This window comes from Cellulomonas olei (genome assembly GCF_039548315.1).
GTDB lineage: Bacteria > Actinomycetota > Actinomycetes > Actinomycetales > Cellulomonadaceae > Cellulomonas.
In genome coordinates, this window is record NZ_JBCLVN010000009.1 from 52630 (window position 1) to 108385 (window position 55756).

Sequence of the window (55756 nt, forward strand, 5' to 3'; positions counted from 1 at the left end):
GCCCCAGCCGCTCGACCGCTCGCACGACGTGTGCACGCCGTTGCGGCAGTGCACGCAGGTGTTGTCCGAGACCATGAACGGCGCGACCACGAACTGCCCGGGCCGCAGGGTCCGGACGTCCGCGCCGACCTCCTCGACCACGCCGACGAACTCGTGCCCGATGCGGCGCGGCTCGCGCGTCGGGCGGACACCCCGGTAGGGCCACAGGTCGGAGCCGCACACGCAGGCCGCGACGACGCGCACGAGGGCGTCGGTGGGGCGCTGCAGCGTCGGGTCGGGGACCTGCTCGAGGCGGACGTCGTGGGGGCCGTGGATGAGGGTCGCGCGCACGACCGCAGCCTACGACCGGTGCGGTGGCCGCGTGTCGGTGGCGGGCCGCACACTGGCCCCATGTGTGGCCGCTACGCGCAGACCCGCGCCGCCGACCAGCTCGAGCGCGACCTCGCCGTCGACAGGATCCTCGGCGAGCACCGCGGCCCGTCCTGGAACGTCGCGCCGACGCAGGACGTCCCCGTGGTGCTCGAGCGCGTCGAGGACGACCGGCCGCAGCGCCAGCTGCGCACCGCCCGCTGGGGCCTGGTGCCGTCGTGGGCGAAGGACGTGTCGATCGGCTCCCGCATGATCAACGCGCGCTCCGAGACGGTCCTGGAGAAGCCGGCGTTCCGGAAGGCCGCCGCGCGCCGGCGGGCGCTCGTGCCGATGGACGGGTACTACGAGTGGCAGGCGCACGAGCGCGGCCCGAAGACGCCGTACTTCCTGCACGGGGCCGAGCCCCTCGCGGCCGCCGGGCTGTACGAGCTGTGGCGGGACCACACCAAGGCGGACGACGACCCCGACCGCTGGCTGTGGTCCGTCACCATCATCACGCGGCCCGCGGCCGACACCCTCGGGCACATCCACGACCGCTGCCCCGTGCTGCTCCCCCGCCCGCTGTGGGACGACTGGCTGGACCCGTCGACCACCGCGGCGGACGAGGTCGGCGCGATGCTCGTCCACGTCCCCGAGCCGCACCTGACGCCGCGCGAGGTCGGGCGCGCGGTGGGGAACGTCGCGAACGACGGCCCGGAGCTGGTGGAGCCCGTGCACCCCGGGGAGTGAGCGCGCCGGGCCGCCGGCGGCGCCTGGCCGCCCGGCGCACCCGTGCCGCCGCCGGCGCCCTGGGCCCTGGGTCCGTGGCGCGCGCCGGGCGGCGTGTGGCGGGATGGAGGGGTGGACGACCCCGCCATCGAGCTCGCGTGGATCCCGCTCGGCGCGGGTGGCTCCCCCGTCGTCCGCGTGAGCGGTCGCGCGTACGAGGCGCTGCTCGCGCGCCGGGACCACCGGGCGCCGTGCGCGCTGGTGCACGCGGCGCTGCTGCTGACGCACGACCGCGGCACCACCGTCGTGGAGGTGACCCCCGTCTGGGGCCAGCCGCCCGGCGACCGCGGCGTCGTGGCGCAGGGGCCGGTCGGCGCGCGGGTCCTGGGGCGCAGCAGGTGGTTCCGCTACGAGGTCCGGTGCTGGCGCGGCGGCACGGTGCCCGACCTCGCGTGGGCCGTCGAGCGCCGCACCGTCGCGTCCGGGGAGGCGCCCGTCCGCGCCCTGCTCGCCGCCGCCCCGGCGGTGCCGCGGCACGTGTGGGGTCGCGACGCCCTGCGCTGCGGCGACATGTGGAACTCGAACTCCGTCGTCGCGTGGCTGCTCGCGGCCGCCGGCGTGGACCCCGCCCCGCTCGCCCCGCCGCCCGGACGGCGCGCTCCGGGCTGGGCCGCCGGGATCGCCGCCTCGGTCCCGGCCCGCGCGGCCGGGTGACGGGTCCTTGACCGGCGCCGACACGAGGCGGGACGCTGGCCGGACCACGACGACGTGAAGGGGGCAGCCATGCGATCTCTGAGGTGCCGGTTCGGACGGCATGCGTGGCTCGTCGAGCGCAACCCCGACCAGGGCGGGCCGGAGGCGGTCACCGAGGTGTGCGCGCGCTGCGGCGCGGACCGCCGGGTGTACGAGCCGACGTCCGGCACGTGGATGGCCACGGGGATGATGCGCGGGCCGAGCTGAGCCCGGCGCACCGCCCGGCGGGCGCCCGGCCGTGGCGCCGCCGGGATCGTGGTCGGCCACGCCGCCGGGCACGTGTCGGACCGCCCGGTGCCCCCGCGGCGCGCGTCAGGCGTACGGCTGGCCCGGCCGGTCCGAGGGCGGCACCCCCGGGGTGCCGTACGGCGGCTGCGTCGCGGCGTCGAACGGCTGCTGCGCGAGCGGCTTGCCGTGCTTGAGGGTCGCGCCGCCGAAGATCGTGACCGCGTGCACCTCCAGCACCGGCGCGTCGGGCGCGAGCGGCGCCACGGTCTTGTCGTCCGTGCCGCCGAAGACGGGCAGCGTCACCATCTGCACCCGCCAGGTCGGCGGCACCTTGATCTCGACGCCGCCGAACATGGTGAAGATGTCGACGCGCGCCCGGCCCTGGACGGCCGCGGCCCGCAGGTCGAGGTCGATGCCGCCGAACACCGCCGTGAGCGACGCCGACCGGAACTGCTGGGACAGCGACCGACGGTCCCCGCCCCAGAAGAACACGAACAGCCGCACCCGGTCCGCGTCGTCGCCCCCGGCGGTCGACGCCAGCAGGATCGACAGCCCCAGGACGGCGACCGCCACCGGGAGCGCGAAGGTCCACGGGCTCTCCTGCACGACGTCCAGGGCGTCGAGCAGCCAGAGCCCACCGGCGGCGATGACGATCACCGGCCCGAACCACGCCCGCGTCACGAGCGCCAGGGCGGCGGCGCCGACCGCGACCACGGCCGTCGGCACGAGCACCGACCACACGTTCGACGCCCGCAGGACGTCGAGCCGGTCGAGCAGCAGCACCGCGCCGGCGAGCACGAGCAGGGCACCGACGAGGACCTGACCACCGGAACGTCGCGACATGGCCCCACCGTAGCGACGCAGGGGGTGGCGGGTCCGGCGGTTCCGGGGCCTGTGTCGTCGCGTTCCCGCGTCGCCCCGGGCGTGCGCTCACGGTCCTCGCGGTGTCGGACCCCGCGCCTACGGTGCTGCGCATGACGATCACGTCCGCGCAGGCGCTGGCGTGGCGCCTGCACCGGCAGCACCTGGTGTCCGGTGCGGCGTCCGCCGTGGACGTCGTGCGCCGGCTGGGCGCCGTCCCTGGGTGGTCCGGCGACGCCGAGCTCGCCGTCCGTCGGCGGCTCGCCGACCCGGTGCCCGGCGCCGTCGCGGACGCGGTGCGCGACGGCGACCTCCTGCGCACGTTCGCCTTCCGGGGCTCGTCGCACCTGCTCGCGGCCGCCGACGCCGGCGTGTACCTGCGCGTGCGCACCGCGAGCCGGCAGTGGGCGCTGCGGTCCTGGCAGGAGCACTACGACCTGGCACCGGAGGACTGGCCGGCGCTGCTCGACGCCGTGCACGCGGCGCTCGTCGACGGCCCCCTCACCCGGGAGGCGTTCGCGGACGCCGTCGCCGCCGCCCCGCGGTTCGCACACCTGCGGGGGCCGCTGCTGCACCCGAGCATGACCCTGCTCAAGCCGATCGCGTGGCACGGCGAGCTGTGCTTCGGGCCGGTCGTGGACGGGACACCGACGATCGCGTCCCCGTCGGCGAGCCCGGCGTGGGGCGGGCTGCCCGAGCTGGACGACGCCGGCCGCCGCGCGGTGGTCGCGTACCTCGGGGCGTACGGCCCGGCCACGCGGGCGAACCTGCGCTACTGGCTCGCGGACGGTCTCAGCGCGGGACGCGCTCGGGTGGAGCGCTGGACGGACGACGTGCTGCGCGACGCCGCCACGGAGGTCGACCTGGACGGCGGGCCCGCGCTGCTGCTGCGCGAGCACGTCGCCGAGGTCGAGGCGGCCGAGCCGTCGGACACCGTGACGCTGCTGGCGGGGCACGACCAGTGGGTGCTGGGCCCCGGGACCTCGGACACCCGTGTCGTCCCGCCGGAGCGCCGGGCGGGCGTGACCCGCGGGGCGGCGCTGGTGCTGCGCGGCGGCGTCGTCACCGGCACCTGGACCGCCCGGCCGGACGTGCTCGACGTGACGTGGTTCGCGGAGGCGGGGTCGCCGCCGCACGACGCGCTGACCGCCGAGGCCGGGAGTCTCGCGCGGCTGCTCGGGCGGACGTGGGCGGAGGTGCGTGTCACGACGTCATGACACGCACCCGGCCCGGTGGGGATCGGCCGTGGCGAACGCGTCAGGACCGGGCGCGCCACGCCCGCCGCGCGAGCAGCAGCACGCCCCCCACGGGACCGCGACAGGCGTGGACGCCCGCGCCCGCCGCGAGCACCCGGGGCGACGGGGTGCCCAGCCGGTGACGGTGGCCCGGAGCGTCTCGCACCGGCTCCCGCCGGTCGGGCGCCGGACGTCCGTGCGGCGGGCCCCGGCCATGCACCGGGACCCGCCGCACGCGCGCTCGGGCGCCCTACACCAGGTCGGCCTCGCTGAACTGCTCCGCCGCGGGGCCCACCAGCACCGGCGGCCCCGCGTGCTGCTCTCCCGTGCCGGGCTGCCCCGCAGTGTCGCCGCGCGGACCACCGACGAGCACCGGCAGCTCCGCCGCCGGTGCGGCGGCCGCGCGTGCGGCGGCCTTCTCCGCACGCCGTGCGACCCGCACGTCGATCCACGCACCGACGCGCTGCCGGAAGACCACGAGCGCCACCACGACCACGAGCCCCAGCACCAGCAGCACGCCGACCAGGATCAGCACCGCGAGCGTCGGACCGGAGACGGCGATCGAGGAGACCGGGTCCGAGGCGCCCAGCCCGACGGCGGTCGCGACCCGGCCGTCGACGGTGCCCGCGTCCCCGACCGCGGAGTCCCGCTCGGAGATCGTGTAGCCGAACGGCACCCGGGTCTCGTAGCTGATCGGGCTCGCGACCCCTCCGGAGGCCACCGACCCCGCGAGATCCAGGTCGAGGTGCACCCGGTACCGCGACCACCAGAACCCGTCGCCCTCGGCCGGGGACAGGTCGAGAGTGGCCCCTGGCGAGAGCGACGAGATCTGGGTGTTGTAGTCGTCCACGTCCTGCGCGCTGAACACCAGCACGTAGCTCGTCGTGCCGTCCGCGCTGCTGGTCGTGAGCTCGCCGGCGCCGTCCGCGGGGGTGAGCAGACGCTCGAACCCGTCGCCCGCCGCCGCGACGTCCTCGTCGGAGACGTCGAACGTGAGCGTCTGCTCGACGGACCGGTCGAACCCGATCGTGGTCGAGACGTGGATCGACTCGAACGGGATCGCGTGGTCGAACGCCACCGGCGTCGACGTCGGCCGGTGCGTGACCGCCACGCCCTCGTCGGTCACCTCGACCGTCGCGTCGGCGGAGGTGCTGCCGACCTCCCACCCGGACGGGGCGACGAGGGTGCTCACCACCGGGGCCGCCTCGGGCGAGCAGATCGCGTCGCAGCTGACGACGTCGACGACCTCGGTGTGCCGCCGGGTGGGGTTCTGGGCGTCCTGCTCCTCGGTGACCGAGAACTCGGTCCCGTCCGACCCGAGCACCTGGTCGGTCATGGTCGCGAGCGTGGCGGCGTCGTCCGCGGCGAACGTCACGACCCAGCCGTACGACGAGCCGTCGGAGTCGGCGACAGTCAGCTCCCCGCCGTCCGGGACGACCCCGGCGACGTACGCGTCGAACGCCTCGGGGTCCGACGCGTACGCGGCTTCCGGCATCCGGATGTCCACCGCCCGCCGGTACCCGCCGTCACCGCCGAGCCACGTGGTGAGCTGCACCTGCGTCACGCCGTTGTCGGTGATGTCCGCGAACGAGATCGGCTGGTAGGCGGACGTGGTCTCGCCGCGGTACACGACCTGGGTGTCGCCGGACTCCAGGATGTTGCCCTCGTTGTCCGCGGACACGGTCCCGTCCGCGACCAACCCGTCGGCCAGCCACTGCAGCAGCTCGAGCGACGTGAAGTCCTCCTCGATCGCCGCACCCCGCAGGAACAGCGAGTCCTCGGTGGTCAGGCCGATGGTCGGCGGCTCGGTCCGCCCGCCGGCCGCGAGCACCGCGGCGACCTTCTCACGGTAGGCGTCCGCCGAGTCGAAGGTCAGGGTGAACGTCGCGGTCGCGGCCTCCTCGGTCACGGTGGTGCCCGCGTAGTCGAGCTCCGCCGGCTTGTGGTTCTGGATGCTGGCCTCGAGCGCCGCCACCCCGCCGCTGACGTACTGGTCCAGGTCGGACCGCGACAGCGTCAGGGTCATCACGCGCGACCCCGACGGGCCGTCGTCGAGCGTGAACACGGTGTCGACCCGTGCGCCGCACGCGGACAGGACCGCGACCAGCGCGACGACCAGCACCGCCAGCACAGGCGTCCTGCGGCGCGAACGGGCGCGCGCCGTCGCCGGGAGGGCGCTCATCCGAGCAGCGACGCGAGCGCGACGACGTTGGCGATCCCGAACAGCGTCATGCACAGCGCCACGTGGGCGACGGTCAGCGACGCGTGCGGGACGAGCGGGCTCTTCGTGAACCGCACCGTGCGGTTCAGCCCGATGTACACGAGGGCCTCGGAGACCACGGCCAGCCCCAGTCCGCCGACCGCGAGCACGGCCAGCGCGAGCAGGGCGCCACCGGCCCCGGGGATCAGCGAGAGCACCCAGGCGGCGGCCAGGAGCACGGGCGTGGCCGACGCGGAGGTCGCGACCACGGCCGCCGCGTCCCGGAAGCGGCCCCGGGCACCGCGCACCCCGAACGTCCAGAACACCGTCACCGTCCGCAGCACGAGGACCGCGACGACCAGGAGTGCGACCGTCACGATCACGCCGAGCAGCGTGGAGACCGGGACGGAGAACGCGTCGTCGACGTACGACGAGGTGTACCCGCCGGTGAAGGGGTCGAGCAGGCTGTTCGTCACCGACGCGGCGCCCTGGGCGGACTTCGCGACGAACGACGCGACGAGCATCCCCGCGAGGACCCCGTTGGTGAGCAGGACCAGCCACCACAGCAGGAGGCTGCGGGCGCTGTGGTGCGCGGCGATCCGCAGCGAGGTGACCGGGTCGCCCTGCCAGATGCCGGCGAGGACGGCGCGCAGCGCGCGGAGGGCGGTGGGCAGGGGTCCCGGGGCGGTGGGGCCGGGAACGGGTTGCGCCGCCGGCGCCGCAGGTGCGGCCGGGTCGGGGGCGGGCTCGACGACGGGGTACTGGGGTCCGGAGGAGGACATGGAGAGGCTCCTGAGGAAGCGCGGAGGGACGCCCGCGCAGGTCACGGCGCTGCGGGCGGCTCAGACGCTAGCGTCGTACAGGGTTGCCACAGGCATACTTCAGGGACAAACCAGGCAGCGTCCTGCGACATCACCCGATTGCCACGCGACCCGCCCGGGCAATTCGGGGCAAGACGGGACGATCCCGAACCGGGACGTGCGTCCCTTGCCCTGACCTGGGGGATCGACGTACACGAGTGAGCCGACGCCGGGTCGTGACGAGCGAGCCGTCCGGGATTGGGTGGGAGGGGGCGGGCGGTAGGTCGGTCGGTCGGTGGGCCCGGCCGGTCTCGAACCGGCGACCTCCGCGGTGTAAGCGCGGCGCTCTGACCAACTGAGCTACAGGCCCCTCGTGTGCGGTGCGTCAGCCTACCGGTGCCGTCCTCGACGACCCTCCCCGGCGGCCGCCCCAACGGCCGACGGCGCCGAGAGGCCAGCAGCCGGGCGTCGCGCGCGACCGGGCACGCGGGGAGGTGGCCTCTCGCCGCGCCCCTCCGGCGCGCCGCCCGCCGCACGCCCCCGGCGCGGGTCAGAGCCCCGCGAGCGCCTCGCGGTACGCCGCGAACGGCCGCGCCCGCCCGCCGGGGTGCACGAGCGTCCACCGCACCACCCCGTCGGCGTCGAGCAGGAACGACCCGCGCCGCGCCAAGCCCTGCGCGTCGTCGAACACCCCGTACGCGCGGGCGGCGGCGCCGTGCGGCCAGAAGTCCGACAGCAGGTCGAACCGGTACCCGTCCTGCTCGGCCCAGGCGCGCAGCGCGAACACCGGGTCGCAGGACGCCGCGAGCACGCGCACGCCCGCGCCGCGCAGCTCCTCGAGCCCGTCCTGCAGCTCCGTCAGCTCCGCCGTGCAGGTGCGCGAGAACGCGAACGGCACGAAGACCAGCAGGGTCGCCGACGCAGCCGGCCCGCCCACGGTCACGGACGCGCCGTGGGTGTCGGGCAGCGTGACGACCGGCGCGACCGCGCCCTCGGGGAGCGGACCGCCGGTCACGACGTCAGCGACCGCGGCCGCGGCTGCCCAGCCGGGTGGCGGACCAGTCCCCCGCGATGGAGAACGTGCTGGTCGCGTGCAGGCCGGCCGTGGTGGCGGCCTCCTCGATGTCGTCGTGGCCGACGTGGCCGCCGCGCCCGGGCTTCGGCGTGAGCACCCACATGACGCCGCCGTCGTCCAGGACGGTCATGGCGTCCATGAGGGTGTCGGCGAGGTCGCCGTCCTCGTCGCGGAACCAGATGACCACGCCGTCGACCACGTCGTCGTAGTCCTCGTCGACCAGCTCGGCGCCGGTGATGTCCTCCAGTCCGGAGCGCAGGTCCTCGTCGACGTCGTCGTCGTACCCGAACTCCTGGACCACCTGCCCCGAGGTGAACCCGAGACGACCCGCCCCCTGGGAGGCGTCGTCCGTGCTGGATGCCACGTCCCGACCCGTTCCTTCCGTCCGGGCCGCCGTCCCGTGGGAGCGGCGGCCTGCCGTTCGATCACCGAACGGTAGCCCACCGCACCGCCGCCGCGCCTGGCAACCCCGGCGCGCCGCCCTGGGGACGACGTGAGGTGACCGGCGCCACGTCGGCGGGCCTGGTCAGGCACGATTGTCACGGACGTCACGCAACCCGGGGTGTGGACGGGGAGACTTTCACCTCCCGGGGGGCGGACAATGGTCCTACTACCCGCCCGGTGGCGAGGCGCACCGAACGTCGCGCGCACACCGGCGGGCCGAGATGCGCACCGGGGCCGACCGGCCCCCGCGTGGAGAGGCGAGGAGCACTGGTGGCTTCGAAGGACGAGCGCGGGCCGCTCATCAACGGCCTGCTGAGCCAGGTACCGGACGTGGACCCCGAGGAGACCTCCGAGTGGGTCGAGTCCATCGACGGGCTCATCGACGACAAGGGCGGTCCCCGGGCGCGGTACGTCCTGCTCAGCATGCTGAAGCGGGCGCGCGAGCGGAACGTGGCCATCCCGGCCGACCTCAACACCCCGTACGTCAACACCATCGGCGTGCACGAGGAGCCGTACTTCCCCGGTGACGAGGTGCTGGAGCGCAAGTTCCGGTCCTGGAACCGCTGGAACGCCGCCGTCATGGTGACGCGCGCGCAGCGGCCGGGCGTGGCGGTCGGCGGGCACATCTCCTCCTACGCGTCGGTGGCGACGCTGTACGAGGTGGGCCTCAACCACTTCTTCCGCGGCAAGGACCACCCGGGTGGCGGCGACCAGGTCTACTTCCAGGGTCACGCCTCCCCCGGCGTCTACTCCCGCGCGTTCCTCGAGGGCCGGCTGACCGAGCACCAGCTCGACGGCTTCCGCCAGGAGGTGTCGCACCCGGGCGGCGGCCTGCCGTCGTACCCGCACCCGCGGCTGATGCCGGACTTCTGGGAGTTCCCGACCGTGTCGATGGGCCTCGGCCCGTCCTCCGCGATCTACCAGGCGTGGACCAACAAGTACCTGCACCTGCGGGGCATCAAGGACACCAGCCAGCAGGACGTCTGGGCGTTCCTCGGCGACGGCGAGATGGACGAGCCGGAGTCCCGCGGCATGCTGCAGCACGCGGCGCAGCAGGGCCTCGACAACCTGACGTTCGTCGTCAACTGCAACCTGCAGCGGCTCGACGGCCCGGTGCGCGGCAACGGCAAGATCATCCAGGAGCTCGAGGCGCAGTTCCGCGGCGCCGGCTGGAACGTCATCAAGGTCATCTGGGGCCGCGAGTGGGACGCCCTGCTCAACGCGGACAAGGACCGCGCCCTGGTGCACCTGATGAACACGACGCCGGACGGCGACTTCCAGACGTACCGGGCCGAGAACGGCGCGTTCATCCGGGAGAACTTCTTCGGGCGCGACCCGCGCACCAAGGCCCTCGTCGAGCGCATGACGGACGACGAGATCTGGGCGCTCAAGCGCGGCGGCCACGACTACCGCAAGATCTTCGCGGCCTACAAGGCGGCGCGGGAGCACACCGGCCAGCCGACCGTCATCCTCGCGCACACCATCAAGGGCTACGGCCTGGGCTCGGGCTTCGCCGGGCGCAACGCCACGCACCAGATGAAGAAGCTCAAGGCCGACGAGCTCAAGACGCTGCGCGACTCGCTGCACATCCCGATCACGGACGAGCAGATCGACGCGAACCCGTACCTGCCGCCGTACTACCACCCCGGCCAGGACGACCCGGCGATCCAGTACCTGCAGGAGCGCCGCCGCGCGCTCGGCGGGTACGTGCCGGAGCGCCGCACCACGCACAAGCCGCTGACCCTCCCCGGTGAGAAGTCCTACGAGCTGCTGAAGAAGGGCTCGGGGCACCAGGAGGTCGCCACGACGATGGCCCTCGTGCGGCTGTTCAAGGACCTCATCAAGGACAAGGAGATCGGGCCGCGCCTGGTCCCGATCATCCCCGACGAGGCCCGCACGTTCGGCCTGGACTCGATCTTCCCGAGCGCGAAGATCTTCAACACCAACGGCCAGAACTACCTCGCCGTCGACCGCGACCTCATGCTCTCCTACAAGGAGTCCGAGGCCGGCCAGATCATGCACACCGGCATCAACGAGGCCGGGTCGGCGTCCGCGTTCCAGGCGGTCGGCACGTCCTACGCCACGCACGGCGAGCCGCTGATCCCGTTCTACTTCTACTACTCGATGTTCGGGTTCCAGCGGACGGGCGACCAGTTCTGGGCGGCCGGCGACCAGATGACCCGCGGGTTCCTGGTCGGCGCCACCGCCGGTCGCACGACGCTGACCGGTGAGGGCCTGCAGCACGCCGACGGCCACTCCCCGCTGCTCGCGGGGACCATGCCGCACGTCGTGCACTACGACCCGGCGTACGGGTACGAGATCCGGCACATCGTCAAGGACGGCATCCAGCGGATGTACGGCGAGGACGGCCGCGACCCCGACGTCATCTACTACCTGACGGTCTACAACGAGCCGATCGTCCAGCCGGCCGAGCCGGAGGACGTCGACGTCGAGGGCATCCTCAAGGGCATCTACCTGCTGTCCCCGGCGGAGGGCGACGGGCCGCGCGCCCAGATCCTCGCGTCCGGCGTGGCGGTGCCGTGGGCGCTCGAGGCGAAGAAGCTGCTCGCGGAGGACTGGGGCGTCCAGGCCGCGGTGTGGTCCGTGACCTCCTGGAACGAGCTGCGTCGCGACGCGCTCGCCGCCGAGGAGCACGCGTTCCTGCACCCGGGCGAGGAGGAGCCGGTGCCGTACCTCACGGCGAAGCTCCAGGGCGCCGAGGGCCCGTTCGTCGCGACCACGGACTACGACCACCTCGTCGCCGACCAGGTGCGGCAGTGGGTCCCGGGCCGGTACGCCACGCTCGGCGCCGACGGGTTCGGGTTCTCCGACACCCGCGCCGCCGCCCGCCGGCACTTCAAGATCGACGGGCCGTCGACCGTGGTCCGCGTCCTGCAGCAGCTCGCCCGCGAGGGGAAGGTCGCGCCGGAGGCCCCGGCGCAGGCCATCGAGCGGTACCGGCTGTACGACGTCACCGCCGGCACGTCCGGCAACGCGGGCGGCGAGTCCTGACCGAGCCGCCCGGCACACGCACGAGGGGCCCCGCACCGGATCCGGTGCGGGGCCCCTCGTGCGTGCGGGACCGGTGAGGTGCGGTGCCCCGGCAGGTCCGGGGTCGACGCCGCCGCGCGGTTCGGGCGCCGGCACTCCGGCCGGGCCGACGCCGCCGCGCGGGTCGGGCGCCGGCGCTGCGGTCGGGCGGACGCCGCCGCGCGGGTCAGGCGCCGGCGCTGCGCTCCGCCTGCTCCACCAGCCGCGTCAGCTCGCGCCGCAGGTGCGCGATCTCGTCCTGCTTCGGGTAGAGGTCCAGCGAGGCCAGGTGCTGCTTGGCGTCCATCGGGCGACCGGCCTCGACGGCGGCGAGCACCAGCTCGCGACCCACCTCGGGGTCGTGCTCGCGCGGGTGCCAGTGGCCCGTCCCGAGCGAGAGGGCGTCGACCGGCAGCCCCGCCTCGCGCAGGAGCCGCAGGCCGGCCACGAGCGCCTGACCGGAGGGGTCGCGCTCCGCGGCGGTCGTGAGCCGGCGGATCGTGCCCTCCAGGTCGTCGCGCACGGACAGCCGGGCGACCTCGACCAGCGGGTACCAGGCGCGCGGGTTGCCGGCGAGCTCCTCGCCGAGGGACCAGACGGCCAGGTCGGCCGCACGCTGCTTCTCGGCGTCGTCGGCCTCGGCGGTCAGCGGGTCGTCGTCGGAGCCCGTCACCGCGTGGCGGCGGACGATCTCGGCCAGCGCGGCGAACGCGCGCTCGTCGTTGGGGTCGTCCCCCAGGCGCGAGCGCAGGGCGTCCTCCTGGGGCACGTCGCCGTGCCGCTGGGTGGTGGACGGACGACGGGCGCCGACACGGGACGCGGGCGCGGGCCGGCCCAGCAGGCGGCGCAGTCGGGACAGCAGAGCCATGACGCGACACTATCCGCTAGGCCCGCGACGCACTGGTCGAACGGTCGGCCGGCGGCGGCGACGCGTGCGCACGCTTTGTCGGGTCCCCACAAGCCGTCCCCGTATGCTCGGGGGATGGCCGAGCCCCGCCGGACGTCCGCGGCACCCGCGACGACCTCCTCGACGACGACCGCGACACGACCGCAGGACGCACCAGCCGGCGAGGACGCCCCCGCCGACGCCGCACCCGCGCCCGCACCCGCGCCGGCACCCGCGCCCGAGGGGCTCTCCCCCGCCCGCACCCGCACGCGCGCCGGCCGCATCGCCACGGCGCCCGACGCCACCAACGGCGAGACGCTGCGTCGCGTGCGCGAGGGCGGCGGCGTGCTGGCGGCGGCGGCGATGCGGCGGCTCGACGAGGACCTGGACTGGTACCGGGCGCTGCCGGCCGACGACCGGTCGTGGGTCGGGCTCGTCGCGCAGGCCGGCATCACGGCGTTCGTGACGTGGTTCGCCGATCCCTCCAAGCCGCCGCACGGCGTCGGCGAGATCTTCGCGACCGCCCCGCCGGAGCTGACCCGCTCCATCTCCCTGCAGCACACCCTCCAGCTCGTGCGCGTCGTGGTCGATGTCGTCGAGGAGCACGCGGACCGGCTGGCGGCACCCGGCGGCGAGCGCGACCTGCTGGAGGCGGTGCTGCGGTACTCCCGCGAGGTCGCGTTCTCCGCGGCGGAGGTCTACGCCCGGGCCGCCGAGATGCGCGGGGCGTGGGACGCCCGGCTCGAGGCGCTGGTCGTGGACGCGCTGCTGCGCGGGGACGTGGACGACTCGCTGCGCTCCCGCGTCGCGGCGCTCGGCTGGAGCGGCCGCGGCCGCACGCTGGTCGTCGTCGGGACCACGGCGTCCCCGCTCGACGACGTCCGGACCTCGGACCTGCGGCGCGCCACCCGGCGGGCCGCCGACGACGCGCTGGTCGGCATCCAGGGCGACCGGCTCGTGGTGTTCCTCGGCGGCACGGGCGACCTGCGGGAGGCCGCGACGTCGCTCATCCCGCGATTCGGCCCCGGTCCCGTGGTGCTCGGGCCCACGGGCGACGACCTGGCCGACGCCGCGCGCTCCGCCCGGGCCGCGCTCGCCGGCCTCGCCGCGGTCGCCGCCTGGCCGCAGGCGCCGCGCCCGGTGCTCGCCGACGACCTGCTGCCGGAGCGGGTGCTCGTCGGGGACGCGTCCGCGCGGGAGGTGCTGGTGCGGCAGGCGTACGTCCCGCTGCTCGCCAGCACCGGGTCGCTGCTGGAGACGCTGACGGCGTACCTGGCGGCCGGCCGGTCGCTGGAGGCCGCCGCGCGCACCCTCTACGTGCACCCCAACACGGTCCGGTACCGCCTGCGCCGCGTCGCGGAGGTCACCGGCTGGGACCCGCTCGACCCCCGCGAGGCCTACGTCCTGCAGCAGGCCCTGGCGGTCGGCCGCCTCGACCACCCCTGACCCACCCCCACCCCACCCCACCCCGGCGCCCGCCGAGTTCGGCAGTCCCAGGCGAGCTCGGCAGTCCCAGCTGCCGAACTCGCACAGGAAGTGCCGAACTCGGCGCCGGGGGTCGGCGCCGCGGAGTTGTGGGAGGGGTACAAGCCCGGGTCGGCATCGTGGTGCGGGTCGTGGGCGGGCAGGTCCCGCCGCACCCGGCAGAGTGGTCGGGTGCTCGCGATCGTCTGCCCCGGACAGGGCGCCCAGACCCCCGGCATGCTCGCCCCCTGGCTCGAGCTGCCCGGCACCGCCGACCGCCTCGCGGTCCTGTCGGAGGCCGCCGGCGTCGACCTGGCGTCCCACGGCACGACGTCGGACGCCGACACCATCCGGGACACGGCGGTCGCCCAGCCGCTGATCGTCTCCGCCTCGCTGCTCGCGCTGCGGGCGCTGGAGGACGAGGCCGGCGCCCCGGTGCTGCCGGACGCGACCGCCGGCCACTCCGTCGGCGAGTTCGCCGCCGCGGCCGTCGCGGGCGTGTTCGACGACGCCGGCGCCGTGGGCCTGGTGTCGCACCGCGCGCGGTTCATGGCGGAGGCCGCGGCCGCCGAGCGGACGGGCATGACCGCGGTGCTGGGCGGCGACCCCCAGGAGGTCGCCGCGGCGATCGAGGCCGCGGGCCTGTGGCCGGCGAACGTCAACGGCGGCGGCCAGACGGTCGCCGCGGGGTCGCTCGAGGCCATCGCCCGGTTCCAGGAGAACCCGCCGGCCCGCGCGCGCGTCGTGCCGCTGCAGGTCGCCGGTGCGTTCCACACCCCCTACATGCAGAGCGCGCTCGACGCGTTCGGCGCGGTCGCCACCGGCTGGACGAGCGCGGCGCCGCGCACCGCCCTGCTGAGCAACGCCGACGGCACCGCCTACGGCCCGGACGCCACGGGCGCCGACGTCGTCGCGCGCCTGGTGTCGCAGATCGCCTCGCCGGTCCGCTGGGACCTGTGCCAGGCGACGCTCCCGGAGCTCGGGGTCACCGGCCTGCTGGAGCTCGCCCCGGGAGGTGTGCTCAAGGGCCTGGCCCGGCGTAGCCTGCCCGGGGTGGAGACGGTCGCGATCACGTCGCCGGCCGACCTGCCCGCCGCCCGCGACCTCGTGGCCCGCCACCTGACGGCCGCCGGTGGCCCGGTGCCCGACCAGCCCGCACCGTCCGACGACTCCCGGGAGAACGCCCAGTGACCCGCCCCACCCTGACCCAGGCCACCGGCCCCGCCCACACGCGGATCCTCGGCCTGGGCGCCGCGCGCGGCGAGAACGTCGTGCCGAACGACGACCTCGTCGGCCCGATCGACTCCTCCGACGAGTGGATCCGGCAGCGCACCGGCATCGTCACGCGGACCCGCGCGGGCGCCGACACCGACGTGCTGGACCTCGCGGAGCGCGCCGGCCGGCAGGCCATCGAGAACGCGGGCCTGCAGGGCGCCGACATCGACGCCGTCATCCTGGCGACAGTCACGTACTTCCACCAGACCCCGTCGGGCGCCGCGATCCTCGCGGACCGGCTGGGCGCGACGCCCGCCGCAGCGTTCGACGTCTCGGCCGCCTGCGCCGGCTACTGCTACGGCATCGGCCAGGCTGACGCCCTCGTGCGCGCCGGCGCGGCCCGCCACGTGCTCGTCATCGGCGCGGAGAAGATGAGCGACTTCATCGACCCGACCGACCGCAGCATCTCGTTCCTGCTGGGCGACGGCGCCGGCGCGGTCGTGATCGGCCCGTCCGACACCCCCGGCATCGGCCCGACCGTGTGGGGCTCCGACGGCGCGCAGGCGCAGGCCATCCGCCAGACGCACTCCTGGATCGACGTCCGGGACAACGGCGCCGGCTGGCCGACGCTGCGCCAGGAGGGCCCGAGCGTCTTCAAGTGGGCGGTGTGGCAGATGGCCCCCGTCGCCCAGAAGGCCCTGGACGCCGCGGGCGTGACCGCCGACCAGATCGACGCGTTCATCCCGCACCAGGCGAACATGCGGATCATCGACCAGATGATCAAACAGCTCAAGCTCCCCGAGACCGTGGCCGTGGCCCGCGACATCGCGGACACCGGCAACACCTCGGCGGCGTCGATCCCCCTCGCGACGGAGCGCCTCCTGCGCGAGGGCCAGGTGTCGAGCGGCGCGCTCGCCCTGCAGATCGGCTTCGGCGCGGGCCTCGTCTACGCCGCCCAGGTGGTCGTGCTGCCCTGAGCGGGCGCCCGGCCGCAGTACCGTTCATCGACCGCACGACCGTCGCCGCACCCCCGGTGCGGCGCAGCACACACCCAAGGAGACACCGATGGCGCACAGCGAGCAGGAGATCCTGGCCGGTCTGGCCGAGATCGTCAGCGAGGAGACCGGCCTGCCGACCGACTCGGTCCTGCCCGAGAAGTCGTTCACGGACGACCTCGACATCGACTCGCTGTCGATGATGACGATCGTCACGCTGGCCGAGGAGAAGTTCGAGGTCCGCATCCCCGACGACGAGGTCAAGAACCTCGCGACCGTCGGCGACGCGGTGTCGTTCATCTCGAACGCCCAGGCCTGAGGCTCACCGACCGGGGTCCGCGCCGCGCGCCGGCCACGCGCCGGCGTCGTGGGAGCCGTCCAGGCACCCGCGGCGCGGACCCCGGTCGCGTCCCGGCACACCCGTCACCCCCGTCACCCGACACCCACAGGAGCACCCGATGAGCTCTCCGAGCAGCACGCGAGTCGTCGTCACCGGCCTCGGCGCCACGACCCCGCTCGGCGGGGACGTCCCGAGCACCTGGCAGGCCGCCCTGGCGGGCACGTCGGGCGCGCGGACCCTCGACAACGACTGGGCCGAGACGTACGGGCTGCCGGTCGACTTCGCCGCGACCCTCGCGGTGCGCCCGGAGGAGGTCCTCCCCCGGCCCGAGATCAAGAAGATGGACCCGTCCGCGCAGTACGCGATCATCGCGTCGCGTGAGGCGTGGGCCGACGCCGGCGCCCCGGAGGTCGAGCCCGAGCGCCTCGGCGTCGTCGTGTCGTCCGGCATCGGCGGCATCTGGACGACCCTCGACGCGTGGGACACGCTGCGCGAGAAGGGCGCCCGCCGCGTCCTGCCGATGACCGTCCCCATGCTCATGCCGAACTCGCCGTCCGCGTACGTCGAGCTGGAGTTCGGTGCCCGCGCCGGCGCGCACGCGCTGGTGTCGGCCTGCGCGTCCGGCGCCGAGGCGATCGGCTACGGCGTCGAGATGATCCGCAGCGGCCGCGCCGACGTCGTGATCGCCGGCGGCACCGAGGCGACGATCCACCCGATGCCGATGGCGGCGTTCGCCGCGTCGCGCACCCTGTCGACCCGCACCGACGACCCGGCCCGCGCCTCGCGCCCGTACGACGTGGACCGCGACGGATTCGTCATCGGCGAGGGCTCCGGCATCGTCGTGCTGGAGTCCGCGGAGCACGCGGCCGCCCGCGGCGCCACCGTCTACGCGGAGGTCGCGGGCGTCGGCCTGTCCTCCGACGGCTACCACATCACCTCCCCCGAGCCGACCGGCCGCGGCCAGATCGCCGCCATGCGGATGGCGCTGTCGGACGCCGGCGTCGCGACGTCCGACGTCAAGCACGTCAACGCCCACGCGACCTCGACGGTCGTCGGCGACCTCATCGAGGCCCGTGGCGTCCGCGAGACGCTCGGCGCGGACGCGGACGCCGTCGCCCTGTCGGCGACCAAGTCGATGACCGGCCACCTGCTCGGCGGCGCCGGCGCCCTGGAGACGGTGTTCTCCGTGCTGGCCGTGCGCGACCGCCAGGCGCCCCCGACGATCAACGTCGAGAAGCCCGACCCGGAGCTCGTGCTCGACCTGGTGCGCGACACTCCCCGGGCCCTGCCCGCCGGCGACATCGCGGTGGTGAACAACTCGTTCGGCTTCGGGGGCCACAACGTGGCCCTGGTGGTCACGAACGCCTGAGCCCGGCAGGCTGCCGCCGGGCCGCCGCGCCACGGACGCGGCGGCCCGGTACTCACCGACCGACCCTCCGGTACCCCGTCCGTGGCCGCGGACCCTCGATCCGGGCCGTCGCCGCCCCTGATCCTGCCCGGCGACCACCCTGACCTGCCGTCGGTCGTTGCCCCGCCCAGCCACGCACCACAGCGTGGGGTCAGTGCCCGCACTGCGGCACGGCCGGTTGACGGCGACCGGCCCGGGACGGACGGGGAGGTCACCATGGCACACCGCTCACTCGCACGAGGCGTCCGGTACCGCGCGGCGTCGGCCGTGGCGACGGGGGTCATCGCTCTCGTCCTCGGCTCGGCCGCGGGCGCGGCGGCGCTGAGCACGGGGACGCTGGAGGTTCGGTCCGGGACCTCGGTCGTGGCCTCGGGGAGCGCGACCGTGTTCCGGGGCTGGTCGGCCGCGGCCGGAGGCAACCTGCACTCGGCGTCCTTCACTGTGCGCGACCGCTCGGCGTCGGACGGCCGGGCAGCTTACGGGCAGATCACGGGGTCGCACCAGCAGCAGGTCTGGCGGGCCTACCCGGGTGGGAAGTCGCTCCTGGTGATGACGACGGTCGCGGACGGGTCCGCGCAGACATCGCGGACCACGTCGACACTGACCGAGGGCGTGTCGGTCCGGGCGTCGGCGAACAACACGGGCATCTGGTCCACGCACGCGAAGATCTGCGTCGACATCGCATGGGCTCCGGACGCCTGCACGGGCACGACGTTCTGATGTCCGGCGGCCAGCCCCTCGCCGCCCGCGGCCTCGGGCGCGAGTACCGCGGGGTGACGGCGCTCGCGCCCCTCGACCACGAGTGGGGACCGGGTGTGCATGGCGTCCTCGGGCCGAACGGTGCCGGGAAGAGCACGCTGCTCGGCATGCTCGCCGGCACGGTCCGACCCAGCACGGGATACGTGGCGCGCGGAGGCGTGGACCTGAGCACGACCCGGCTGAGAGCCGCGCTGCGGCGCGACGTGGGCCTCCTGCCGCAGGAGCCCGGCTGGCCCGGAGAGTTCACGGCCTCCGAGCTCGTGTCCTACGTGGGCCGGCTGCGCGGCCTGGGGCGTCGGCGAGCCGCGGAGCGCACCGCCGAGGTGCTCCACGAGGTGGGGCTGGCGGCGAAGGCCGGCGTCCCGATCGGGCGACTGTCCGGGGGCGAGCGGCGCCGGGCATTCCTCGCCCAGGCCGTCGTGCACGACCCCGGTCTGGTGATCCTCGACGAGCCGACGTCCGGCCTCGATCCCGTGCAGCGGCTGCGCGTGCGGCAGCTCGTGGTCAGGCTGGCGCAGCACCGCACGGTGCTGCTGTCGACGCACCTGGTGGAGGACGTGGTCCGGTGCGCAGGCTCCGTCCTGGTGCTGGACGCCGGCCGTCGGGTGTGGTCCGGCACCCCGGACGACCTCGTCGGGCGCTCCTCGGCAGGCGTGACGGGCGACGGAGCCCATGGCGCCACCGGCATCCTGTCAGCAGCGGAGGCCGCACTGCTCGCGCTGCTCGACGGCGCTCCCGTGGCCGACGACCCCGACGCCGGGGCGGTGCCGTGAGACGCGGGTGGGCGGTCGCGCTCCTCCCGGTCGGCCTGGCCGGTGTCCTCGTCCTGTCCTCCCGGTTCCCCGTGCGCGACAGCGCCCTGTGGGCCGTCGACGCCGCACTGACGCAGGTCATCGTGCTGTGGCCGGTGGTCGCCGGGCTGGCGGCGGCGGACGCGATCCGGCTCCGCCGCAGCGGCGCCGAGGAGCTGCTGAGGTCGGCACCCGTCGCCGCCCGCGCGCGGCTGCTGCTGGGACGCAGCGCCGGGATCGCTGCCTGGGCGTGCCTCGGGCTGCTGCTGAGCGTGCTGGGAGCGGCCTCGCTGGCGGCGGCCGGGTCCCCGCCGCCCTGGTCGGCGCGGCGCGATGTGCTCCTCGCGCTGGCGGGTGTCGGAGCCGCGGCGACGGTCGGGACCGCGATGGGCTCCGCGCCGGGCCTGCGGGGTCAGTGGGTGGTACCCCCGCTCGTCGCCGCGATCGGCTACGCCGCGCTCGCACTCGATCTCGGCGGCGCGTCGCGCCTCGTCGCGTTCACGGGGGCGACGGACGCGTCGGTCACGGCGATCGAGGTCCGCACGAGCGTGCTCGTCGCCCAGCTGGTCGTGCTGCTCGTCGGCGCCGTCGTCGCGATCGCCGCTGTGGTCGCGTCCTGCGGCGGCGGGGTCCCCGCGGTGGCGGCGGCCCTGGCGGCCGCGCTCCTGGCGGTCCCCGCGGCGAGCGCCTGGCGCGACCAGGTCGACGGCGGTGTCCACGCCTGGTCGGACGCGGCCGGGTGGCCGTGCGCGGAGGCAGGTGACGACGCCCGCGTCTGCCTGCCGCCGGACCAGTCGCGCGACCTCCGCCGGCTCGCCGCCGAGGTAGCCCCGCTCGACGCCCGGCTCCGCGAGCTGGACCCGGCGATCGGCGCGCTCCGGTACCAGCCGGGCGACCCGGGCGCGCCCCGGCCCGCCATCGTCGTGGTCGGCCCGCCGATCGGCGACGCGGCCCGCCCCGACGGCCTCACGTGGGACGTCGTGCTCGGCGCATCGCGCTGCGCGGACGAGGGCGGGCGCGCGTGGACGGACGGCGACCTGACCGCCCGGGTGCAGGCCGAGGTGACCGTCGCGCGGTGGCTCTCGCCGTCGGTCGACGTCTCCGGCCTCGTCGGCGCGTGGGCCCGGGCCGGAGCGGCGCCCGTCGGGACGTCGCCCGGCCTCGAGGAGGCCCGCGCCGCCCTCGTCGTGCTGAGGTCGTGCCGGGGCGCCTGGTGACCGCCCGGCAGAGGTCGCTGCCGGCGCTGTTCGTGGTGTCCCGCGGCGGCGCGCGCCCGGTCGTCGCCGCGGTCGCCGCCGCCGCGCTCGTGGTGGGCTGGGTGCCGCTCGGCCTGCGGAACGTCCCGCTGGCCGACGGCGTCGCCCTCGTGACGCTCGGGGTCTGCTCCGTCCTTCCCGCCCTCTGCTGCCTCGGCTCGCTCGTCCCACCGGGACGCGGCGTGGAGGCGACGCTGCCGCGCGGCCGGCTCGCCGGGCTCCGCGCGTCGTGGGCACTCGCGCTGACGGTCGCCGTCCTCGGCACCGGAGCCGCGGTGGGCGCGGTCCGGGGTCTGGACCCCGACAGCACCGTCCTCGTGCTGCGCAGCGGCCTGCTCGGGCTCGGGGCGGTCCTGGTCAGCGCCGTGCTGCTCCCGCCGGCCGCCGCGTGGTTGCCGCTCGCCCTGTTCGCGATGGTCAGCTGGCTCGCGGGCTCCCGTGACCTGGCCGGGACCGCGCGGTGGTGGGCGGTGCTGAGCCACCACCCGGGCAGCACCCCGGCCGCCGGCCTCGCCCTTGCCCTGTGGCTCGCCGGCGTCGCCGCGTACTCGCGGTGGGACGCTCGCGGGAGATGACGCGGCCGGGTGCCGCCGTCGGCCGTCAGTACCCGCTGAACGCGTCCGTCCGCACGCGCCGCACCCCGGCTCGGCGCAGCAGCGCCCGGGTGTCGTCGACCATCGCCGGCGGGCCGGAGACGTAGGCGTCGCGCTGGTCGAGGTCGGGTACCGCCTCGGTGAGCACCTCGGCCGAGAGCCGGCGCTCCCCCAGGTGCCGCCAGCCGTCGGGCAGCCCGTCGAGCTCCGGCGTCGGGGACAGCACGAGGACGCGCGCACCGGCGGCGCGGGCGGCGTCCGCGTACGCGAGGTCCGCGTGGTCGGACACGGAGTAGAGCAGCACGACGTCGCGGCGCTCGCCCGCGGAGGCGGCAGCGGCGAGCTGCGCGGCGAACGGGGTGATGCCGATGCCCCCCGCCACCAGCAGCAGCGGCCGCGCCGGGTCGTCCGGCAGGACGAAGTCGCCCCCGAGGCCGGTCGCGCGGACCCGGGAACCGACGGGGAGGGCGACGAGCGCGCGCTTGAACGTGCTGGCGCGCTCGGGGACGGTGAGGGCCACGGTCAGCTCGCCGGCGGCCGGCGCGGACGACACGCTGAACACCCGGCGGCTGCCGCGGGCGTCCGGGCGGGGGTGCGGGACGGTCAGCTCCACGTACTGGCCCGGCACGTACCGCACCGGCCGGTCCGCCCTGAACGCGAGCTCCACGGTGCGCGGGGTCAGCCGCGTCTGCCGGGTCAGCGTGAGCCGCACGGCGCCGCGCTGCCCCCACGCGAACGCCAGCAGGTTGCCCACCACGAGGGCAGCCTCGGGTGTCGAGTACAGCGGCCCGACGTGGTACGACACCGCCAGCAGCGCCCCGACGACGCCTGCCTCCACGAGCTGCTGCCACCGCCGCGGCGGCAGCGTCAGCGGCTCGGTCAGCATCACGCCGCCGAGGAACAGGATCGGGTAGGACACGAACGCGGTGCCCAGCGCGTCGGTGACCGCGGCGCCCTCCACGACCTGGCGCAGGGTGACGGCGAGGACGGCGACGACCACGAAGGTCCCGACGAGGGCGTAGCGACGCGTCCGCACGACGACGACCAGCGTCAGCAGCAGGACGGGCACCAGCAGCCACCGGTCCGCGACCCACCACGTCGTCGCGTCCCACCCGGTGAGCCCGGCGAGCAGCGCGCCCGCGGCGGCGGGGTTCAGCACGTGCCGGCCGCGCCAGGCGAGCAGGTACTTGGAGGCGTTCGCCAGCAGGGCGGCGAGCGCGAGCGTCCCGAGCGAGCGGACCTCGAGCGCCGGCCAGAACAGGAACAGCAGGATCAGCCCGGTGATGACCGCCGACTCGGTGTGCGGGCGGGTCCGGAACGCCGCCGCCAGCCCCCAGGCGCTCGCCACGGACACCGCGACGGCGACGACGGCGCTGACGAGGATCGGCAGCGGCTCGACGAACAGCCGGCCGGCGAGGGAGAGCACGAGCGCGCAGACGGCCAGCGCCGCCAGGCCGAGCGTCAGGAGCCGGTACATCGTCACGCGGCCGAGCCGCTCCTCCACGACGCCGATCACGCGAACACCTCCCCGTCCAGGTCGAGCGACCACCGCACGCTCCCGTCGCCGCGCAGCACGACGTAGCGCACGCCGAAGCGCGAGGCGACCAGGTCGGGCTCGGCGAAGAACAGCGCGGTGGCGGCGAGGTCGGCGGCGAGCGCGGTCGGTCCGAGCGCCCACGTGGCGCGGACGTCCGAGGTCGGGGCGCCGGTCCGGGCGTCGACGACGTGGTGCACGCCCTCGCCCCACGCCCGGCGGTTGGTGGCGGAACCGCACAGCGCGCCGTCGGCGAGCCGCACCACCCCGATCGCCCGCGTCGGGTCGCGGGGGTCCTCCAGCGCGACGGTCAGCGGCTCGGGGACGGCCGCCCGCAGGTCACCGCCGGCGTCGACGACGTGCTCGGTGACTCCGTGCTCGGCGAGCACGCCGGCGACGAGGTCGACGAGGTAGCCCTTGCCGCCCGCGCCCACGTCGATCAGCGCGGGCGCCCCGAGCGTGAGCGTGCTGCCGTCGCGGCGCGCGGTGGTCCGCCACGGCGGGGCGGGCGTGGTGAGCAGCGCGCCGTCGGCGTCCCGGCGCGGCCGCAGCGAGTACGACGCGTCGTAGCCGAGCTCCTCGAGCGAGCGGCCGACCAGCGGGTCGACGGCCCCCGTGGTGCAGCGCTCGGCGACGTCGTACGCGTCGAGCAGCGGCCCGGCGTCGTCGGGCAGCCGGTACGTCCCCGCGCCGCCCCGGGCGACCTCGCTGACCCAGGAGTCGTCGCGGAACCGGGACCAGTCGCAGTCGAACCGCGCGATCCGCGCGTGCACCGCCGCGAGGACGTCCGCCCCGAGCGGCTCCGGGGTCTCGAGCTGCCAGTGCGTCCCGATCGCCTGGAAGGCGACGCTAGGCCGCGGCATCGGCGCGGATCTCGTCGAGCGCCGCGTTGAAGCCGTCGCCGGTCAGCGACGAGCCCGAGACCTTGTCGACCGACAGGCCGGCGAGCTCCTGGCCGACGACGACGTCCGCGATCCCCGAGGCGAACTCCTCCTGGAACCGCGCGGCGTTGCCGCCGGTGGCCTCCGGCGTGACGGTGACGTCGGTGACGACGCCGTCCGCGACGGTGAGCTCGACCTGGATCGACTCCTGACCGCCGGGGGTGCTGTACGAGCCCTCGGCGTCGTAGGTGCCGTCGGCGAGGTCGCCGGAGGCGGTGGACGAGCCGCCCGCTCCCGTGCCCGCGCTCGCGTCGGCGGCGGGGGCGTCGTCCTCGGTGGCGGCGTCGGCGTCACCGCACGCGGCGAGCGCGACGACGACGGAGAGTCCGGACAGCAGGCCGAGCGTGCGGCGTCGGACGGAAGGCGCCATGGTCGTGACCTCCTGGAGCGGGCCCGGTCCCCCGGGCTGGTTGAAACCGAACGGATCGGCGAGGACGTCCGACGCTAGGCACGGTTCCTGCGAACCGCCTGGGAACGGGCACGGCGTTCGACGGGAGGACGCGCGACGTCCTCCTCCCCCGGAGGGCAGGAGGACGTGCGGTGGCCGCCCGGGGCGGCCCCGCGCCACGCCGGCGGCGGCCCCGGAACCGAGCAGGTCTCAGCCGACGCGGTGCAGCCAGCGCACGGGCGCGCCGGCCCCGGCGTACCGGAACGGCTCCAGCTCGTCGTCCCACGACTGCCCGAGGGCGAGCGCGAGCTCCTCGCGCAGCAGCCGGGCGTCGCCCTGGTCGAGCGCGGCGCGGATCCGGTCCTCCGGGACGACGACGTTGCCGTGCACGTCGGTCTGCGCGTGGAAGATGCCGAGCTCCGGCGTGTGGCTCCAGCGGGCGCCGTCGCTGCCGTGGCTGGCGTCCTCGGTCACCTCGTAGCGCAGGTGCGTCCAGCCGCGCAGCGCCGAGGCCAGGCGCGCGCCCGTGCCCTGGGCGCCCTGCCACGAGTGCTCGGCGCGGAACATGCCCGGAGCAGCCGGCTGCTCCGTCCAGTCCATGGACACGCGCGAGCCCAGCACGTTGCCCGCCGCCCACTCGAGGTGCGGGCAGAGCGCGCGCGGCGCTGAGTGCACGAAAAGAACACCGCGGGTGATCGCACCTGCCATGTCATCCCTCCCGGATCGGCTCGAGGTTCGCCTTCCCCAACGACCTCGTCCCGCCCGGTGACGCACGGTTCGGTGCACGGCTCTCGCGGCGTGCAGTGCCCAGCATGCCCGATGCGGGGCGTCCGCACCAGCGTCCGCCCCGCTCCGGGAGTGTCAGAGCGTCTCGCGGATGGCCCGCATGGCCTTCTTGCGGACGGACCGGTCGAGCCGGTCGATGTAGAGGTGCCCGTCCAGGTGGTCGACCTCGTGCTGCAGGCAGCGGGCCATGAGCTCGACGCCCTCGACGACGACCTCCTTGCCGTCCAGGTCGGTGCCGACGACGCGGGCGTACCAGGCGCGGCGCGTCGGGAACCACAGGTCCGGCACGGACAGGCAGCCCTCGTCGCCGTCCTGGTAGTCCTCGGAGAGCTCGACGATCGTCGGGTTGAGCACGTAGCCGAGCTCGTCGTCGATGTTCCAGGAGAACGCGCGCAGGCCGACGCCGATCTGGTTGGCGGCGAGCCCGGCGCGGCCGTCGTGGTCGACGGTCTCGAGGAGGTCCTCGACCAGGCCCTTCACCCGGGCGTCGATCGTGGTCACCGGCTCGCACGGGGTGCGCAGCACCGGGTCACCCACCACGCGGATCTCTCTCATCGCCATGCCGCGATTCTTCCATGCCCGCGCTGTGATCCGCGGAACAGGCGGCCGCCGTGACACGGGCCACCCTGTCGTCCTATCTTTGCACTGACCGGTCAGTGCAAACGACACCGACCGCGCGGCACGACCGACCGGAGGACCCGTGACCACCCCGCACGACCACCCGCAGCGCGCAGCCGGCGCACCGCGGCGCCACCGCACGACGCCGCCGTCGCCGACCACCACGCCCACCCCGGCGCCCGGTCCGGCGCCCGCGCCCGCCGCGACGGCCACCGCCGTGGACGCGACCCCCGCCGGCGCCCCCGGCACGGACCACGCGACCACCGTCCTGGCGGTGCACGCCGAGCAGCTGCGGCTGCACGGGCGGCGCGGCGTCGTCTACGGGCCGGTCGACCTCGAGGTGCCGACCGGCACGCTCGCGGTCGTGCAGGGCCCGCAGGGCGGCGGCCGCTCCAGCCTGCTGCTCACGCTGGCCGGCCGGATGGTGCCCGACGAGGGCTCCCGGCTGACCGTGCTCGGCGAAGCGCTCCCCCGCCGCCGGACGGCCGTGCAGCGGCGCGCCGCGCTGGCCGGGTTCGCGGGCATCGACGACCTCGACGAGTCCGTCACCGTCGGCGACGTCGTGCGCGAGCGCCTCGCGTGGCTGAGCCCGTGGTACCGCCGGACGCCGCGCGTCGACCAGCGGACGTTCGCGCGCCTCGCCGGTCCGGTGTTCGGCGAGCGGCCGCTGCCGCGCACCGGCACGCTCGTGTGGGACCTCGACGAGGTCGACGCGATGCTGCTGCGGGTCACCCTCGCGACCGCCCAGCACCCGGACCTGCTCGTCGTCGACGACGTCGACCAGGTGCACGACTCCCGGCGCCGGCAGACCGTGTGGACCCGGCTCGAGGCGCTCGCCGCCGCCGGCACCACCGTCGTGGCCTCCGTCGCCTCCCTCGACGAGGTCGCCCGCATGCAGTGGGCGACGCTCCCCCAGCAGATCACCCTCGCCACCGGGCCCCACGCGGTGCCCGCCGCCTGAAGCAGGACGTCACCCCATGCTCTCGTTCACCTCCACCGGCACCGAGCTGCGCCGGTTCCGCCGCGGGCTGCTGCCCCGCCTCGCCGTCGGCGCGATGGTCCTCGTGCCGCTGCTGTACGGCGCCCTGTACCTCTGGGCGTTCTGGGACCCGACCGGGAACCTCGACCGCCTGCCGGTCGCGCTGGTCGACGCCGACGAGGGCGCGACCGTCGACGACGAGCCGCTGCACGCCGGCGCGCAGGTCACCGACCAGCTGCTGGAGTCCGACGACCTCGACTGGCGCGAGACGGACGCCGACGCGGCCGCCGCCGGGGTCGCCGACGGCACCTACTACTTCGCCGTGACGATCCCGTCGGACTTCTCCGCGGACATCGCGTCCGCCGGGGGCGACGCCCCGACCGACGCGCGCATCGAGGTCACGTACAACGACGCGAACTCGTTCCTGGCCTCGACCCTCGGTCGCACCGCCATGGCGCAGGTGCAGTCCGCGGTGTCGTCCTCGATCGGCGAGCAGGCGGTCGACCGCGTCCTCGTCGGCCTCGGGTCCGCCCGCGACGGGTTCGCGACCGCCGCCGACGGCGCCCTGACGCTGCGCGCGGCCAGCGGTGACCTGTCGACCGGCGCCCACCAGGTGGCCGACGGCGCGGTCTCCGCCGCCGACGGCGCCTCCCGCCTCGCGGACGGCTCGCAGACCCTCGCCGCCGGGACGGACTCGCTGGCCGGCGGCGCGACGCAGCTCTCCTCCGGGGCCGCCACCCTGGCGGACGGGGCGGGGCGGACCGCCACCGGCGCGACCACGCTCGCGGACGGCGCCGGCCGGCTCGCGCAGGGCGCGCAGGACGCGGTCACCTCGACCGTCCCGCTCGTGGACGGCGCGAAGGCCGTCAGCGCCGGCGTCGACGAGCTCGCCGCGTCGACCCGGACGAACGCCGCCGCGTCGCAGACGCTCACGGCCGCGCTCACGACCCTCCAGGCCTCGCTCACCACCGTCGCCCAGCAGAACGCGCAGGCCGGCGACCTCGCCACCGCCGGCGGGATCCAGCAGGCGCTGACCACGCTGGGCACCACCGTGGAGGGGCTCGACCTGCCCACGGCCGCGGAGCAGCAGGCCGCCCTCGCCCGCCTCGCGACGCTCGAGCAGGGCGCGCACGACCTCAGCGCCGGGGCCGCCGACCTGCACGCGGGCCTCGGCACGCTCGCCGGCAAGGCGGGCGAGCTCGCGGCCGGCGCCTCCCAGGTGGCCGACGGCACGCAGCAGGTCTCCGCCGGGGCGTCCCAGCTCGCGGCCGGCGCGGGCACGCTGGCCGGCGGCGCCACGCAGCTGCAGAGCGGGTCGCACGACCTCGCGGACGGCGCCGCGGAGCTCGCCGGCGGGACCAGCACGCTCGCCCAGGGCGCCGGGCAGGTCGCCGACGGCACCGACCAGGTCGGTGACGGCGCGCAGCAGCTCGCCGACGGCCTGGAGGACGGGGCCGCGCAGATCCCGGACGACTCCGACGCCACACGCACCGACCGGGCCGAGGTGCTGGCCTCGCCGGTCGCGCTGGACTCCTCGGACGTGGCCCGCGCGGAGGGCTTCGGCGAGGGCTTCGCGCCGTTCTTCATCCCGCTCGCCCTGTTCGTCGGCGCGCTCATCACGTGGCTGCTGCTGCGGCCGGTGCCCACGCGCGCCCTCGGGACGCCCGTGGCCGGCTGGCGCACCGCGGTCGCCGGGTTCCTGCCCGCGCTCGCGATCGGCGTCGCCCAGGTCGCGGTCATGCTCGGCGTGATCCACTGGGGCGTCGGCCTGCAGCTCGACACGGCGGTCGGCACGATCGGGTTCACCCTGCTCGTCGCCGCGACGTTCCTCGCGCTGCAGCAGATGCTCATGGCGGTGCTCGGCCCGGCCGCCGGGAAGGTCGCGGTGCTGGCCCTGCTCATGCTCCAGCTCGCGTCGTCCGGCGGCACGTACCCGGTGGAGACCACGCCGGCGTTCTTCCGGGCCATCCACCCGCTGCTGCCCATGAGCTACGCGGTGACCGGCCTGCGCCAGACGATCACGGGCGGCGCCGACGGCCGGCTGTGGCTGTCGGTCGCGGTGCTCGGCGCCGTGCTCGTCGGGTCGCTCGCGATCACCTCGTGGCGGGCCGGGCGGCTGCGGACGTGGACGCTCGCCCGCCTGCACCCCGCGCTGTCGATCTGACAGGCTGGGCACCATGAGCACCACGCCCGGCCCGGCCGACCCGCGATCGTCGGCCGGGCCGCGGCGCGTCGACGACCCGCGGCGCGGCACCCGCGACGCCATCATCGACTCCACGGTCGCCCTCATCGCCGACCGCGGGTTCTCCGCCACGTCGGTCGACGACATCGCGGCTCACGCCGGCGTCGCCAAGGGCAGCGTCTACTACAACTTCGGGTCCAAGGCCGCGCTGTTCGAGGCGGTCATCGTCGAGGGCGTCGAGCGCCTGACCGCCGACCTCCGCGGCGCCGCCGAGGGCCGCACCGGCCGGGACGCCGTCGGCGCGCTGGTCCACGAGCTGCTCGCGCAGATCCAGGCGCACCCCGACTTCGCCAAGCTGCTGGTGGCCGAGGTCTTCCGCACCGGTCGCGACTGGCAGGACGCCGTCCGGCAGGTGCGCGACCGGTCGTTCGCGGTGTTCGCGGAGGTCGTGGCGGCGTCCTGGCCGCACCGGGACCCGTCGATGACCGCCGCGGCCATGTTCGGCGCGACGCTCGTCGCAGGGCTGGAGTGGCTGGCGTTCCAGCCCGAGCGCACCGTCGCGGACGTCCGGCGGGCCGTGCTGGCCACGCTGCTCGACCCGCTGTAGCCCGCGGTCGCCCGGTGCGCCGGGCGTACGAGCCACGAACGGCGACGGGCCCCCGAGCTTCTGCTCGGGGGCCCGTCGGCGTCAGGGGTGGCGGCTCAGAAGCGGCCGGCCTGCTGCGGGACCGCGCCCAGCAGCTCCATCACCTCGGACTCGAGGAACCGGCGGTGGCCGCCGAGGGTGCGGACGGCGGACAGCTTGCCGGCCTGCGCCCAGCGCGTGACCGTCTTCGGGTCCACGCGGAACATCACCGCGACCTCGCCCGGCGTGAGCAGGGAGGACGTCGCCTGCGTGGGGAGCTGGGCCTCGAGGGGGTACGTCATGATGACTCCTTGTCGGTTCGGTAGCCCGGCTGACCCCAGGGGTCCCGTGGCTTTGCGTCCCTGCCTCGCAGCAGGTTTGCCGTTGTCGCTCAACGGGGAGAACTATACAGAAACCGGACAGAACGGCAAGTACCGCCCGAGTTCGGACAGTCGCAGCAGGTCACGCGTGTGCACGCTCACATGCTGGACACCTCACCGGTCAGGCGGCCCCGCCGGACGGGTCGAACCGGTAGCCCATCCCCGGCTCCGTGAGCAGGTACCGCGGCGCCGAGGGGTCCGGCTCCAGCTTCTTGCGCAGCTGCGACAGGTACAGGCGCAGGTACCCGGTGTCCGTGACGTGCTCCGAGCCCCAGATCTCCCGCAGCAGGGTCTGCCGCGTCACCAGGCGACCCGCGTGGCGCACGAGGATCTCCAGGATCCGCCACTCCGTCGGCGTCAGCCGCACCGGCTCCGGCGGGCTGCCGTCCCGGGTGGCCGTCGTGGCCGTCAGGTCGATCGTCACCGCACCGAGGCGCACGAGCGGCTCCGCGTCGGCACCCGGCGGGGCCGAGGCGCGCCGCGTCAGGGCGCGGATGCGCGCCAGCAGCTCGTCGACGCCGAAGGGCTTGGTCACGTAGTCGTCGGCGCCCGCGTCCAGCGCCTCGACCTTGTCGGCCGACCCCGTGCGCCCGGAGAGCACCAGGATCGGCGCGCTCGTCCAGCCCCGCAGCCCCGCGATCACCTCCACGCCGTCCAGGCGCGGCATGCCCAGGTCCAGCAGGTACAGGTCCGGCTTGTGCTCGATCGCCTGGTTCAGGGCGCTCGTGCCGTCCGTGGCCGTGAGGATCTCGTAGCCGCGGGCGCGCAACGTGATGCGCAGCGCGCGCAGGATCTGCGGGTCGTCGTCGGCGATGAGGATCTTCACGCGGTGCCCTCCTGCGCGGTGCGGGCGTCGGCCGCGGCGACCTGCCGCAGCGCGACCACCATGGTGAGACCGCCGCCCGGCGTGTCCTCCGGGACGAGCGTGCCGCCCATCCCCTCGGCGAAGCCCCGCGACAGCGCGAGGCCCAGGCCCAGGCCGGTCGTGTTGTCGGTGTCCCCCAGGCGCTGGAAGGGCACGAACAGGTCCGCCCGCCGGTCGGGCGGCACACCCGGGCCGTGGTCGACGACCCGGACCTCGACCCGGTCGGCGAACGCGCTCGTCTGCACGCGGACCGGCGTGCGCGGCGGGCTGGCGTGCACCGCGTTCGCCAGCACGTTCACCAGCACCCGCCGCAGCAGCGCCGGGTCCGCCGACACGGCGGGCAGCGCGGGGTCGAGCTCGAGGTGCACGACGTCCGGGCCCAGCGCGAGCTCGTCCAGGGCGGCCAGCACCACGTCGTCGACGTCCGTCGGCCGGCACTCGACGCCCAGCGCGCCGGCTTGCAGCCGGCTCGCGTCCAGCAGGTCGGTCACCAGACCGGTCAGCGTCGCCAGGCTCTCCTCCGCGGTCGCGAGCAGCTCCTCCCGGTCGGCCGGCGACCAGTCGACGTCCCGCGCGCGCAGGCTGCTCACGGCGGTCGTGGCGGCCGTGAGGGGGCGGCGCAGGTCGTGGCTCACGGCCGAGAGCAGGGCGCTGCGCACCTGGTCCGTCTCCCGCAGCGGGCCGATCGCGTCGGCGGTGCGGCTGAGCCGCTGGTGCTCGAGGGCCGCCGCGATCTGCGTGACGACGACGCCCAGCAGGCGGTTGCCGGAGCCGTCGACGTCGGGGACGGCGGCGGAGGTCCGGGCCGGGGCCGCGGAGCCGCCCGCGGCGGGGGCGGGCGCGGACGGGACCCTGCCCGGGGTGGACGCTCCGCGCGGGTCGCGCGCTCCGCGCGACGACCTCGCGCAGCCGGGGTCGAGGTCCAGGACGGTGTGCTCGTCCACGGGGAGGTGCGGCGACCCGGGGCGCACCGTGCCGGACTGCGCGAGCACGTCCTCCCCGGACCGGAGGCGGACTCCGGCCAGCCCGAACGCCTCCTGCGCGCGCTCGACGAGGGCCCGCAGGGTGTCCTGCCCGCGCAGCACGCCCCCGGCGACCGTCGCGATGAGCTCGGACTCCGCGCGGGCGCGCTGCGCGGCACGGGTGCGACGCGCGGCGAGGTCCACGACCGAGCTGACCAGCAGGCCGTTCGCGACGTAGAGCGCCAGCGCGAGCGCGTGCACCGGCTCGCTGACCGTCACCGTGTGCGTCGGCTCGACGAACAGGTAGTTCAGCGTCAGCCCGGACAGCAGCGCGGTCAGGAGGGCTGGCCACAGCCCGCCGACCAGTGCCGTCACCACGACGAGCAGCTGGTACGCCAGGACGTCGCTCGCCAGCGACGCGTCGCTGCGGCCCGCCACCAGGACGGCCGTGAGCAGCGGCCCGAGCACCACCGAGAGCGCGAAGCCGAGCACCCGGCGGCGCGCGGTCAGCGCCCCCGAGAACGCCCCCGCGACGCGCGGCAGCGGCAGACGGCGCCCGGCCGCGGCGTGGTTGACCAGGTGCACGTCGATCGCACCGGCTCTCCGGATGACCGTCGACCCGGTGCCGGGTCCGGTGAGCGCCGCCTTCAGCCAGCTGCGGCGGCTGAGGCCGATGACGAGCTGGGTGGCGTCGTGGTCCCGCGCGAACTGGACCAGCGCGGTCGCGACGTCCTCCCCCACCACCTGGTGGAACGTGCCGCCGAGCTGCTCGGTGAGCGCCGCCTGCTCCGTGAGCGCCCCCGGGTCGCCGTCCCGCAGACCGGTCTGCGCGCTGACGTGCACCGCCAGCAGCTCACCACCCGCGGACCTCGCCGCGATGCGCGCGCCGCGCCGCAGGAGCGTCTCGCCCTCGGCACCGCCCGTCAGCGCGACGACGACCCGCTCGCGTGCCTCCCACGGCGCGTCGATGGCGTGCTCGGCGCGGTACGTGCGCAGGGCCGAGTCGACCTCGTCGGCCAGCCACAGCAGCGCGAGCTCCCGCAGGGCCGTGAGGTTCCCGAGCCGGAAGTAGTTCGACAGCGCCGCGTCCACGCGCTCGGCGGGGTAGACGTTGCCCTCGGCCAGGCGGTCGCGCAGGGACTGCGGGGCGAGGTCGACGAGCTCCACGTCGTCGGCGGCCCGCAGCACCGCGTCGGGCACGGTCTCCCGCTGCGGGACCCCAGTGATGGTGCGCACCACGTCGTTGAGCGACTCGATGTGCTGGATGTTGACGGTGGTCACGACGTGGATCCCGGCGGCCAGCAGCTCCGAGACGTCCTGCCAGCGCTTCGCGTGGCGCGACCCGGGGGCGTTGGTGTGCGCGAGCTCGTCGACCAGCGCGACCTGCGGGCGGCGCGCCAGCACGGCGTCCAGGTCCATCTCGGACAGCCGGACGCCGCGGTGCTCGACGACGGTCCGCGGCACGACCTCGAGCCCGCCCAGCAGGCCCGCCGTCGCGGCGCGACCGTGGGTCTCGACGACCGCCACCACGACGTCCTTGCCGTCGGCGCGCATGTCGTGCCCCGCCTCGAGCATCGCGTACGTCTTGCCGACGCCCGGGGCAGCGCCCAGCAGGACCCGCAACCGACCCCGCGCCATCCGTCCGTCCTCCGGTCCTGCGCACCGAGGGCGGGTGCCGGCCCTGCGGCCGCGCGGGGCGCCCAGGTCCCCGCGGGGATCGTAGTCGCGCGGGCCGGGAGGTGGCGCAGCCGGCGCGTCCGGGACGTCCGGCCCGTTCGGCCCGTCCGGCGCACCCGGGACGTCCGGCGCACTCGGCACATCCGGCGCACCCGGCACATCCGGCGCACCCGGCACGCGACGCGATGCCGCCAGCCGGCCCGTCGCGGTGGTGCGACGGGCCGGCCGGTGCTGCCTCACGCCGCCGCGTCGAGGGCGCGCCGGACACGTGCCCGGTGCACCAGCGCCGCCACCCCGCCGGTCACCAGGAGCAGCGCCGCCGCTCCGGCGGTCACCGCGTCGGCCCCGGTCACGGCGAGCGGCGGTGCGTCCGCCACCGGCGTGCCCGGCGGGGGCGGCGCGGTGGGCGGGGACGTCGGCGTGGCCGGGGGCGGACCCACGGTCAGCGTCTCGGACTCCTCGCCGCAGCGACCGGCGGACAGCTCGGTCCCGTCGGGCGCGGTGGTGCGCTCCACGAAGCCGTAGGTGCCCGGCTCGGTGGTGCGGTAGGCGTCCGTCCGGTACCCGCCCGCCCCGTCGGACAGCGGCACCGTGGCCGTCCACACCGGTTCCCGGCAGACGAGGTCCTCCCCCGGCGGCGAGTGGAAGAGGTCGACGGTCGCCAGCGTGCCGTCGGGAACGGTCCCGCGGACCGTGAGGACGTCCCACACCTCGGTGCCGGCGACGGGGCCTTCGGCCGCCGCGTGGGCGGTGGTGCGGACCGTCACGTCCTCGGTGACCGTCGTCGTCTCGGCCGGCGCCCCGCACTCGCCGCGGTCCAGCACGGTGCCGTCGGCGCGGGTCAGCGTCTCGACCCAGTGCACGAGCCCGGCCCGGTCGGGCGCGGGCGCGTCGCCCGAGTCGTAGTACCCCGCGCCACGGACCTCGACCGGCTCGGAGGTCCACAGCAGCGTGCCGGCGTCGCAGACCGGGACGGCTCCCGGCTCGTGCGGGCCGTACGCCTCGAACACGAGGTGGTCGCCGGGCTTGGTGGTGCCCGTGACCAGGGCGGTGTCCCGCATCGTCCCGCCGGCCGGCGCCGCGTCCTGGGCCTGCGTCACGGCCTGCGGCGGGACGACGACCTCCGGGGACCCGGGGACGTAGAAGACCTCGCGCAGGTCGTCGAACGGGCTGACGAACGGCGCCACGCGGGCGTCGCCGGCGAACGCGTACACGAACACGAAGTAGTCGCCGCCCGGGTGGGTCGCCGTGGCCGGGGCGACGATCGGCCGGGCCGGGTCGTAGCCCACGTCGTAGCGGCCGTCGACCGCCGCGACCGTTCCCTGCCAGTGCACGGGGGCGTCCTGCGGGACCACCGGCCCGTCGGGCAGCGCCGGCAGCGGTCCGTACACGGTGACCGTCGCCTCGCCCAGGTCGGGCTCCCACGGCCCGAGGCCGCCGAACCCGCCGTGGTCGTCCGGGTAGCCCGAGACGGTGATCCGGTCGAACGCCCGGCCTCCCGGCGCCACGTTGAACTCGCGCGTCTGCGACTCGTGGCGCAGCTCGAACGGGTTCACGGAGGTCTCGACCGCCTCGAAGAAGGGCGCCCGGAAGTCCTCGCGCACGTGCTGCGCGAACCGGCCGGCGTCGGCCTTCCGGATGGTCACCACGGCCGTGTAGAAGCCGGCACGGGTCGCCCGGACGGTGCCCGGGGTCGTCACCGTGCCCGGGCCGTCCGCCACGACCCGCACGGTCCCCGCGACGGGGGCGCCCGAAGGCGGCGCGGCGGACTGCGGCAGCGGCGCGTCGAAGGGGCCGTACCAGGTCACCTCGGCGGGGACGTCCACGGGGTCGCCGTCGATCTCGACCCACCAGTCGCCCGGTGCCGCGCTGAACTCGACGCGGTCGACCAGCGGGTCCCCGTCCGCCACGCGCACCTCCTGGACCGTCGTGGTCGCGCGCGGCCGGAAGTCGTCGACGACGGGGAACGACGGCCCCGGCACGACCACCTCCCGGGGGTCGCTGCCGGGGCGGTTGCCGTAGGTGAGCTGGTCCTGCCGGTCGCCCGCCATGTCGAGGACCGTGATCGTCGTGCGCCACAGGTCCGCGAACTCGACGCGGTACCCGACGTCACCGGTGCCGGTCGCCGTCCACGTGAGCGTGACCGGGTCGGCGGTCGTGGTGCCCTCGTACGTCCGCGTCCCGCTCGCGTCGAGCACCGCCGGGCCGGTCAGGGTCACCGTGAACCGCGCCCCGACGACCGGCTGCCCGGACGCCGACCGCAGCGCGATGCCGGTGATCGAGCCGGTGCGCCGGCCCTCACCGGTCACCGCGCCCGCCTGGCCCGCGAACGGCCCGGCGGACGCCGCCGCCTCGGCCAGCAGGGCGTCCGCGCGGTCCTTCACCGCCTGCGGGGTCGCCGCCGCGATGAGCGCGCGGGCCGCGACCGCGTCGCCGCCCGCGAGCACGCCGGGCCGCTCGTGGCGCTGGTGCGCGGCGTACCCGATCGCGGCCTGCGTCAGGTCGTCGGCGTCGAACCGGTGCCGGGCGAGGAGCGCGGCGAGCACCGGGTCGTGGACGTGGTCGGTGCCGACCGGCACGTCGGCCGGACCGGAGGCGAGGACGCGGCCCTGCAGGCAGTAGCCGTGCTCGTCCGAGACGGCCGTGCCCTCGAGCGGCCCGAGGCGGACGGGTCCGTGGCCGTCCGGGTGGATGACGACGCCGTGCGCCGGGACGGCGGCGGAGGCGGCGGGCGGGACCGCCACGGTGGCGGACGCGGCCAGCGCGGCGACGGCGAGGGCGGCGCCGAGCAGCGCGGCCGGCCGTCTCGGGGCGTGCCAGGATGGACGTGCTTGCATGTCAGGTCTCCAGAAGGGCTGTCGAGCGGGCAGAGGGGTCCGGTGTGCCAGCACCGGGCCCCTCACGGACGAGGTGGGAGGTCGGCGGTCAGGTCACGGCGCCTCCTCGTCCAGGGGCGGCGGCCGACGACGGCCCCGATCTCGCCCGGCCGGAGGCGTGGGCGCGACGTCGTCGCGGTGTCAGCACTCCCACGACGCACCGAACTCGTCGCCGCACCACGCACCGCCCTCGGTCTCCACGACCGTCGTCCAGCCCGGAGGCAGCGCCGGGGTGCCGCCGGGAGGCCCGGGCACCGGCGTGGTCGACGGCGTCCCGGACGCCGGGGCCCCGCCCGTGGCGTCCGGGACGTCGGCCGCCGCGCCCCCGCCGCCGCCACGCCCGGTCGCCGACCCGGATCCGCCCCCGGCCGGCCGGGCCGGGACCCGCGCCGCGCGCTCCGCCGCCTCGAGCTCCGCCGCACGTCGGTCCTGCTCCGCCTGCCAGGCGCTCTCGGACGCCGCGACCGCGGCGCGCGCCGTCGTGAGCCGCTCGACGTGCGAGCGCAGGGCGGCGGTCTCCTCCCGGAGCGCCGTCGCACGCGCCTCCGCCGCGGCGAGCACGGCCCGGGCACGGCCGCCGACGCGCGGTGCCGGACGAGCGGCAGCCGGTCGCCCCGCGGACGCTGCGACGACGCGGGCGCCCCCGGAGCCGTGCTGCCGGGCGGCGCCGGCCTCGTCGACCGCCGCCCGCAGGGCCGCTCGCGGCGTGTCGTCCAGCACCCTGCCCTCGGACGCGGCGAGTGCCGTCCCCGCCTCCGCGACGGCGGCACCGAGGCTCGCGTGGGCCGCCATGCGCTCGGCGGTCGCGGTGGCGAGGAGCCAGCGCGCGTGCTCCGCCCGCACCGCCGCCGTCGCCTCCGTGAGCGCCGCGCCGCGCGCGCGGAGGGCACCGGCCCGCCGCCCGGCCTGCTCCGCCCGCGCCTGCCGCGACCCGTCCTCCGGGGGGTCCGACGGCGGCAGCCCGACCAGGAGCGCGGCCAGGTCGCGCCGCAGTCGCCCGTCGTCCACCCGCCCGGCCGAGGCCGCGAGCGCCGCGCTGCCGTCCCGCCGGGCGACGGCGAGCGTGGCCGCCGCGCGGTCGAGCTCGGTGAGGGCGGTCTCGAGCCCGCGGGCCCGGCCGGCGTCCCAGCGGACCAGCGCGACCGTCGCGACGAGGACCGCCGCGAGGAGGACCGCCAGGGCCACGGCGGCGCGGCGGCGCCCCGGCGGTGGCGACGACGCGCCGCGCTGCGGCAGGGCCCGACCGGGGCGGTCGGCACCGTCCGCCTGGTCGGGGACGGCACGGGGGTCGGGTGCGTCCACGTGCCCGGACGGCACGGGGTGGGGTGCGCTCAAGGATCGCTCCGAGGTCGAGGTCGGGTGAGCGCGGCTGAGGTCCCGACAGTACCCACCGCCCCCGGAACCACCCCAGCGGGGGCCTCGCGCCTGTGGACCACGGCCACCCGCGCGGTCCGCAGCCGGACCGCGCGGCACCACGGAGACCGGCCCGGCACCACTGAGCAGGAGCCCCTGCCCCGTGCGCCGACCCACCAACCGGGCGCCGTCCGGCGCTCCGACCTGCGGTGACGCCACCCGCCGCTCGTCGCGACGGCCCGTCTACCTACGCATGGCGCGGGTCACACGGGGCAGCACCGCCCCCGGCGGGCCTACTGGAGTCGACCCCGGAACGACCGGGACGGATCCCCCAGGAGGACCCCATGACCGCACAGAGCACCGACGACCGCTCGCGCCGCCGCAAGGCCCTCGTGGCCTGGGGCGCCCTCGCCGGCGTCGCCGCCCTCGCCACCACCGCCGCGTTCACCGACGTGGCCCGCCTGCAGATCGGCAGCAACGGCCTCGGCGGCGCGGACAGCAGCTACAACATCCAGGTCGGCGCCACCGACGCCCAGGGGCAGTTCGTCCCGGGCTGGCAGGAGGCGTCCGGCACGGCCGTGCCGATCGCGCTCGACGGCGCCGAGTCGCTGTTCCCGGGCTCCGGGCCGATCAGCGTCGACATCCCCGTCCGGAACGACTCCCCGACGTACCCGTCGACGCTCGCTCTCGAGCTGGCGGACCTGCCCGGCGGCGGCGCGACCGACGCCGACTACCTGTCGAGCCTGCGGTTCGACGTGCACATGCCGGCCACCTCGCGCGAGGCGGCGCAGGTCAGCGCGACCAGCATGACGTTCGGCGAGCTCTCCCACCTCGTCCTGAACCAGCTGGCGCCGGGCGAGGAGAGCACCGTGAAGCTCAGCGTCAGCCTGCTGACGCAGGCCGAGTCGGGTGCCTCGTTCGACGACAACTCCCTGTCCGGGAAGGGCGCCTACCTGCAGGCGTCGCTGAACGGCTCGTCCATCTGACACCCGCCCCGCCGGCGGCCCGGGCACCCGACCCGGCCGCCGGCGCGGCCCGCACCCCGACCCGACGCCCCAGGAGGAGGACAGATGCGCACCACGGCCCCTCGCCGCACCGCGGCCCCGGCGCGTCCCGGCACCTCCCGCCCGGCGCCCGCCACCGCACGTCCCGCCGGCGGGGCCCGGCACCGTGCCCCCGGCCCGGCACGACGTCCCCGCCGGGCGCTGCTCGCCCTCGGCGGCCTCGCCGGCGCCGTCGCGCTGGCCGCCGGGACGTCGATCACGCACGCCGCGTTCACCGACGCCGCGGAGGCCGACCTGGGCACCGTGGGCGGCGCGTACGACATCGCGCTCGTCGACGGCACCGGGGCGACCGTCCAGGGCGACGACCACCCGCTCGTGGTGGACTCCGTCGTCCCGGGTCCCGACGGCGCGACGGCGATCGAGGTGGACGTGGTGACCACCACCGCCGCGACCGGCACCGTGACGCTGACCGTCGAGAACGCCCGCCCGGCACCCCTGCCGGCCGACCCGGGCGTCCCCGGCCCGGGCGCCGACCCGTACGACGTCGCCCGGTTCACCGTGTCGGTGGACGGCCGGGTCGTCGCGTCGGAGCCCGCCGCGGGCCTCGGCGCCCTCACGATCACCGGCTTCGAGACCGGTGTCCCCCGCCGCGTCCAGGTGGCCGCGACGCTCGAGCCCGCGCTCGGCAACCCCTACTACTCCGGTCGGGCGATGGTGCTCGGCCTCCGGTTCGACGGGACGACCGCCTGACGGGCGTCTCCGCGCCCGCCGGCCGCCCGCACCGCCCCGCACCGCCCCGCACGCCGCCACGCCACGCCCGACCACCCCGCCCGCACGCCCGAAGGAGGAACCGTGACTCACCGCCGCATCCGCCGCGCCCTGGCCGCCGTCGCCGGTCTCGCCGTCGTCGTGCCCGCCGTCGCCGTCGGCACCACCACCGCCGCCTACGTCGACCGCGCCGAGGCGGTCACCGAGGTGTTCCGCTCCCCCACCACCCGCTTCGTCCCGCAGCAGACGTTCCTCGCCGGCACCGCGACCGCGCTCCAGGACGACGGCACCGTCGCCGTCTGGGGCTACCGCGGCGGCGGCCTGGCCGGCACCGGCGTCGCGACCGTCGACTCCGCGGCGCCCGTGAGCCTCGTGACGCTGCCCTCCGACGGGCACCCCGACGGCGCGCGCCGCGCGGTGAAGCTCGCCGGCGTGAGTCTCGACAACTACTTCGCCGCGGACGCCGCCTACACCGGCCTGGCCGCGCTCTCCGACGACGGCCGCGTCTACACGTGGGGCGGGAACCAGACGGTGCACGTCATGGGCCGCACCGGCGGCGCCGTGCCGTTCACGAAGCCGGGGCAGGTCGCGATCCCGGGCACCGTGGTGGACCTGGTGTCCTCCGCGTCGGTGTTCATGGCCCTGACCTCGACCGGCGACCTGTACACCTGGGGCTACCCGCAGGCGCGCGGCGTCACCGGTCAGGGCTCGCTGACGGCGTCGTCGGCCGCGCCCGCCCGCATCCTGACGGGCGTGCACTCGATCGGCGCCGGCGTCTGGAACGGCTGGGCCGTGCGCGGCAACACCGTCGCGGGCGACCCGTCGACGGGCGTGCTGTGGTGGGGCTGGGCCAACAGCGCCGCGTCCTACGCCGGTTCACCGTCGGGCGACGACGTCCAGGTGAGCCACGGGACCCCGACGCAGTCGGTCGCCCTGTCGCAGCACACCACCAGCGGCTGCGAGGCCGTGGGCGTGGTCGCCGGCTCGCCGCAGGACACGTGCGGCATCCGGTCGCTGACGGGGCACTACTACGGCAGCCAGGCCGTGCTGGCCGACGGCACCCTGCTGACGTGGGGCAACCACGTCGAGTGGGGCACCGCCCGCGCGGACGGCGGCCTCGTCGCCAACAACCGCCCCACCGCCGTGACGCTGGCCCCGGGCGTCACCGCCGTGCAGGTCGCGGCGACCGAGGACTACGTGCTCGTCCGGGGCAGCGACAGCCTCGTGTACGTCTGGGGCCGGTACTCCTACGCCTGGGGCCCGCACCCCACGACCGGTGCGACCTCCGCGGCGAACATCCGCGTCCCCACCCGCATCGCCGCGCTCGGTCCCGTCGAGCACGTCGTGGGCTTCGGGTACTCCGGTGCGGCGCTGCGCGGCGACGGGACGATCGTGCTGTGGGGCGGCACCACCCAGGGCGGCAGCCACAACACCTACCACCTGGTGCGTGACGGCTTCGCGTCCGCCCGGCCGTCCACGGCCACGTCGCACGGCCTGACCGAGCTGGTCATGCCGGGCACCGAGCGGGCCGCCGGATGAGCCGCCACGTCGCACCCCGCCGCCGCGACCGGCGGGCCGCCCGCCGCACCGGCCTGATCGCGCTCGTCGCCACGACGGTCGTCACGGCGGCCGTGCTCGGCACCACCGCGTTCACGGCCGCGTCGTACACCGACGAGGCGCACCTGGGCCTCGGGACGGCGGGCGTCGGCTCGGCCGAGCCGTTCGACGTCGTGCTGCTCGCGGCCGACGGGACGGTCCACCAGGCCGCCCCGGGGACGCCGCTGCCGCTCGACCTGCCGGATCACGACCAGCTCGTGCCCGGGCGCACCGTCGGTGCGACGCTCCGGGTCGCGAACAACCACCCCGACATCGCCGCCGCGGTCTCCGCGACGCTCGCCGCGGAGCCCGTGCCGGGCACCCCGGACATCACCCCGTTCCTGCGGGTGACGGTGCTGGCCGAGGACGGGACCGTGCTGCTCGGCTCCGGCGCCGACCGGCCCCAGGACGGCGCCCGGCCGGGTACCGCCGCCGACCTGGGCACGCTCGCCCCGCGCGGCGCCGAGCCGCTGCCGGACGCCGGCGCGTGGCTCGACGCGGAGCCCCGCTCCGTCACCAGCCTGACCGTCCACGTGCACCTGCTGGACGACCCCGCCACCGAGGCCCTCAACGGGGGCCAGGCGCACCTGACCGCCCGTCTCGACGCCACGTCCACCGAGGAGGACGCGTGACCACCGCCGCCATCACCCCCGCCGCCCTGCCGACGACCCGCCGCGCGCGGCGCACGACCGCCGCGACCCGCAGCCCGGGCCTCGCCGCCCGCCTGGCGGTGCGGGCCCAGCGCCTGCTGCTGAACCTCGCCGCCGCCGTCGGCGTGCTGAGCCTGCTCGCCGTCGCCGCCTGCCTGGCCCTGGGCGTGCGGCCCGCGGTCGTCGTCTCCGGCTCGATGGCCCCCGGCATCCCCGTCGGTGCCGTCACCCTCGCGCGCTCCGTCCCCGCGGACTCGGTGGCCGTCGGCGACGTCGTCACCGTGCCCCGCACCGACGGCCGCGGGCTCGTCACCCACCGCGTCATCGGGACGACTCCCCTGCCCGGCGGCGTCGCGGGCGCCACCGAGCTGCGGCTGCAGGGCGACGCGAACACCGAGCCCGACGCCCAGCCGTACGCGGTCGCGGAGGTCGGGCAGGTGCTCGGCTCGGTGCCGCACGTCGGGTACGCGGTGGTCGCCCTGCAGGAGAACCTGGTGGCCGTCGTGGCCGGGCTGCTCGCGCTGACCGCGCTCGTGACGTTCCCGGCACGGGCGGCGACGCGGCGCTGACGTGCACGGTCGTCGCCCGGGACGACGGCCCGGAGACGCAGGAGACCCCCGCCAGCGGCTCGCTGACGGGGGTCGGGTGCTCCCTCGACTGGACTCGAACCAGTAACCGTCCGATTAACAGTCGGATGCTCTGCCAATTGAGCTACGAGGGATCGCGCGGGAAGAACTCTAGCAGCCCGCCGGGGGTGCTCCGGACACCGGCGCAGGCGTCCCGCGGGCACCCGCGCGGAGGTCCGGGGTCAGCCCCGCAGGCCCGCCTCCGCCCGGACGCGGGCCTCCGCGGCCTCGAGGAGGTCCGCCACCGCCGGGTCGTGCAGGTCCACGCGCCCCGTGCCGATGACCTGCGTGAACAGCTCGTCGCCGTCACCACGCCGCAGCGCGACCCGCACCGGCCCCGCGCCCGGGACGGTCACCGTCTCGACGTGCACCACCGAGGACTGCACGCGCTCCCGGAACGTCTGCGCGAACGCCACCGGCAGCGGCGGCGTCAGGGCCAGCTCCTCGACCGACCCCGTCACCCAGTGCACGGTGATCGCGGCCGGCTCCGGCGCGAACGACGCGCGGTCGACGTCCGACCACGGGTGCCGCTCGACCTCCTGCGCGCCGACGACGTGCAGCGCCCGCCGGGTGGCGACCAGCCAGCGGCCACCGGACGCCTCCGCCCACGCCAGGACCTTGTCGCCGGACGGCAGGTCGAGGGACCGGCGGACGTCGTCGGGGAGCGCGCGGCGGCGCGAGAACATCGGCACGGGCACACACCGTAGTCCGCGCAGCTGGGAGCGGCCGGTACCCTGGCCGCCAACCGGGGCCAGTAGCTCAGCCGGTCAGAGCAGCGGACTCATAATCCGTCGGTCGTGGGTTCAAGCCCCACCTGGCCCACGCCCGACCGCGTCCTGCCCGCGCGCGGCCGCCTGCGCCCGCCTCGGCGCGGCCCCGCCCGCACGCCCGTGACCTGCGTCACCGCCGGCGCGGTCGATCACCGCAGATGCCACGGACGACTCCGCACCGGGGACCTTCGTCTTGCCGCCCCTCACGTCGTGGCCACATGCTGGACGGCGGGTCCCGCCGGAACGGCGCGAGCCCCGGGGCCCAGGGGTCGCGGGACCTGCGCACGTCCGGCACGACGAGTGCAGGAGACGACACGATGACCACCCCCTCGACCCCGCAGGGGCGCGCGGCCGGCGAGCTGGCGGGCGACCGCGCGTTCTTCGGCCACCCGCGCGGGCTCATGACGCTGTTCACCACGGAGCTGTGGGAACGGTTCAGCTACTACGGGATGCGCGCCATCCTGCTGTACTACCTGACGGACGCCGTCGCGGACGGCGGCCTCGGCATCGGGGAGCGCACCGGCCTCGCGCTCGTCTCGATCTACGGCACGAGCGTCTACCTGCTGTCCGTGATCGGTGGCTGGCTGGCCGACCGCCTGATCGGGTCGCGCCGCGCGACGCTCATCGGCGGCGTCGTCATCGCGGCGGGACACGTCTCGCTGGCGCTGCCCGCGGCGACGATGTCGTACCTCGGCATCGCGCTCGTCGCGCTCGGCACCGGACTGCTGAAGCCGAACGTGTCGAGCATGGTCGGCGACCTGTACGCCCGCGACGACGAGCGGCGCGACTCCGCGTTCTCGATCTTCTACATGGGCATCAACATCGGCTCGTTCAGCGCGCCGTTCCTGGTCGGGGCGGCGCGGTCGTGGGGCGGCTACCACGCCGGGTTCCTCGTCGCCGCGGTCGGCATGGCGATCGCGCTGGTGTTCTTCGTCGCCGGCGGCCGGTACCTCGGCCGGGCGGGCGGCACGGCGCCGAACCCGGTCCGCCCCGAGGAGCACGCGGCGCTGCTGCGGGGGCTGCTCGTCATCGTGCTGGCGGTCGTCGCCGTGGCCGCGGTCGCCGCGCTGGTGTCCGGCGGGTTCAACCTGGACACGTTCATCGACACGATGTCGTACCTGGCGTTCCTCGCCCCGGTGGCGTACTTCGTGGCGATGTACCGCTCCCCGAAGGTCACCGACGCCGAGCGCCCGCGCGTGGTCGCGTACATCCCGCTGTTCGTCGCGGCGATGCTGTTCTGGATGATCTTCGAGCAGGCGGCCACCACGCTCGCGGCGTTCGCGCAGAACCGCACCGAGCTGTCGTTCTTCGGGATCACGATCAGCCCGGAGTTCTTCCAGTCCGTCAACCCGCTGTCGATCATCCTGCTCGCGCCGGTGTTCGCGTGGATCTGGACGAAGACGCACGACCGGCCCCCCACCGCCACGAAGTTCGCGATGGGCCTGGGCCTGGCGGCGGTGTCGTTCCTCGTGATGTCCGCGGCGTCGGCGATGATCGGCGACGGCAAGGCGCCCGCGTGGGTGCTGGTGGTCGTCTACGTCGTGCAGACGCTGGGCGAGCTGTGCCTGTCCCCCGTCGGCCTGGCCGCGACGACGCTGCTCGCCCCGCGCGCGTTCCGCACGCAGGCGATGGCGGTGTGGTTCCTCGCACCCGCCGCGGGGCAGGCGATCACCGCCCAGCTCATCACGGCCACGGAGGGCGCGTCCGACACGGCCTACTTCGGCGGGATCGGCGGCGTCGCCCTGGTGTTCGCGCTGCTGCTGCTCGCGCTCTCGCCGTGGGTGACGCGGCACATCCGGCACGCGGACGAGCTCGAGCGCGCCGGGGCCGCGGGGGCGTGACCCGGACGGGCGCTCCGGCGGGCGGCTGACTCCCGCCGGGCCGTCCGGTCGGCGCCCGGGCCTCGGGCGCCGACCGGACGTGACGCCCTCAGGCGTCGCGGGCGATCTGGGTGTTGCTGACCTGGGCGCGCGGCCGGACCACGAGCGTGTCGATGTTGACGTGGTGCGGCCGCGTGAGGGCGAACGCGATCACGTCGGCGACGTCCTCGGCGAGCAGCGGCTGGTAGCCCTCGTACACCTTCGCGGCGCGCGCGGCGTCGCCGGCGAACCGCACGAGCGAGAACTCCTCGGTCGCGACGTTGCCGGGGGCGATGTCGATGACCCGCACCGGCTCGCCGATGAGCTCGAGGCGCAGCGTCGTCGTGAGCATCCGCTCCGCGTGCTTGACGCCGGTGTAGCCCGCACCGCCCTCGTAGGGGGCGATCGCGGCGGTCGACGTCACGACGAGCACGTCGCCGCGGCCGCTGGCCTTCAGCGCCGGGAGCAGCGCCTTCGTCACCCGCAGCGTGCCGAGCACGTTCAGGTCGTACATCCGGCGCCAGCCCTCGACGTCGGCGTCCGCCACCCGGTCCAGGCCCAGCGCGCCGCCGGCGTTGTTCACGAGCGACGTGAGGCCGCCCGTGGCCTCGACGTGCGCGACGAGCCGGGCGACGTCCTCGTCGGACGTGAGGTCGGCGGGGAACGCCTCCGCGCCCGTCTCCTCCGCGAGGGCGGCGAGCCGGTCGGCGCGGCGCGCCACGGCGACGACCTCCCAGCCCTCGGCGCGCAGCCGGCGGACGGTGGCGGCACCGATCCCGCTGGACGCGCCGGTGACGACGGCGCGGAGGGTGGTGCCGGGGGTGGTGCTGGACATGCGGAGGTCCTTCCGTGGTGGTGGCGACGACTGTACCGACCCCCCGTCGCCCGCCCCCCGGAGCCGCCGAGGTCGTCAGCTCCGGCCGAGGTCGTCATCCTCACCTGACGACCTCGGCCCGACCTGACGACCTCGCGCAGGGGTGGTCCGCGGCGAGGTCGGCAGCTGCGGGTGCCGAACTCGCACCGGAGGTGCCGAGCTCGCGGGCTGGTGGGGTGGGCGGGACGGGTGGGGTGGGACGGGACGGGTGGGACGGGTGGGGGGCTAGAGGGTGGCGTCCAGGGCGGTGAGGGCGGCGTCGTAGATCGCGAGGGCGCGGGCGACCTCGGTGTCCGTGACGACGCACGGCGGGACGACGTGGATGCGGTTGTCCTGGACGAACGGGAGCATGCCGCCGGCGAGCAGCGCGGACTTCACGGCGCCCATCGCCGCCGCGGGCACGGGCTCGCGGGTGGCGGGGTCGGTGACGAGCTCCAGGGCCCAGAACACGCCGGTCCCGCGCACCTCGCCGACGCTGGGGTGCGCGTCCGCGAGCGCCCGCAGGCCCGGGCCGAGCACGTCCGTGCCGATGCGCGCGGCGTTCTCGACGATCTTCTCGTCCTCCATCGCCTCGATCGTCGCGACGACGGCGGCCATCGCGAGCGGGTGCCCGGAGTAGGTGAGCCCGCCGGGGAAGACGCGGTCGTCGAACACGGCGGCCACGGCGTCGGAGATCACCACGCCGCCGGCCGGCACGTAGCCGGAGTTGACCCCCTTGGCGAACGTGATGAGGTCCGGGACGACGTCGTGCTGCTCGAACGCGAACCACGAGCCGGTGCGCCCGAACCCCGCCATGACCTCGTCGAGGACCAGCAGGATGCCGTGCCGGTCGGCGATCTCCCGCACGCCCGCCAGGTAGCCGGGCGGAGGCACGAGCACGCCCCCGGTGCCGACGACCGTCTCGAGCAGGATCGCGGCGATCGACGCCGGACCCTCCGACGCGACCACCCGCTCGAGGTGGTGCAGCGCGCGCTCGCACTCCTGCTCCGGGGTGGTCGCCCAGAAGTCCGACCGGTACAGGTACGGCCCGAAGAAGTGGACGTGCCCGCGGGCGTACTCGTTGGGCACCCGCCGCCAGTCGCCGGTCGCGACGACGGCCGCGCCGGTGTTGCCGTGGTACGAGCGGTAGAACGACAGGATCTTGTCCCGGCCGGTCGCCTGGCGCGCCATCCGGATCGCGTTCTCGTTCGCGTCCGCGCCGGCGTTGGTGAAGAACACCTTGGAGAAGCCCTCGGGCGCGTGCCGCAGGATCGCCTCAGCAGCCCGGCCGCGCGGCAGCACGGCGTGCGCGGGCGCGACGGTCGCGAGCCGGCCCGCCTGCTCGGCGATCGCCGCGGTGACCCGCGGGTGCTGGTGGCCGATGTTGGTGTTGACGAGCTGGCTGCTGAAGTCGAGCATCGTGCGCCCGTCGGCCAGGTGCACCTCGCACCCGGACGCCCCGTCCACCACGAGCGGTGACAGCGAGCCCTGCGCGGACCAGGAGTGGAACACGTGCGCGCGGTCGAGCTCGAGCGCGAGCCGCCCGTCGGCGTCGAGAGTCATGGCTGCGGTGGCCTTTCGAGTCGGTGAGGGTCCAGGACACGCCGGTCGCAGGGTCCGCCGCTTCGGCGTGTCCTGGACTCTCGGCGCGGGGCTGGGGTGGGTGCGGGCGTGCGGGGCGCGGGTGCGCGGGTCCGGGGCCCCGCGGGTCGGCCCGGGCCGCGGACGGACGGTCCGCGGCCCGGGTCGCCCGGTCAGTTCCCGCCGGGCTGCAGCTCGACCTCGATGGGCTCGAAGTCCGCGCCCTCGACGTCGACGCCCTCGGCGGTGAGCTCGTCCAGCGCCTGCTGCACGTACTCGTTGGAGTAGGCCGTCTCCGGCGGGTCGGCCGTGATGATGGTCGCCCCGGTCTCGTTGGACGTCTGCTTGGCCATCTCGACGGTCGCGTCCCACGCGTCGGTGTCGATCATGCCGATGCCGCCGGCCGTGGACGGCCAGATGAGCTTGTTGACCTCGTTCGTCATCCAGAGCTGGTGGCTGGTGCCGAGCGTCGAGCCCGCGGCGGTGACGATGTCCGCGGCCTCCTGCGGGTTGTCACGGGCGTAGATCCAGCCCTCGATGGACGCCTTGATGAACTTCACCGTCGTCTCGGCGTAGTCCGGGTCGTCGGCGAGCCGGCCCGCGTCCGCCCAGATGGCGTCCTGGAGCATGGCGGTGCCCTCGTCGTTCCAGTCGATGACGGAGAAGTCCTCGGGCGTGTAGAGCTCGCCGGTCTCGGGGTTCTCGGTCTCCAGCAGCTGGGCGTACTCGTTGTACGTCATGGCCTGCGCGGCGTCGATGTCGCCCGCGAGGAACGCGTTCATGTCGAACGCCTGCTGGACGATCTCGAAGTCCGTCACCCCGGCCTTGTTGAGCCCGGCGAACAGCTCCCACTCGTTGCCGTAGCCCCAGGACCCGATCTTCTTGCCCTCGAGGTCGGCGACGGAGTCGATGCCGGCGTCCGCGAACGAGACCTGCAGCGTCGCGGAGCGCTCGAAGATCTGCGCGACGTCGGTGATGTTCGCGCCCTGCTCGATCGAGCCGAGCACCTTCGGCACCCACGCGATGGCGTAGTCGACCTCCCCGTTCGCGAGCGCGTCCTGCGGGACGATGTCGCCGCCGCTCGGGATGATCTCGACGTCGAGGCCCTCGTCCTCGTAGTACCCCTGGTCCAGCGCGGCGTAGTAGCCGGAGAACTGGGCCTGGGTCAGCCACTGGAGCTGGAGCTTCACCGGTGTGAGCTCACCGGACGCCGACGTCTCGTCGCCGCCGGACCCCGCCGTGTCGTCGTCGGACCCGCTCGAGCACGCGGTGAGCGCGAGCGCCGCCGCGAGCCCGAGCGCGCCGGCCCCTGCCCACGCGCGACTCCTGGAGTTCCTCATGTCATCCCCTTCCGTCCTGCCTCTGACCTGCGTGACTGGCCCTCCTGACGCCGTCGGCAGGAAGGGGTTGGCCGGCCCGCGGAACCCCCGGCCGCGGGACGTCTGGTGGCGGGGCGCCTCAGGTGGTGGGCGCCCCGCGGCTCCCCCGCCGCTCGATGGCGAGGGTGACCCCGTAGAACAGCAGCCCGACGACGACGCCGCCGAGCACGTACGCCCACGCGCGGGCGTAGTTGGACCCGGCCGCCGCGGTCGTGATGAACGACCCGATGCCGCTGCGCGGACCGCCGAAGTACTCGGCGACGATCGCGGAGATGACCGCGAGCGAGGACGCCATGCGCAGGCCGGTGAACACGAACGGCAGGGCCGTCGGGATGGTGACCGCCCGCACCGCCTGGCGGGGCGTGGCCGCGTAGGCCCGCATGAGGTCCCGGTGCACGGGCCGCACCTGGCGCAGGCCGCGCAGCGTCGTGACGAACACGGGCACCGCGACGGCGATCGCCACGACGATCTGCCGGCCGGTCTCCACCGAGGCGCCGTACATCGTGTACAGCACCGGGGCGAGCGCGACGATCGGCACGACCGCGAGCGCCGCGACGACGGGGTTGAGCAGCGCGTCGACGGTCCGCACGGCCGAGGCGAGCAAGGCCGCCGCGATCGCGACGACCGCGCCGAGCACGAGGCCGACGAGCGCGTTGGTGCCCGTGACGAGCGCCGCGGACGCGATGGTCGGCAGGTACGTCGTGAACTCCCCCGCGATGGCCGTCGGGCTGGGCAGCAGGAACGCCGGGACCTCCCCGACGACGACCACCGCCTGCCACGCCGCGAGCAGCGCCGCGGCGAGCAGCACGGGCGCGGCGCGGTGCAGCGCGCGCGACCAGCCGCCGCTCACCGGGTCTCCACCCCGCGGCTCGGGACGGTGCCGGCGCCACCGTGCAGCGCCTCGCGCACCGCGGTGACGGCCGCGAAGTACGCCTCGTCCTCGCGCAGGTCGTCCCCGCGCTCCCCCGACCGCCCCAGCCGGACGTCGACGATCCCCGCGATGCGCCCCGGGCGGGCGGACATCACCACGACCCGGTCGGACAGGAACACCGCCTCGGGGATCGAGTGGGTGACGAACACGACGGCCGCCTGCGTCTCGGCGCAGATCCGCACGAGCTCGGACTGCAGCCGCTCGCGGGTCATCTCGTCCAGCGCGCCGAACGGCTCGTCCATGAGCAGCAGGCTGGGCCGCTCGGCGAGCGCCCGGGCGATCGCGACGCGCTGCTGCATGCCGCCGGAGAGCTGGTCCGGGAAGTGGTCCGCGAAGTCGGTCAGGCCGACGAGCGCGAGCATCTCGTCCGCGCGCTCCCGGCGGGCCGCGCGCCCGACGCCGTGCAGCGACAGCGGCAGCTCGATGTTGGCCCGCACCGTCCGCCACGGCAGGAGGCCCGCCTGCTGGAACGCGATGCCGTAGTCGTGCCCGAGCCGCGCCTGCTCCGCCGTGCGGCCGAACACCGAGATCGCGCCGCCGGTGGGCCGGTCGAGGTCGGCGACCAGGCGCAGCAGGGTGGACTTGCCGCAGCCGGACGGCCCGATGAGGGACACGAACTCGCCCGCGCCGACGGTCAGGTCCACGTGCTCGAGCGCGACGACCTCCCGGTCGCCGCCCGAGGAGAACACCCGGGACACGCCGCTGACCTGCACGGCCGGCGCGGTCGTGGGCGCCGCGCCCGGGGACGTCACCGCCGGGGCCGTCACGCGGCCACCTCCGCCCGGCGGAACCGGCCCAGGCCGGTGCCGAGCAGGGCGACCGCCCCGGAGGCGACCAGGCCGAGCAGCACGGCGCCGAAGATCGGCGCCCACGGCTTGGCGGGGTCGCTGCTGGCGAAGTTGGCGAACTCGAGGATCATGCGTCCGATACCTCCGGGCATCCCGGTCGAGACCTCCGCGACGACGACGCCGAGCACGGCGCTCGTGGCCGCCAGGCGGAGGGCGGGCAGCAGGTGCGGCACGCTCGCGGGCAGCCGCAGGCGCACGAGCTCCTGGGTCCACGAGGTGGCGTAGGCCGCGAACAGGTCGCGGTGCAGGGCGTCCGGGGAGGTCAGGCCGCGCAGGGCGCCGACCGCCACCGGGAAGAACGCCAGGTAGGAGGCGATGACCGCCACCGACATCCAGGGCTCCCAGGTGAACCCGAGCTCGAGCTTGGACCCCCAGCCCTTGACCAGCGGCGCGAGGGCGATGAGCGGGACGGTCTGGCTCAGCACGACCAGCGGCAGCACGGCCGACCGCGCGATCCGGAACCGCGCCATGAGCAGGGCGAGCAGCAGGCCGACGACGACCCCGATGACCCAGGACACGGCCGCGATCCGCAGGCTCGTGCCCCCGGCGCGGAGCACCGCCAGCCACAGCGGGTCGGCACCCGGCTGGGCGGTGAGCGGCTCGCCCAGGCGGGCGAGCATGTCGGTGACGTGCGGCATCGCGAGGTCCGTGGTGCGCGGCAGCACCAGGCGCTCCCCGATGCTCCAGCCGGTGTCCGGGACCACGGCCTTGACCAGCTCCCAGACCGCGGCGAGGAGCACGAGCGCCACGAGGCCGAGGGCCACCGGCCGCAGCGCGCGCACGGGACGCGGCCACGCCCGCCGGGCGCGGGGCGCCGGTGCGGCCGCCGCGGTCACCACCGCCGCGTCGACGCCGGCCGTCATGCCGTCGCCACCACGTGCTCGGCCATCGCGGGGATGACGCGCTCGCCGTACATCCGCAGCGTCTCGTCCTTGTTGTCGTGCTGCAGGTACCCCGCGAACTGCGTGACGCCGAGCTCGCGCAGCGCCTGCAGCTTCTCGACGTGCTCGCGCGGGCTGCCGAGCAGGCAGAACCGCTCGACGATCTCGTCCGGGACGAACTGCGTGTGCGAGTTCCCCGCGCGGCCGTGCTCGTTGTAGTCGTAGCCCTGCCGGCCGGCGATGTAGTCGGTCAGCGCCTTCGGCACGGACGACCCCTGGCCGTACTTCGCGACGATGTCCGCGACGTGGTTGCCGACCATGCCCCCGAACCACCGGCACTGCTCGCGCATGTGCGCGCGGGCTGCCGGGGAGTCGCCGTCGCCGACGTACATAGGGGCCGCGACGCAGAACTTGATGGCGTCGGGGTCGCGCCCCGCCGCCTCCGCGGAGTCCCGCACGGTGCGGATCATCCACGCCGCGATGTCCGGGTCCGCGAGCTGCAGGATGAACCCGTCCCCGACCTCGCCGGTGAGCTTGAGCGCGAGCGGGCCGTACGCGGCCACCCACACCTCCAGCTCGGACCCCTTCGACCACGGGAACTGGACCGTGCGGCCGTTGTGCTCGACCGCGCGGGAGTTGGCGAGCTCCCGGATCACGTGGATGGACTCGCGCAGCGTCGCGAGGTTCGACGGCTTGCCGGCCAGCGTGCGCACCGCCGAGTCGCCGCGGCCGATCCCGCACACGGTGCGGTTGCCGTACATCTCGTTCAGCGTGGCGAACGACGACGCGAGCACCGTCCAGTCCCGGGTGGCCGGGTTCGTGACCATCGGGCCGACCTTGACCTTGCGGGTCGCGGCCAGGATCTGCGAGAACACCACGAACGGCTCCTGCCACAGCAGGTGCGAGTCGAAGGTCCACACGTAGTCGAACCCGTGCGTCTCCGCCTGGCGAGCCAGGTCCACCACGCGCGACGCGGGCGGGTCGTTCTGCATGACGACGCCGAACTCCATGCCGGGTCTCCTTCCTGCGGTGGGGACGGTCAGATGAGGTACTGCGACAGGCCGCGCTTGACGTACTGCCCGTGGCCCACGCGGCCGAGGAACGCGCCGCCGTCGACGACGACCTCGCCGCGGGACAGCACCGTGTCGACGTGGCCGTCGACCTCGAAGCCCTCCCAGGCGGAGTAGTCCATGGCCATGTGGTGGGTCTTCCCGACGCCGATGGACGTGTGGCCGTCCGGGTCGTAGACCACGACGTCCGCGTCCGCACCGGGTGCGAGAACGCCCTTGCGCCCGTACATGCCGAACATCCGCGCGGGCGTGGTGCAGCAGATCTCCACCCAGCGCTCCAGCGAGATCTCGCCGGTGACGACGCCCTGGTACAGCAGGTCCATCCGGTGCTCGACGGAGCCGATGCCGTTGGGGATCTTCGAGAAGTCGCCGATCCCCATCTCCTTCTGGTCCTTCATGCAGAACGGGCAGTGGTCGGTCGACACGAGCTGCAGGTCGTTGGTCCGCAGCGAGTTCCACATCTGGTGCTGGTGGCCCTCGTGCTTCGAGCGCAGCGGGGTCGAGCACACCCACTTCGCACCCTCGAAGTCGCCCCACTCCTTGCCCTGCGCCGCGAGGTGGTCCTCCAGCGACAGGTACAGGTACTGCGGGCAGGTCTCGCCGAACACGTTCTGGCCGCGGTCGCGCGCCTGGGCGATCTGCTCGGCCGCCTGCTTCGCCGACACGTGGACGACGTACAGCGGCGCGCCCGTCAGGTCCGCCAGCATGATCGCCCGGTGGGTGGCCTCCTCCTCGGCCTGCCACGGCCGGGAGACCCCGTGGTAGTACGGCGTGGTCTCGCCGCGGGCCAGGTGCTGCTGCACGAGGGTGTCGATGACCGACCCGTTCTCCGCGTGCATCATGATCATCGCGCCGTTGTCCGACGCCTTCTGCATGGCCCGCACGATCTGGCCGTCGTCGGACAGGAACACGCCCTTGTAGGCCATGAACAGCTTGAAGCTGGTCACGCCCTCGGCGATCAGCTCGTCCATCGCCTGCAGCGACGAGTCCTGGACGTCGGACAGGATCTGGTGGAACGCGTAGTCCACCGCACAGCTCCCGGCCGCCTTGGCGTGCCACAGCGCGTACTGGTCGAGCGGGTTCTCGTGCGGGTACTGCACGACGAAGTCGACGATCGTGGTCGTCCCGCCCCAGGCCGCCGCCGTCGTGCCGGTGGCGAACGTGTCGGAGGCGAACGTGCCGCCGAACGGCATCTCCATGTGCGTGTGCGCGTCGATGCCGCCGGGGATCACGTACTTGCCGGTCGCGTCGATCACGCGGTCGACCGTGGCGCGCAGGTCGACGCCGAGCGCCGTCGAGCCGGGCTGCAGCAGGGCGACGATCGTCTCGCCGTCGATGAGCACGTCCGCGGCGCCGCGGCCCGTCGCGTTGACGACGGTGCCGCCGGTGATGAGGGTCTTCATGCGGGCTCCTCGCAGGTCCGGGCGCGGCGGGGTCAGGGCGCGACGATGGGGCCGTAGGCGTCCGGCCGGCGGTCGCGGAAGAACTGCCAGCGCTCGCGGGTCGTGCGGATCTGGTCCAGGTCGAGGTCGCGGATCAGCAGCTGGTTCTCCGAGGAGGAGCCGACCTCGCCGACGTAGTTGCCGTCCGGGCCCACCGCGTACGACGAGCCGTAGAAGTTGACCGCCTCGTCGCCGTACTCGTTGTCCTCGAGCCCGACGCGGTTGTTCGCGATGACGAAGTAGCCGTTGGCGATGGCCGCGGCCGGCTGCTCGACCTCCCACAGCTTGTTCGAGATGCCGGGGGCGGTGGCGTTCGGGTTGAACACGATCTCGGCGCCGTTCAGCGCGAGCACCCGCCAGCCCTCCGGGAAGTGCCGGTCGTAGCAGATGTTCACGCCGATCCTGCCGACCGCCGTCTCGAACACCGGGTACCCGAGGTTGCCGGGACGGAAGTAGAACTTCTCCCAGAACTTGGGCAGGTGCGGGATGTGGTGCTTGCGGTAGGTGCCCAGCAGCGTGCCGTCCGCGTCGATGACCGCGGCCGTGTTGTACAGGACGCCCGGCTGGTCCTCCTCGTAGATCGGCAGCACGATGACGATGCCCAGCTCCTTGGCCAGCGCGCTGAACCGCTCGGTGGTCGGACCGGGGATCGTCTCGGCGTACTCGTAGTACTTCGTGTCCTGCGTGATCCCGAAGTACGGGCCGTAGAACAGCTCCTGGAACCCGATGACCTGCGCGCCCTCGGCCGCGGCCTTGCGGGTCCAGTCCTCGTGGAGCTGGATCATCGACTCCTTGTCGCCCGTCCAGGTGGCCTGGGTGAAGGCGACGCGCACGACTGCCATGTGAAACCTCCGCTGGATCGTCCCGAGCCGGGGGGCTGCCGCGTCCTGCGCGCCGGCTGCTCGACCCCGATGGGAATGTGACTGTGGGGGTTGAACATTTCCGCGGCGTTTCTGCCCGTTTCGGTGCCGAGAACACGTATGACGGGGCTGTAAACACTGCGCCGCGGGCCCCGGCACCGGTGCGGCGGGCGCCCGTGCGGGGGGCACGATGACCGCCATGGACGTGGCCCAGCACGTGGAGGACCGCAGTCCCCGGGGGATCGCCGCCGCCGTGTCGCGGCTGGTGCGCAGCGGCGAGCTGCGCCCGGGCGACCGCCTGCCCACGGTCCGGCGGCTCGCGGCGGACCTCGGCGTCAGCCCCGCGACGGTGTCCGGCGCGTGGCAGGCGCTGGCCGCCGTCGGCCTGGTGACCTCCCGCGGGCGGGCGGGCACGGTCGTGCTGCCCGAGCCGGCCGCGTGGCTGCCCCCGCGCTACCGCGACATGGCCGCCGGCGGGCGGGCCGCGGCCGACCCCGCGGCGTCGGCGGCGGTGCGCCCGGCGGTCCGGCTCGACCTGTCGACCGGCACGCCCGACCCGGACCTGCTGCCCCCGCTGGAGCGGTCGCTCGGGCGGGTCGCCGCCGCCACCCCCGCCGCCGGCACGGGCACCTACCTCGGCGCGCCCGTGGTCGAGCCGCTCGAGCGCCTGCTGCGTGCCTCGTGGCCGTTCACGCCGCAGCGCGTCACCGTCGTGGACGGCGCCGTCGACGCGATGAGCCGCACGCTCGAGCAGCTCGCCGGGTTCGGCGACCGCGTCATCGTGGAGGACCCGTCGTTCCCGCCGATCTTCGACCTGTGCGACCAGCTCGGCCTCGAGCGCGTCCCCGTCCCGCTCGACCGGCACGGCCTGCGCCCCGACGCCCTGGAGGCCGCGCTGCGCACCGGTGCGGAGGTCGTCGTCCTGCAGCCGCGGGCGCACAACCCGACCGGCGTCTCCATGACGTCGACGCGCGCCCGGGAGCTCGCCGCCGTCATCCGCCGGCACCTCGCGGCGACGCCGGGCGCCGACGTGCACGTGATCGAGGACGACCACTCCGGGGA

51 protein-coding genes, 3 tRNA genes and 1 riboswitch (2 of these 55 running past the window's edge) are annotated in these 55756 nt (G+C 75.4%); of the genes, 25 read left to right on the plus strand and 29 right to left on the minus strand.

Annotation, left to right across the window (positions count from 1 at the left end; genetic code table 11):
• On the minus strand, positions 1–330 hold the start of the coding sequence (locus AAHH18_RS04920; protein WP_343300787.1) for a zinc-dependent alcohol dehydrogenase family protein. It extends 720 nt beyond the left edge of the window; 330 of the gene's 1050 nt are visible here — the first part of the coding sequence; its start codon is at positions 328–330; its stop codon lies off the left edge, out of view.
• 60 nt (positions 331–390) lie between these two features.
• Between AAHH18_RS04920 and AAHH18_RS04925 the strand changes: the two genes are divergently transcribed.
• From AAHH18_RS04925 to AAHH18_RS04935, 3 genes are all read left to right on the plus strand, one after another.
• Positions 391–1098, plus strand: coding sequence for an SOS response-associated peptidase (locus tag AAHH18_RS04925; protein ID WP_283320690.1), 708 nt, complete (start codon positions 391–393; stop codon positions 1096–1098).
• Positions 1099–1209: 111 nt separating this feature from the next.
• Positions 1210–1791, plus strand: coding sequence for a hypothetical protein (locus AAHH18_RS04930; protein WP_343300788.1), 582 nt, complete (start codon positions 1210–1212; stop codon positions 1789–1791).
• 69 nt (positions 1792–1860) lie between these two features.
• The gene (locus tag AAHH18_RS04935; RefSeq protein WP_283320692.1) at positions 1861–2037 is read left to right on the plus strand and encodes a hypothetical protein; all 177 of its coding nucleotides are present in this window, start codon (positions 1861–1863) and stop codon (positions 2035–2037) included.
• Positions 2038–2142: 105 nt separating this feature from the next.
• On the opposite strand, the gene AAHH18_RS04940 is transcribed toward AAHH18_RS04935, so the two are convergent.
• The gene (locus AAHH18_RS04940) at positions 2143–2901 is read right to left on the minus strand and encodes a LiaF transmembrane domain-containing protein (protein ID WP_343300789.1); all 759 of its coding nucleotides are present in this window, start codon (positions 2899–2901) and stop codon (positions 2143–2145) included.
• Positions 2902–3032: 131 nt separating this feature from the next.
• Here AAHH18_RS04940 and AAHH18_RS04945 point away from each other — a divergent pair, with 131 nt between their 5' ends.
• Positions 3033–4136 (plus strand): DNA glycosylase AlkZ-like family protein, encoded by a 1104-nt coding sequence (locus AAHH18_RS04945; protein ID WP_343300790.1) that lies wholly within the window; start codon positions 3033–3035, stop codon positions 4134–4136.
• Between the two features lie 268 nt (positions 4137–4404).
• Here the strand turns inward: AAHH18_RS04945 and AAHH18_RS04950 are convergent, their stop codons facing one another.
• The 5 genes from AAHH18_RS04950 to AAHH18_RS04970 form a co-directional block, all read right to left on the minus strand.
• Complete coding sequence (locus tag AAHH18_RS04950) at positions 4405–6336, minus strand: hypothetical protein (RefSeq protein ID WP_343300791.1); 1932 nt, start codon at positions 6334–6336, stop codon at positions 4405–4407.
• On the minus strand, positions 6333–7136 hold the full coding sequence (locus tag AAHH18_RS04955) for a hypothetical protein (RefSeq protein WP_343300792.1): 804 nt from the start codon (positions 7134–7136) through the stop codon (positions 6333–6335). The genes AAHH18_RS04950 and AAHH18_RS04955 overlap by 4 nt, the downstream gene beginning before the upstream one ends.
• A gap of 314 nt (positions 7137–7450) precedes the next feature.
• Positions 7451–7524 (minus strand) — tRNA-Val (locus AAHH18_RS04960).
• 180 nt (positions 7525–7704) lie between these two features.
• Positions 7705–8169, minus strand: a complete 465-nt coding sequence (locus AAHH18_RS04965) for a redoxin domain-containing protein (protein WP_343300793.1) — start codon at positions 8167–8169, stop codon at positions 7705–7707.
• A 4-nt stretch (positions 8170–8173) separates the two neighbouring features.
• Positions 8174–8593: a DUF3052 domain-containing protein gene (locus AAHH18_RS04970; protein ID WP_222172034.1), complete on the minus strand. Its 420-nt coding sequence runs from the start codon at positions 8591–8593 to the stop codon at positions 8174–8176.
• A gap of 350 nt (positions 8594–8943) precedes the next feature.
• Here AAHH18_RS04970 and aceE point away from each other — a divergent pair, with 350 nt between their 5' ends.
• Entirely contained in the window at positions 8944–11685 is a 2742-nt protein-coding gene (gene aceE / locus AAHH18_RS04975; RefSeq protein ID WP_343300794.1) for a pyruvate dehydrogenase (acetyl-transferring), homodimeric type, read from the plus strand.
• 205 nt (positions 11686–11890) lie between these two features.
• Here the strand turns inward: aceE and AAHH18_RS04980 are convergent, their stop codons facing one another.
• Positions 11891–12571, minus strand: a complete 681-nt coding sequence (locus tag AAHH18_RS04980; protein WP_283320699.1) for a hypothetical protein — start codon at positions 12569–12571, stop codon at positions 11891–11893.
• 114 nt (positions 12572–12685) lie between these two features.
• On the opposite strand from AAHH18_RS04980, the gene AAHH18_RS04985 reads away from it, so the two are divergent.
• The 9 genes from AAHH18_RS04985 (at position 12686) to AAHH18_RS05025 (ending at position 21392) form a co-directional block, all read left to right on the plus strand.
• Complete coding sequence (locus tag AAHH18_RS04985) at positions 12686–14035, plus strand: PucR family transcriptional regulator (RefSeq protein ID WP_343300795.1); 1350 nt, start codon at positions 12686–12688, stop codon at positions 14033–14035.
• Between the two features lie 210 nt (positions 14036–14245).
• Positions 14246–15244 (plus strand): ACP S-malonyltransferase, encoded by a 999-nt coding sequence (locus AAHH18_RS04990; protein WP_343300796.1) that lies wholly within the window; start codon positions 14246–14248, stop codon positions 15242–15244.
• A complete protein-coding gene (locus tag AAHH18_RS04995) occupies positions 15241–16245 on the plus strand; it encodes a beta-ketoacyl-ACP synthase III (protein WP_343300797.1) in 1005 nt (334 codons plus the stop codon). The genes AAHH18_RS04990 and AAHH18_RS04995 overlap by 4 nt, the downstream gene beginning before the upstream one ends.
• 88 nt (positions 16246–16333) lie before the next feature.
• On the plus strand, positions 16334–16582 hold the full coding sequence (locus AAHH18_RS05000; RefSeq protein WP_146838928.1) for an acyl carrier protein: 249 nt from the start codon (positions 16334–16336) through the stop codon (positions 16580–16582).
• 139 nt (positions 16583–16721) lie between these two features.
• Entirely contained in the window at positions 16722–17972 is a 1251-nt protein-coding gene (locus AAHH18_RS05005) for a beta-ketoacyl-[acyl-carrier-protein] synthase family protein (RefSeq protein WP_343300798.1), read from the plus strand.
• Positions 17973–18227: 255 nt separating this feature from the next.
• Positions 18228–18731, plus strand: coding sequence for a hypothetical protein (locus AAHH18_RS05010; protein WP_343300799.1), 504 nt, complete (start codon positions 18228–18230; stop codon positions 18729–18731).
• Positions 18731–19543, plus strand: coding sequence for an ABC transporter ATP-binding protein (locus AAHH18_RS05015; RefSeq protein WP_343300800.1), 813 nt, complete (start codon positions 18731–18733; stop codon positions 19541–19543). Before AAHH18_RS05010 ends, AAHH18_RS05015 begins: the two co-directional genes overlap by 1 nt.
• Positions 19540–20778: a hypothetical protein gene (locus tag AAHH18_RS05020; RefSeq protein ID WP_343300801.1), complete on the plus strand. Its 1239-nt coding sequence runs from the start codon at positions 19540–19542 to the stop codon at positions 20776–20778. Before AAHH18_RS05015 ends, AAHH18_RS05020 begins: the two co-directional genes overlap by 4 nt.
• Positions 20760–21392, plus strand: coding sequence for a hypothetical protein (locus tag AAHH18_RS05025; protein WP_343300802.1), 633 nt, complete (start codon positions 20760–20762; stop codon positions 21390–21392). Before AAHH18_RS05020 ends, AAHH18_RS05025 begins: the two co-directional genes overlap by 19 nt.
• A gap of 25 nt (positions 21393–21417) precedes the next feature.
• Here AAHH18_RS05025 and AAHH18_RS05030 read toward each other — a convergent pair whose 3' ends face one another.
• The 5 genes from AAHH18_RS05030 to def form a co-directional block, all read right to left on the minus strand.
• Positions 21418–22926, minus strand: a complete 1509-nt coding sequence (locus tag AAHH18_RS05030; protein WP_343300803.1) for an FAD-dependent oxidoreductase — start codon at positions 22924–22926, stop codon at positions 21418–21420.
• A complete protein-coding gene (locus AAHH18_RS05035; RefSeq protein WP_343300804.1) occupies positions 22923–23807 on the minus strand; it encodes an FAD:protein FMN transferase in 885 nt (294 codons plus the stop codon). Before AAHH18_RS05035 ends, AAHH18_RS05030 begins: the two co-directional genes overlap by 4 nt.
• Complete coding sequence (locus AAHH18_RS05040; RefSeq protein WP_343300805.1) at positions 23794–24255, minus strand: FMN-binding protein; 462 nt, start codon at positions 24253–24255, stop codon at positions 23794–23796. Before AAHH18_RS05040 ends, AAHH18_RS05035 begins: the two co-directional genes overlap by 14 nt.
• Positions 24256–24483: 228 nt before the next feature.
• Positions 24484–24981, minus strand: a complete 498-nt coding sequence (locus tag AAHH18_RS05045; RefSeq protein WP_222172023.1) for a DUF3145 domain-containing protein — start codon at positions 24979–24981, stop codon at positions 24484–24486.
• A 153-nt stretch (positions 24982–25134) separates the two neighbouring features.
• The gene (def, locus tag AAHH18_RS05050; protein ID WP_203668872.1) at positions 25135–25620 is read right to left on the minus strand and encodes a peptide deformylase; all 486 of its coding nucleotides are present in this window, start codon (positions 25618–25620) and stop codon (positions 25135–25137) included.
• Positions 25621–25759: 139 nt separating this feature from the next.
• Here def and AAHH18_RS05055 point away from each other — a divergent pair, with 139 nt between their 5' ends.
• Genes AAHH18_RS05055 through AAHH18_RS05065 form a run of 3 tightly spaced genes read left to right on the plus strand, consistent with a single transcriptional unit; the run spans position 25760 to position 29445 of the window.
• A complete protein-coding gene (locus AAHH18_RS05055; protein WP_343300806.1) occupies positions 25760–26638 on the plus strand; it encodes an AAA family ATPase in 879 nt (292 codons plus the stop codon).
• 16 nt (positions 26639–26654) lie between these two features.
• On the plus strand, positions 26655–28820 hold the full coding sequence (locus AAHH18_RS05060; RefSeq protein ID WP_343300807.1) for a YhgE/Pip domain-containing protein: 2166 nt from the start codon (positions 26655–26657) through the stop codon (positions 28818–28820).
• Positions 28821–28833: 13 nt separating this feature from the next.
• The gene (locus tag AAHH18_RS05065; protein ID WP_343300808.1) at positions 28834–29445 is read left to right on the plus strand and encodes a TetR/AcrR family transcriptional regulator; all 612 of its coding nucleotides are present in this window, start codon (positions 28834–28836) and stop codon (positions 29443–29445) included.
• Between the two features lie 95 nt (positions 29446–29540).
• Here the strand turns inward: AAHH18_RS05065 and AAHH18_RS05070 are convergent, their stop codons facing one another.
• From AAHH18_RS05070 to AAHH18_RS05090, 5 genes are all read right to left on the minus strand, one after another.
• Positions 29541–29765, minus strand: coding sequence for a BldC family transcriptional regulator (locus tag AAHH18_RS05070; protein WP_283320714.1), 225 nt, complete (start codon positions 29763–29765; stop codon positions 29541–29543).
• Positions 29766–29781: 16 nt separating this feature from the next.
• Positions 29782–29856: riboswitch (cyclic di-GMP riboswitch) on the minus strand.
• 108 nt (positions 29857–29964) lie between these two features.
• Positions 29965–30669, minus strand: coding sequence for a response regulator transcription factor (locus tag AAHH18_RS05075; protein ID WP_343300809.1), 705 nt, complete (start codon positions 30667–30669; stop codon positions 29965–29967).
• On the minus strand, positions 30666–33308 hold the full coding sequence (locus AAHH18_RS05080) for a DUF4118 domain-containing protein (RefSeq protein ID WP_343300810.1): 2643 nt from the start codon (positions 33306–33308) through the stop codon (positions 30666–30668). The genes AAHH18_RS05075 and AAHH18_RS05080 overlap by 4 nt, the downstream gene beginning before the upstream one ends.
• Before the next feature lie 275 nt (positions 33309–33583).
• Positions 33584–36184, minus strand: a complete 2601-nt coding sequence (locus tag AAHH18_RS05085; RefSeq protein ID WP_343300811.1) for a hypothetical protein — start codon at positions 36182–36184, stop codon at positions 33584–33586.
• A 180-nt stretch (positions 36185–36364) separates the two neighbouring features.
• Positions 36365–37558, minus strand: a complete 1194-nt coding sequence (locus AAHH18_RS05090) for a hypothetical protein (RefSeq protein ID WP_343300812.1) — start codon at positions 37556–37558, stop codon at positions 36365–36367.
• 362 nt (positions 37559–37920) lie between these two features.
• Here AAHH18_RS05090 and AAHH18_RS05095 point away from each other — a divergent pair, with 362 nt between their 5' ends.
• The 5 genes from AAHH18_RS05095 to AAHH18_RS05115 all read left to right on the plus strand — a co-directional run bounded on the left by AAHH18_RS05095 (position 37921) and on the right by AAHH18_RS05115 (position 42163).
• Positions 37921–38562, plus strand: coding sequence for a hypothetical protein (locus AAHH18_RS05095; RefSeq protein ID WP_283320719.1), 642 nt, complete (start codon positions 37921–37923; stop codon positions 38560–38562).
• Between the two features lie 84 nt (positions 38563–38646).
• On the plus strand, positions 38647–39330 hold the full coding sequence (locus AAHH18_RS05100; RefSeq protein ID WP_343300813.1) for a hypothetical protein: 684 nt from the start codon (positions 38647–38649) through the stop codon (positions 39328–39330).
• A gap of 102 nt (positions 39331–39432) precedes the next feature.
• Positions 39433–40887 carry an RCC1 domain-containing protein gene (locus tag AAHH18_RS05105; RefSeq protein ID WP_343300814.1) on the plus strand — a complete coding sequence of 485 codons (1455 nt, stop codon included), beginning with the start codon at positions 39433–39435 and terminating at the stop codon, positions 40885–40887.
• Complete coding sequence (locus AAHH18_RS05110) at positions 40884–41576, plus strand: hypothetical protein (RefSeq protein WP_343300815.1); 693 nt, start codon at positions 40884–40886, stop codon at positions 41574–41576. Before AAHH18_RS05105 ends, AAHH18_RS05110 begins: the two co-directional genes overlap by 4 nt.
• Complete coding sequence (locus AAHH18_RS05115) at positions 41573–42163, plus strand: signal peptidase I (RefSeq protein ID WP_343300816.1); 591 nt, start codon at positions 41573–41575, stop codon at positions 42161–42163. The genes AAHH18_RS05110 and AAHH18_RS05115 overlap by 4 nt, the downstream gene beginning before the upstream one ends.
• Positions 42164–42242: 79 nt before the next feature.
• Here AAHH18_RS05115 and AAHH18_RS05120 read toward each other — a convergent pair.
• Positions 42243–42315: transfer RNA gene (locus AAHH18_RS05120), tRNA-Asn, on the minus strand.
• An 87-nt stretch (positions 42316–42402) separates the two neighbouring features.
• Positions 42403–42906, minus strand: a complete 504-nt coding sequence (locus tag AAHH18_RS05125; RefSeq protein ID WP_343300843.1) for a hypothetical protein — start codon at positions 42904–42906, stop codon at positions 42403–42405.
• Positions 42907–42968: 62 nt separating this feature from the next.
• Between AAHH18_RS05125 and AAHH18_RS05130 the strand changes: the two genes are divergently transcribed.
• Positions 42969–43042 (plus strand) — tRNA-Ile (locus AAHH18_RS05130).
• A gap of 265 nt (positions 43043–43307) precedes the next feature.
• Positions 43308–44831 (plus strand): peptide MFS transporter, encoded by a 1524-nt coding sequence (locus tag AAHH18_RS05135; RefSeq protein WP_283320724.1) that lies wholly within the window; start codon positions 43308–43310, stop codon positions 44829–44831.
• Between the two features lie 88 nt (positions 44832–44919).
• On the opposite strand, the gene AAHH18_RS05140 is transcribed toward AAHH18_RS05135, so the two are convergent.
• The 9 genes from AAHH18_RS05140 to AAHH18_RS05180 form a co-directional block, all read right to left on the minus strand.
• On the minus strand, positions 44920–45684 hold the full coding sequence (locus tag AAHH18_RS05140; protein WP_283320725.1) for an SDR family oxidoreductase: 765 nt from the start codon (positions 45682–45684) through the stop codon (positions 44920–44922).
• Between the two features lie 264 nt (positions 45685–45948).
• Positions 45949–47265: an aspartate aminotransferase family protein gene (locus tag AAHH18_RS05145; protein ID WP_343300817.1), complete on the minus strand. Its 1317-nt coding sequence runs from the start codon at positions 47263–47265 to the stop codon at positions 45949–45951.
• Positions 47266–47456: 191 nt separating this feature from the next.
• Complete coding sequence (locus tag AAHH18_RS05150; RefSeq protein ID WP_283320727.1) at positions 47457–48623, minus strand: ABC transporter substrate-binding protein; 1167 nt, start codon at positions 48621–48623, stop codon at positions 47457–47459.
• A 118-nt stretch (positions 48624–48741) separates the two neighbouring features.
• A complete protein-coding gene (locus AAHH18_RS05155) occupies positions 48742–49512 on the minus strand; it encodes an ABC transporter permease (RefSeq protein ID WP_343300818.1) in 771 nt (256 codons plus the stop codon).
• A complete protein-coding gene (locus AAHH18_RS05160; RefSeq protein ID WP_283320729.1) occupies positions 49509–50360 on the minus strand; it encodes an ABC transporter ATP-binding protein in 852 nt (283 codons plus the stop codon). The genes AAHH18_RS05155 and AAHH18_RS05160 overlap by 4 nt, the downstream gene beginning before the upstream one ends.
• Positions 50357–51304: an ABC transporter permease gene (locus AAHH18_RS05165; protein ID WP_343300819.1), complete on the minus strand. Its 948-nt coding sequence runs from the start codon at positions 51302–51304 to the stop codon at positions 50357–50359. Before AAHH18_RS05165 ends, AAHH18_RS05160 begins: the two co-directional genes overlap by 4 nt.
• Positions 51301–52332 (minus strand): TIGR03842 family LLM class F420-dependent oxidoreductase, encoded by a 1032-nt coding sequence (locus AAHH18_RS05170; RefSeq protein ID WP_283320731.1) that lies wholly within the window; start codon positions 52330–52332, stop codon positions 51301–51303. The genes AAHH18_RS05165 and AAHH18_RS05170 overlap by 4 nt, the downstream gene beginning before the upstream one ends.
• A gap of 29 nt (positions 52333–52361) precedes the next feature.
• Complete coding sequence (hydA, locus tag AAHH18_RS05175; protein ID WP_343300820.1) at positions 52362–53795, minus strand: dihydropyrimidinase; 1434 nt, start codon at positions 53793–53795, stop codon at positions 52362–52364.
• Between the two features lie 32 nt (positions 53796–53827).
• Entirely contained in the window at positions 53828–54676 is an 849-nt protein-coding gene (locus AAHH18_RS05180; RefSeq protein ID WP_343300821.1) for a nitrilase-related carbon-nitrogen hydrolase, read from the minus strand.
• A 217-nt stretch (positions 54677–54893) separates the two neighbouring features.
• Between AAHH18_RS05180 and AAHH18_RS05185 the strand changes: the two genes are divergently transcribed.
• Positions 54894–55756: the 5' portion of an aminotransferase-like domain-containing protein gene (locus tag AAHH18_RS05185; protein ID WP_343300822.1), read on the plus strand. 535 nt of this gene lie beyond the right edge of the window; only the first 863 of its 1398 coding nucleotides appear in the window; the start codon lies at positions 54894–54896; its stop codon lies beyond the right edge, outside the window.

Excerpts from the sequence above, each read along its gene's own strand:
- AAHH18_RS04980 (WP_283320699.1), bottom strand. The coding sequence starts at position 12,571 with ATGGCTCTGCTGTCCCGACTGCGCCGCCTGCTGGGCCGGCCCGCGCCC.
- AAHH18_RS04925 (WP_283320690.1), top strand. The coding sequence starts at position 391 with ATGTGTGGCCGCTACGCGCAGACCCGCGCCGCCGACCAGCTCGAGCGC.
- AAHH18_RS04945 (WP_343300790.1), top strand. The coding sequence starts at position 3,033 with ATGACGATCACGTCCGCGCAGGCGCTGGCGTGGCGCCTGCACCGGCAG.
- AAHH18_RS05135 (WP_283320724.1), top strand. The coding sequence starts at position 43,308 with ATGACCACCCCCTCGACCCCGCAGGGGCGCGCGGCCGGCGAGCTGGCG.
- AAHH18_RS05110 (WP_343300815.1), top strand. The coding sequence starts at position 40,884 with ATGAGCCGCCACGTCGCACCCCGCCGCCGCGACCGGCGGGCCGCCCGC.
- AAHH18_RS05040 (WP_343300805.1), bottom strand. The coding sequence starts at position 24,255 with ATGGCGCCTTCCGTCCGACGCCGCACGCTCGGCCTGCTGTCCGGACTC.
- AAHH18_RS05060 (WP_343300807.1), top strand. The coding sequence starts at position 26,655 with ATGCTCTCGTTCACCTCCACCGGCACCGAGCTGCGCCGGTTCCGCCGC.
- AAHH18_RS05005 (WP_343300798.1), top strand. The coding sequence starts at position 16,722 with ATGAGCTCTCCGAGCAGCACGCGAGTCGTCGTCACCGGCCTCGGCGCC.
- AAHH18_RS05170 (WP_283320731.1), bottom strand. The coding sequence starts at position 52,332 with ATGGAGTTCGGCGTCGTCATGCAGAACGACCCGCCCGCGTCGCGCGTG.
- AAHH18_RS05045 (WP_222172023.1), bottom strand. The coding sequence starts at position 24,981 with ATGGCAGGTGCGATCACCCGCGGTGTTCTTTTCGTGCACTCAGCGCCG.
- AAHH18_RS04985 (WP_343300795.1), top strand. The coding sequence starts at position 12,686 with ATGGCCGAGCCCCGCCGGACGTCCGCGGCACCCGCGACGACCTCCTCG.
- AAHH18_RS05000 (WP_146838928.1), top strand. The coding sequence starts at position 16,334 with ATGGCGCACAGCGAGCAGGAGATCCTGGCCGGTCTGGCCGAGATCGTC.
- AAHH18_RS05085 (WP_343300811.1), bottom strand. The coding sequence starts at position 36,184 with ATGCAAGCACGTCCATCCTGGCACGCCCCGAGACGGCCGGCCGCGCTG.
- AAHH18_RS05150 (WP_283320727.1), bottom strand. The coding sequence starts at position 48,623 with ATGAGGAACTCCAGGAGTCGCGCGTGGGCAGGGGCCGGCGCGCTCGGG.
- AAHH18_RS05180 (WP_343300821.1), bottom strand. The coding sequence starts at position 54,676 with ATGGCAGTCGTGCGCGTCGCCTTCACCCAGGCCACCTGGACGGGCGAC.
- AAHH18_RS05035 (WP_343300804.1), bottom strand. The coding sequence starts at position 23,807 with ATGCCGCGGCCTAGCGTCGCCTTCCAGGCGATCGGGACGCACTGGCAG.
- AAHH18_RS05145 (WP_343300817.1), bottom strand. The coding sequence starts at position 47,265 with ATGACTCTCGACGCCGACGGGCGGCTCGCGCTCGAGCTCGACCGCGCG.
- AAHH18_RS04940 (WP_343300789.1), bottom strand. The coding sequence starts at position 2,901 with ATGTCGCGACGTTCCGGTGGTCAGGTCCTCGTCGGTGCCCTGCTCGTG.
- hydA (WP_343300820.1), bottom strand. The coding sequence starts at position 53,795 with ATGAAGACCCTCATCACCGGCGGCACCGTCGTCAACGCGACGGGCCGC.
- AAHH18_RS05100 (WP_343300813.1), top strand. The coding sequence starts at position 38,647 with ATGCGCACCACGGCCCCTCGCCGCACCGCGGCCCCGGCGCGTCCCGGC.
- AAHH18_RS04955 (WP_343300792.1), bottom strand. The coding sequence starts at position 7,136 with ATGTCCTCCTCCGGACCCCAGTACCCCGTCGTCGAGCCCGCCCCCGAC.
- AAHH18_RS05095 (WP_283320719.1), top strand. The coding sequence starts at position 37,921 with ATGACCGCACAGAGCACCGACGACCGCTCGCGCCGCCGCAAGGCCCTC.
- AAHH18_RS05010 (WP_343300799.1), top strand. The coding sequence starts at position 18,228 with ATGGCACACCGCTCACTCGCACGAGGCGTCCGGTACCGCGCGGCGTCG.
- AAHH18_RS04950 (WP_343300791.1), bottom strand. The coding sequence starts at position 6,336 with ATGAGCGCCCTCCCGGCGACGGCGCGCGCCCGTTCGCGCCGCAGGACG.
- def (WP_203668872.1), bottom strand. The coding sequence starts at position 25,620 with ATGGCGATGAGAGAGATCCGCGTGGTGGGTGACCCGGTGCTGCGCACC.
- AAHH18_RS05125 (WP_343300843.1), bottom strand. The coding sequence starts at position 42,906 with ATGTTCTCGCGCCGCCGCGCGCTCCCCGACGACGTCCGCCGGTCCCTC.
- AAHH18_RS05165 (WP_343300819.1), bottom strand. The coding sequence starts at position 51,304 with ATGACGGCCGGCGTCGACGCGGCGGTGGTGACCGCGGCGGCCGCACCG.
- AAHH18_RS05065 (WP_343300808.1), top strand. The coding sequence starts at position 28,834 with ATGAGCACCACGCCCGGCCCGGCCGACCCGCGATCGTCGGCCGGGCCG.
- AAHH18_RS05140 (WP_283320725.1), bottom strand. The coding sequence starts at position 45,684 with ATGTCCAGCACCACCCCCGGCACCACCCTCCGCGCCGTCGTCACCGGC.
- AAHH18_RS04935 (WP_283320692.1), top strand. The coding sequence starts at position 1,861 with ATGCGATCTCTGAGGTGCCGGTTCGGACGGCATGCGTGGCTCGTCGAG.
- AAHH18_RS05015 (WP_343300800.1), top strand. The coding sequence starts at position 18,731 with ATGTCCGGCGGCCAGCCCCTCGCCGCCCGCGGCCTCGGGCGCGAGTAC.
- AAHH18_RS05080 (WP_343300810.1), bottom strand. The coding sequence starts at position 33,308 with ATGGCGCGGGGTCGGTTGCGGGTCCTGCTGGGCGCTGCCCCGGGCGTC.
- AAHH18_RS05070 (WP_283320714.1), bottom strand. The coding sequence starts at position 29,765 with ATGACGTACCCCCTCGAGGCCCAGCTCCCCACGCAGGCGACGTCCTCC.